The sequence below is a fragment of the Sphingobium sp. genome (genome assembly GCF_049304695.1).
In the GTDB taxonomy this organism is placed as follows: Bacteria; Pseudomonadota; Alphaproteobacteria; order Sphingomonadales; family Sphingomonadaceae; genus Sphingobium.
Genome location: NZ_JBAQOK010000078.1, coordinates 115,343 through 173,013 on the forward strand (window position 1 = coordinate 115,343; position 57,671 = coordinate 173,013).

General features: G+C 60.4%; 12 protein-coding genes (2 of these 12 running past the window's edge). 10 read left to right on the forward strand and 2 right to left on the reverse strand.

Features of this window, described 5'->3' with window-relative positions:
• Both WA070_RS13930 and WA070_RS13935 read right to left on the reverse strand, forming a co-directional pair.
• Positions 1-725, reverse strand: partial view of a hypothetical protein gene (locus WA070_RS13930; protein ID WP_422634526.1) — the 5' portion only. Its footprint begins 67 nt before the window's first position; only the first 725 of its 792 coding nucleotides appear in the window; its start codon is at positions 723-725; the stop codon falls past the left edge of the window.
• A 194-nt stretch (positions 726-919) separates the two neighbouring features.
• Positions 920-1,519 carry a toxin-activating lysine-acyltransferase gene (locus tag WA070_RS13935; protein WP_422634527.1) on the reverse strand — a complete coding sequence of 200 codons (600 nt, stop codon included), beginning with the start codon at positions 1,517-1,519 and terminating at the stop codon, positions 920-922.
• Between the two features lie 503 nt (positions 1,520-2,022).
• Between WA070_RS13935 and WA070_RS13940 the strand changes: the two genes are divergently transcribed.
• The 10 genes from WA070_RS13940 to WA070_RS13985 all read left to right on the forward strand — a co-directional run.
• Complete coding sequence (locus WA070_RS13940) at positions 2,023-2,763, forward strand: imm11 family protein (protein ID WP_422634550.1); 741 nt, start codon at positions 2,023-2,025, stop codon at positions 2,761-2,763.
• Between the two features lie 890 nt (positions 2,764-3,653).
• A complete protein-coding gene (locus WA070_RS13945) occupies positions 3,654-35,015 on the forward strand; it encodes a tandem-95 repeat protein (protein WP_422634528.1) in 31,362 nt (10,453 codons plus the stop codon).
• A 671-nt stretch (positions 35,016-35,686) separates the two neighbouring features.
• Positions 35,687-37,372, forward strand: a complete 1,686-nt coding sequence (locus WA070_RS13950; RefSeq protein ID WP_422634529.1) for a TolC family outer membrane protein — start codon at positions 35,687-35,689, stop codon at positions 37,370-37,372.
• Positions 37,369-39,558: a type I secretion system permease/ATPase gene (locus WA070_RS13955; RefSeq protein ID WP_422634530.1), complete on the forward strand. Its 2,190-nt coding sequence runs from the start codon at positions 37,369-37,371 to the stop codon at positions 39,556-39,558. The genes WA070_RS13950 and WA070_RS13955 overlap by 4 nt, the downstream gene beginning before the upstream one ends.
• Complete coding sequence (locus WA070_RS13960) at positions 39,555-40,949, forward strand: HlyD family type I secretion periplasmic adaptor subunit (protein WP_422634531.1); 1,395 nt, start codon at positions 39,555-39,557, stop codon at positions 40,947-40,949. The genes WA070_RS13955 and WA070_RS13960 overlap by 4 nt, the downstream gene beginning before the upstream one ends.
• A complete protein-coding gene (locus tag WA070_RS13965) occupies positions 40,946-42,019 on the forward strand; it encodes a hypothetical protein (RefSeq protein WP_422634532.1) in 1,074 nt (357 codons plus the stop codon). Before WA070_RS13960 ends, WA070_RS13965 begins: the two co-directional genes overlap by 4 nt.
• A gap of 144 nt (positions 42,020-42,163) precedes the next feature.
• Positions 42,164-42,673 carry a hypothetical protein gene (locus WA070_RS13970; RefSeq protein WP_422634533.1) on the forward strand — a complete coding sequence of 170 codons (510 nt, stop codon included), beginning with the start codon at positions 42,164-42,166 and terminating at the stop codon, positions 42,671-42,673.
• Positions 42,674-42,676: 3 nt separating this feature from the next.
• Entirely contained in the window at positions 42,677-56,476 is a 13,800-nt protein-coding gene (locus WA070_RS13975; RefSeq protein WP_422634534.1) for a cadherin domain-containing protein, read from the forward strand.
• A gap of 24 nt (positions 56,477-56,500) precedes the next feature.
• Entirely contained in the window at positions 56,501-57,010 is a 510-nt protein-coding gene (locus WA070_RS13980; protein WP_422634535.1) for a toxin-activating lysine-acyltransferase, read from the forward strand.
• 136 nt (positions 57,011-57,146) lie between these two features.
• On the forward strand, positions 57,147-57,671 hold the 5' portion of the coding sequence (locus WA070_RS13985) for a hypothetical protein (RefSeq protein ID WP_422634536.1). 183 nt of this gene lie beyond the right edge of the window; the window shows 525 of its 708 coding nt (coding positions 1-525); the start codon lies at positions 57,147-57,149; its stop codon lies beyond the right edge, outside the window.

The following is a 57,671-nucleotide window of genomic DNA, read 5'->3' on the forward strand; positions in this document are numbered from 1 at the left end:
CCGCCGCCATCCACGAGCTTCATCGACCTGTAGACGCCTTTGTCAAAGATCAACCGAACGGCCTGGAAGGCGAATACCAGCGGGATTTTGCCCTCGAATTTGACAGTGGTGCTGCCTGTGCCGGCCGAAGAGACTTTAAGATTGCCGCCGACCGCGTTAGAGAGCACGGGCACGTCGATGCCGACCGCGTTCTTCTTCTCGTCGGTCGCCGCAGCGCTGAGTGTCGTCGCTTTCAATGTGCTGGTGACGACATAGACCTGGTCGGCGTCGAGCATCTGCGCTGCCGCCTTCGCATAAGGGCTGACCTTTGCGCCGGCGAGGAACTGATCTATAAGCGCGAGCTCGGCTGCATTCTCTAGGGTGCCACCATATTCCATCTCGATCTTGGCAGCTTTCGCGTAAGAAAGGCTGAGCCCGAGCGTCGATCCGCCGAGAGCTGAAATCAGACCGCCCAGGATATTGAGCCCCACGCCGATGTCGAGCGATGCGGTCTTCGTTATTGCGATATTGGGCCCTGGCCGGTCGGCGCTGATCGGTGGGATCGCGGGGCCATCGCTTGCGGGCACGAACACTGAGGTCAGATCACCGAGGCGTTTCAACCGCTTGTTGCTAGAGACAAGAAGCTGGGTCGGATGCAAATCGACCCGCGGAAGCTGCACGACATTATAACCGATGGACTTGAGCGCGCTCAGCGCCGGGTCCTTGCAGTTAGGCAATATTCCCATAAATACCTCCCAAGTGGACATTCCGGCATGTGATACCGGCCATGTGCTGATGCGACCCGGGAGACCCTGTTCTTCTATCTTGTCATCAATTCGATCGTTCTAATACAGAATTCACCGTTTCGACTTGTATTTCCCATCCCAAGGTGTGAGCCGGACGGGCAGGCTTCCCACCCGCCCGGCTCTTGGGGAAACAATCAATTCACGGTCGCGTTTTCCGGAACCGACGGGGGTGTGGGATGCGCGATCTTCTCGGCGCCCATCCTTTGCAGCGTGTCGGCATCGACCAAGCGCGTGACGATGGGATGCAGACGCAGGCTTCCCTCCTTCACGAGCTGCTTGAAGTTCGCGATGACGTTTGCTGTGGTCCGCTGGTCGGGGGCGACAACGTCGAGCAGCCAGTTGATGTCGCCGGAGTTCCAGTCCTCGGCCTTGAGGCGCACCGGGAACGTCCCGGCCTGGATCTGTTCGCGAATGCGCGCGTCAGCCTCATCGTTCACGCTCGCCCAGATCGCAAGGCCAGCCATATCGGCGAGCGGGCCGGCCTTCTCCCCGCCGGGATAGGCGATCGCGACGCGGTCGCGCATCAGCGGCTCGAGCACGAGATGCTGGAGGTCGGCGAGCGTCTGGTTGCGGTAGCGTGGCAGCATCATGAGCGCCATCACGGCCTTACCGAAGCTTTCCCGGATATGGGTGCGGACGGCCGAGATCTTCGCTGCCATCTCCGGGTCGATCCCGGTCGATGGTGTCGACGCTTCAGTTGCATCAGGTTGAGATTCGTTCAACTTCTTCGCCACTATAATCCCTCCGTCGATACCTTCCCTGCCGTGCGGGCAATGTGCAAACATGGCAGGAACATGGATGCTACATAAGTAATCGTCAAAAATTTTGCATCAACGCCGATACAGTATTAGATCATACCGTGAATTTCTCAGATACATTCAATCTGAATGTAGTTTCGTCTAGACACCTTATTGTAACAATTCGCCATATGAAATTTTATTACATAAACACGCAGGTTGTACTTCACATTTCATTTTGCGAAATTGCTTTCAGCCGACCCACATTTCTATTGCATACTTACAGGCTTGTGGCATCTAGGCAAGAGCGAAGGGGGCCTTGGGGATGGCAAGCCATAATTTAGAAACGACAAGCGTCGCCGATGGGTTGCGCGTCAAAGCCCCCGTATCCCTTAATAATCCCATCCCGGAGAGCGGCGCATGATGCCCGAAGGCGGCTTTGTCAAACAGGCGGTGACTGGCAATTTTGATGACGCGCAGTTTGCGCGGGAGGTAGCGTGATGGTTTGGGGGATGAATCTGCCTCGGGCGTTTGGCGAATTCTGGCCGGACGGAGATTTTGAGGGCACAGACGCTTCTGGCGCTGACGGTTGGACCATGCGGCTAAAGGCATATTATCAGGATAATATGCCCACAGATCAAAAGGTGCTGTTTGACGATGGCCAAGGGAATGGGCCACTTAGATACCCATATTTTGTCTCCCAAAAATTCACGAACGAGCCGGGAGCCTTGACTGGCCGTGAGCCACGCCACCTTTCTCCAATCGAATCTCAAGAGCCGCCGCAATCTTTCGATATTGCTCGCGGCAGCAAGTCCCTTGGCTCGCTTATCAAGTTGAATAATCGTATATTGGCAGTGGACGAACCTCTTAGGACAATCATTGAGCGGCTGGATCCGCAAGTGCATCAATTTTTTCCTATCATGATCAAATTGCGTAAAGGAAATACTCCTCCATCAAAATATTATACACTGGTTATTGGTAAGTATATTGACAGCTTTTTGCCTGAAAATAGTACTTCCGATGCTTATAGGAGCAATGGAGAAAATCAGTTTATACATGAAGAAACCAAGAAAGCGATGTCCGGACTTGCTTTCTCCAAGGCACTGTTCGGTGGCGCGCATCTATGGAGGGAGCGGCGGTTAAGCGCTGAATGGCTGACGTGTTTCTCTGATGAGCTAGAGGCCGAGATCGCCAACGCGGGCTTGCGAATCCCCAAACACTTTCGGATGAAGGAGGTCTGACCATGGGAGTGATCCAGGGCCTAGACACGATTCCGAAGCAAATCCAACGGGATTTCCGTGCTCTTTTCACGAATCTTTTACCGGGTTGGTCAGGTGAGGGTGAATATAATTTCCGGCCCGGCGCTGCAACGCAGATGGCTTCGGCTCAGCTTGGGGTATTGATGCAGAACGGGTCTCACCCGTGGATCAACGACCGGATCGAGAGTCTGCTACGGAGCTCCGAGTTTAAGAATCAGCTGCTGCCAGGAAGCGCATCACTCGCGGATAGTCAAACAAAGCGCCTCGCCGCCCTTGTCAATTTCATGGGCGAAGCGAGCAGTCCAGAAGGCCTTGCGAATAACGGGGCAAAGACAGGTGGCTACATCGCCTTCTCAAGCCGAAGCGACCCGAACCTTATCGCCAAATTGAATTATCAGCCGAGCACCGCACAGATGGCGGTCATGGCGCAGACAGGTCTCTCTTGGGATAATATCTTGGGTTCGCAGGCGGGTCAGGAAGTATTGGCGCTGAACCCAAGAACTGTGAACGGAGTGCTGGAGTTTGGTGAAAGGCTTGAGGACGGTACATTTGTTGGAAAACTCAATAATGGCGGATTCTTTTCCAAGACTGCTGATGAAGTCGGCACTTGGAAGAAATATACGGGATCTATCGCCGCTTCGACCCAATTCTCTCGCGAATGGACCAGTCAGAAAAATATAACGGTGGTACGCAATGCCGTAGGCATCGCCGACGGTTCAATTTTGCAAAACGGCGTTGCTGTGCGACGTGCGGAGTCCACAGCGCTTCTAGCCACAAAAACGCTTACGTCCGGTGGCGCAGCAATTTCCAGTTTTGCTAAGCCTTCGCTCAAATTGCTTGGAAGAATTGCCAAGCCGCTTTCCTTCGCAACATTGGTTTTGCTCTCATCGACGGCAAATGCCGCACAGCTTGGAGAGAATTATACGCCCGTTCAGGCCAACGCTTCCAACAAGGCTTTCATCGAAGAGCTTTTCGGGATGGCAACCGGAGGGCTTGCGGGACTAGTCGCTGGTGGCCTCGCAGGCGCGGCGACATTCGGGCTTGCGGCAATACCCGTTGGGATTGCGGCCGGGGTGGCGGGCGACTTGGCGGGCCGCGCGCTTGGCGCCTTCTTCTACGACAATTTCACCGAAGCAGCGAATGAGATTGCCGAATGGATCGCGCCAATTCTCGCACCGGTCGGCGAGGGCCTAGTCGATATCGGTGAGGTCATCGAAGACGTTGCAGGCATGGTCTTTGGCGCTGTAACCGACGCTTTTGAGTTTATCAGCGATCAGGTGATCGGCAGCGATGGCCTGTTTGGCGTAAACGGCCCGCTGTTCGGCCCGGACGGACCATTGCATGCCGTCGTCGATTTGGCACAGGACAAGGGCTATCTGCTGCACGACGGACAATGGTCCTATGACGGCTTTGACACGATACTCTATGGCACCGACGGCGACGACATACTTGTCCTGGATGAGGGTACAGGCGGTGCCTTTGGAGGTAAGGGCGACGACGTGCTGGTCGGGGTGTCGCCAAGGTTTGTTCCGGCTGGCGGTCCGTTAATCGATGGGTCGTCGGCGCCCGTGGCAAATGCGGACACGTCGCTAGAACTCGACGGCGGCGCAGGCAATGACTGGGTAATTGCAGTTGGCGGCGACAAAGCCGTTACCATGGGTGGCCTCGGCCGAGACTGGATATTCAATACCAGCAAGAACGGTGAAATTTACGGCGACACCATAGATGGCCTTAATCCGGAAACAGGCCAAGCGGTCGAGGATTCAGCCGCTAACAGCGATAATATCTGGTTCTGGGCCGATACCACCTTGATGGATGCTCAGCATCATGACGTGCTGAAATATTTTGGGCTTCCCATGACCGGCGGCGACGCCAACGGCGGTCTCGCGGGCCTGGCGATCATGAACGGCTTGCTTGGCAGCGCAACCGGCATGGCCAACATCACGCGCTACATGACGGGGCAAGCGAGCGACTGGACCGGTGAGGTCTATGTCGATCACATTCAGCCGTGGATTCTCTACACATTCCAGCGTGACGAGGACGGCAACCTCGACATGTATGTGACGAATGCATTCGAGCAGATTTTCCGTGGCATGATGGCCGCCACGGGTAATGAGGCGGGCTCATCAGAAGGCATCCACAAGGGCTGGATGAAGATCGAGAACGTCGACGTTGTTGGATCGCGGCTTGGCGCATTGCAGGGCGAACTAGCCGGTCAGGGTGACCTCAACATGGTGTTCCGCGCGGTCAATCCGCTGCAGGCACTACTGCCCCTTCTCAATCTCGTTCCCGGCGCCATTGGCGCGGCACTTTATTATTCGGTATTTGCAGACTCGCTCCTATCGACCGTGGCGGCGACCCAGCGTTTCACCAAGGCGCTCAAATGGGCCGACGGAACGGACCCGCTCATTATCGACCTCGACGGCGATGGCATCGAGACGACCAGTCTCAGCGACAGCAAAGCCTATTTCGATGTCGATGGCGACCTGTTTGCCGAGCGTACCGGTTGGCTCAAGGGTGACGATGGTTTCCTTGTCCTCGATAGCAATGGTAACGCCCGTATCGACGGTATCGGCGAGATGTTCGGTAGCCGCGCAGGCGGTGGCTTTGCCGAACTGTCCCAATATGACAGCAATGGCGACGGCAAGATCACGGCTTCCGATCTGATCTGGTCGAGCCTCCAGGTCTGGCAGGACCGCAATCGCGACGGCGTAACCGATACGGGCGAGCTAAAGTCTCTTGATCAGCTCGGTATCGTTTCGATCAACCTCTCTTCGACCGCTCTTGGCGTAACGACGCCGCAAAACGCCCATCTGGTTTCCAGCAGTACAGTCACATTCAATAACGGCCGGACCAGCAACATCTTCGAAGCGCTCTTCACCGCCAACGAAGTCGACACCAAATTTGCCGGTGAAGCCGGTCTCGCCCCCTGGCAGTCCAGCTCCGAGCTTAATGCGAAGGGCTTCGGCTCGATCACCGATCTCGCCGTAGCGGCCGCAAATGACGTAGGCTTTGCTGAGCTGGCGCAGGATCGTGCCGCGGCGATGACCACGCCCAAGATGAAGGACCTTGTCGCCAAGGTCGGCGATGTCCTGGGCGAATGGGGCATGACGCTCGAAACCAGCCAGGAACTGGTGGCCGTCAAGCTTGGTAGCGATGGCGCCTTCGTCGACCGTGCAGTCTATGCCGAGGATGCGACCAGTGGCTATTGGACGCTCGAATCCGGGAATCCGATTCTCGACGGGCAAGGTGCGACGATCGCACGCCCGACGCTGGAACAAGTGCTCGCCCAAGGCTCCGGCTGGAGGCTCGAGCAAGCCTGGTCACCTTCATCGCGTGAGAGCGCCCTCGCCTTCCGCGACGAAGCACCATATCTCATGAGCCAAGTAAATGGCCGTGCGGTCATTCTCGACTATGGCATCAAGCAGACCGGCGGAAGCTGGGCGCTCGCATCCAATCCGTCTGTCTCCTACGCTTCCATCGACGCTATCTTCGCCCTCCCCCACGCGATCGGGACCGAATGGCGCCGAGAGGACATCCAGTTCAATCCGCTTGCAAACCTTCCTGTCGAGAAGATCGGCGTCAATTTCATCAACGGCGTCGCCGTCGACTATACGGTCCAGATCACCGACAATGACGGCAGTTTCTATGTCTGGGCGCGTAATCTCGATCGGGCGCTTCAGCTTCAAGCCAAGTCGGGCAACGCGTTCGAATTCAACCTGCGTAACTACCAGATCGATTTCGAGACCCTCGATGAAGTCGGGTCGACCGACGACAGCGTCTACCGCGTCGAGCTGCTGACACCCCAGCAGTTCCATTTCGCGACCAGCCTCGGCGGCGTCGATTTCCGCCCCGAAATGCTGTCCGCCACTTACAATAATGTGACCGGTCAACTCAGCTACAGCGTGAACGGCGTCGAAGGCGCGGGGCGTTACGTCAATCAGGTGGACGCCAACGGCAACCCCGTCCTGGTAACCTATTCCGATGGGACGACCGCACCGGCGACCAGCTATCAGAGCGATATCAAAACGATGATCGCCATGCTCCAGCCGGTGATGGAGCAATATGTCATCACGTCGCGTCGTCTGGCGGTTCGCCTCGCCCTGCAAGGGGGCCTCAAGCCCTTTGCCCAAGGTCTGTCCTATGATGCATCGCGCGATGTGTTCGTCACGACCACCGATCGCCAGATGGCGCCGATGTTCGAGGCCATCTTCGCGGCAGCACCAGCATCAAACGCAAATGACGCAGTTCTCGACTATCTGACCGACTGGAACGAGATCCTCTGGCAGATCTATCCGGACTTTGCGCCGGATGACACCGGCGGCGTCCTTGAGGCGAAGGTAGGCGTCGACCAAGCCTACATCATGCAAATGCTGATGCAGGCGTACGAGAATGTGGGCGTGGACCTTGATATCCGCGGCGTCGCCCATGCGCTCTCGGTCGATGAGACCCGCATCATCACCCACGCGAGCGGCGACACGCTCGTCGAAGGCACGAACGGCACCGACTATTTCTACATGACCACCGGCGACCAGACGCTGCGTGGCGGCATGAGCGCGGATTATTACTTCGTCGGCAAAAACAGCGGCAATGACGTCATCTTCGATCAGGATCTGGGCGGAAATGACGAACTGCGCTTCACCGATGTCGATTCCGGCGATGTGATCGCCGTTCGCGATGGCGAGGATCTTATCCTCCAAATCCGCGGGCAGACGAATTTCGTTCGGTTGACCGATCAGTTCCTAGGCGAACTCAATCCCTATCTGTCCAACGGCAAGCAGTTCCAGTCCGGCGTCGAGCAGATCGTCTTCTCCGACGGTGTCATCTGGGATCGCTTCCGGATGGCGGTGGAAGTAGCCGACCCGCGCGATACAGGCGACGTTTATGCGGGTTCCGGCTCGGGCGACGTGCTCTGGGGCGGCAAGGGTAATGATGTTCTCACCGGTGGCCTGGGCGGCGACATCTACATCTTCGCGCGCGGCGACGGCCAGGATGTCATCAGCGAACGCGGTGGTTTCTCGTTCGGCCCGATCAAGGCAGGCATCGACTTCCTCAAATTCACCGGCGATATCAGCGCCAGTGATCTGCGGCTGACGCGCAGCGGCACGGATACGATGCTGCATATCACTCTGCTCGACAAGCAGGGCAACCCGACCAGCGACAAGATCGAGATCGAGGATTATTTCGGTGGGTTGTCGCTTGGCCTCGGCCTGTTTTCCGAGGTGCTGGGCAGCAGCGACGGGCTCGACTATGTGTCACCCAACCAGGTCGAACGCTTCATTTTTGACGACGGCACGAGCCTTGAATTCACCCAGGTTGCCGAGCGGGTCCTCGCAAACGCGAAGACCGCAGGCGATGACGCGATCTACGGCTTCCTCAACGACAACACACTCGACGGCGGGGCTGGCGATGATTATCTCCAAGGCGGCCGCGGCGACGACACATATATTTTCGGCCGCCAATATGGTCATGACGTCATCGAGGATAACGGCCCTAAATATGGCCTGTTCGATCCGCCGTCGAAGGACGTCCTGAAGTTCGTCGACGACATTCGCTGGACCGACCTCGATTATCTGCGCACCGGTAAAAGCGACACGCTGACATTGCGCGTTTCCGGCACCGATGATCAGGTGACCATGGTCGATTTCCTCGAGGAAATCATCTTCCTCGGTTATGTGAATGCGCTCGAGACAATCGCGTTCGCGGACGGGACCGAGTGGAGCTACCTTCAACTCCTCCAGCATTTCGTGGACGTCGGCCAGACTGGCGGCAACGATATCATATACGGGTTCGAGGGCATTGCCGACATCTTCTACGTTGGCGCCGGCAACGATCGCCTGGAAGGCCTGTCGGGTAACGATATTTATTATTTCGCTCAAGGGAGCGGCAACGACACGATCTTCGATGAGGAAGGTGCGGACCGGCTCATCTTCGCAAACCTCAATTTCTCCGACGTCGCCATCACGCGTACGGCGCTCGATCTCATCTTCACGATTAAAGCGACCGGCGAGCGGCTCATCGTCGAAGGCCAGTATATCCGCGAGGGCGCTCAGCACGCAGCGGTCGAACTGTTCGTCTTTGGCGATCGCCTGGTTTCCTTCACCGATCTCAACCCCGAGGACATTGCGCTCGACCGCTTCACCGGCGGCGCGACAAGCGGCGCAGATACCCTCACTGGTTCGGACTTCGGCGAAATCATCGATGGTCGGGGCGGCGACGACGAACTGATCGGTGCCGACGGCGGCGACACATATATCTTCGATGTGGGCTACGGCAACGACGTCATCGTGGACCGCCGCACCCGCGCGCACTGGAGCGATCGCGACGGCATATCCGTTCCGGTCGACGATACCGTCGAGTTCGGCGCGGACATCCGTTATCAGACGGACCGGAACGTCGTCTTCACCAAGTCGGGCGATGATCTCCTTATCACCGTCACCGGGCGCCCTGATAGTTCCCTGCGCATCCGCAACCAGTTCCGCAGCATCGATGATGCCATTGAAATCTTCCGCTTCGACGACGGCACCGTACTCAGCGCGGGCGATATCGAGCAGGAACTGCAGATCGAGGGCGGCAATCGCGGAGACAATATCATCGAGGTCAGCGACCTCCTTATCGACGTTCCCAACACGCTCGACGGTCGCCAGGGCGACGATACGCTGAAAGGCGGCAACGCCGGCGACACCTACGCCTTCACCGCAGGCTATGATTTCGACACGATCGTCGAAAAGCAGGATCGGCCCGGCGCGATCGACCGTATCGTCTTTGGCGCCTCGGTACATCTGGAAGACCTGATCGTCACGCGCGCCGGCAGCGACATGATCATCGATCTGGGCAATGGCGCCGACGTCCTGCGGATCGTCGGTGGCCTGGGTACCACCAGCATCGAGGAATATCATTTCGCGGACGGCGCCGTACTGACCCGCGACGCCATCATCGAGCGCATGCTCACCGGCGGCGCAGGTGATGACAGCATCGTTGGCTTCGACGGTCGGGCCGACGTGATGTCCGGAGGCGCAGGCTCTGACCTGCTCGCCGGTGGCACCGGCAACGACATCTATAAGTTCGGCATCGGCGATGGATATGACGCCGTCACCGACACGGGCGGCATCGACCAGATCGTCTTTGGCCCCGGTGTGACCAGAAACGAAGTGACGTTCAGCAACGTCAATGGCGATCTGCTCATCTCGCTGGCAACCGGTACCGATCGTCTCGTGATCCTGGGCGGCTATAAGAACGCTCCCGTCGAATCGTTCGTCTTTGCCGACGGCGAGACGCTTACGCTCACGCAAGTGCGCAGCTTGATTTTGGCTGGCAGCGACACCAGCGGTCAGGATATTATCGACCTGCGCGAGCTCGATGTCACCGATGCCGTTGAACCCGGGCGCGGCAATGACCGCGTGCTGCTGGCAAATGGGGGCACAGTCACGATCAACGCTGGAGACGGCGTCGACCGGATAGAAATGCCTGCGGGCGTCAACACAGCCACCATCAACTTTGCCGATTATGGTGCGGCCGACGCACTTATCCGTCCGCTTGCACAAGGTAGCAACGACATTGCTATCCTGTTCTCCACCGGCGACCAGGTCATTCTCGTCGAGGGCATGGCGGGTGGCGCCCTGCCCTCGCTCCTCTTCGCAGACGGTCAGTTGCTCGACGGCGCCGCAATCGTGCAGCGCCTGGTCACCGATCAGGCGAGCAGCGGCGGCGACGTAATTCTTGGCTCGAACCGGGCCGAAACGCTCACTGGCGGCCATGGTGCCGACTATCTCGCCGGTGGCGGAGGGAACGACACCTATATCTTCGCGCGCGGCGACGGTGCCGACGTCATCGAGGACAGCAACGGCTCGGACGATGTTTTGCGGATCAAGGGCTATGCCGCCGCCGACATGCGGGTCACCTTCACGCCCGACTTCCGCGAGACCGAGATTTCGTTCGGTGACGGTACCGATCGCATTACCCTACGCCACGCGTCTTCGACCAACTATACGATCGACCGCATCATCTTCGACGACGGGGCGAGCTTTACACTGGCCCAACTCGAAGCTCTCTGGCGCGGCCAGGGCACCAACAATGATGATAATCTGGTCGGTACCAACCTGAGCGCTGGCGAAGTCTTTACGGGCGGCAAGGGCAACGACATCATCGCAGGCAACGGCGGCGCTGACATCATCCGCTTCAGCCGCGGCGACGGCCAGGACCGCATCCAGAGCACTACAGGTTGGGATGGCCTCGCGGTCATCGAGTTCGGCTCGGGCATTACTCTTGGCGACATCACCGCGCGCCGCGACGCTTCCGGCAACATCATATTGCTGATCGCTGGCAGCGACGATCGCCTCACTTTAGTCGATCCAATCGGACGCGTTGACGGGATCATCGCGTCGATCAAATTCGCCGACGGGACGAGCGTAAAGCTTTCGACGCTTGCAGCGTCCATCCCGGGCACCGATGGCGACGACCATATCATCGTCCCGGCCGATGCTGCCAATAACGGCTCGGACATCTATGGCGGTGACGGCAACGACTATATCGAAACCGGCAACGGCAACGACATCCTGACCGGCGGCAGAGGCGATGACCGTCTCGAGGGCAACCGCGGCAGCGACACCTATTATTTCGGGCGCGGGGACGGGCAGGATCGCATTCTCGATGCGAACGTCGACAATGATGGCGGTATCGACACGCTGCGCTTTGGCCCCGGCATCACCCCCGACGACATCATTTTCCTGGGCGTCGAGAACGGCGCGGTCCGTCTCACCATCGCTGGATCGTCCGATCGCCTTACCATCGAGGGGATGGGCAACAATGAGAACAACTATATCGATCGCGTCGACAACGCGATCGAGCAGTTTGTTTTCGCGGATGGCACGATCTGGGATGCGGCCGAGATTTTCGCGCGTGCAACGCAGGGCACTGGCGGCAATGATCGCATTGAATTCGGTGTCTGGTTCGAACGCACGCTGACCATCAGCGGCGGCAAGGGCGACGATATGTTGATCACCGGCAATGGTGATGCAACCTTCGTCTTCGATCGGGGCGATGGCCGCGACACCATCGACGTCCCCAACCCGTGGAACTCAGTCGATACTCTGCGGTTCGGTGCCGGCATCACTGCCGCCGACGTCGCCCTCACCGTAAAGGGCGATGATCTCGTCATCCGCCTGCGCGGAAGCGAGGATGATCGTATCACGATCAAGGGCGGCGGCAGCATCTACGGCGAAGATATCGATCAGATCCAATTCGCCGACGGAACGCTCTGGGATTATACAACCCTTCGCAGTCATATCGTTTCCGAGGACGGTGCGCAGGCGATCCTTTTTCCCGAGCGCGACACGAGCCCCTTCGGTTCGGTCATCTTCGACGGCGGCACCGAGGAACCCGGCGGCGGCGGCGGCGGAGAGCCCGGTGGCGAGGAACCGGGTGGAGAGGAACCCGGCGGGACGCCGGGTGACACGATCATCGGAACAGATGGCAGCGACAATCTGACAGGCACGGCCGGAGACGACGAAATCCTCGGCAAAGCCGGGGCTGACTCTCTATCGGGTGGCGATGGCGACGACCATCTGGTCGGCGATGCGCCCGCTGATCTGGGTGCAAGCGGCTGGATCGCCGTCCAGGCCGAGCTGCAAAGCTATTTCGGCGTTCAGACTAACGCGCTGCTCAATGGCCTGGGTGGAACCGCGGGATTTGGCGAGGAGGCTCTGGCGGCCGGGAATGATGATGAACTTGTCATCGATCTACCTGCCGCGCTCCTCGACGCGCTCGGCGGCGAACTCATCATCAACGGCGAAAGCGTCACCAGCATAACCGTCGGTATCAACGGCTACGCCGCGCTCGGGTCCAACTGGTTCGACGTCCTGCCCTGGGACGTGGACAATGGCGGCGGCGCCCTCACGCCGAGCACGGGTGGCACATCGCAAGGCACAAACCGGGTCTGGTACGACTTTGACGCGGCAAGCCAGACCATCACCATTACATGGGATGATGTAGGCGCCTCTCCATCGGGAACGGTGCCCAATGCCTTCCAGCTCCAGATCAAGCTGCTCGGAGACGGCTCACTCGACGTCACCTATCGCTACGAATCCATCGACTGGGCCCAGGACTATGTGCCTGGCCTCGGCACCAGCGACCGTTACCTCGACATCCTCGCCCTTTCCGGGGCTAATCTGGCCCTCGACACAACCGCCGGCAACCTGGGCGATGATGGCGTCTGGTCGTTCCAGATCAGGGGCACCGAGATCATCGGTCTTCCCCCGAGCCAGGACGACAGCCTCTCTGGCGGTGATGGCAATGACATCCTCGAGGGCGGCGCGGGTGACGACTATCTGTCAGGCGACGGCGGCGATGATATCCTGATCGGTGGCGACGGGAACGATAGTTTCTGGGACCTTCAGGGCACCAACACGATGTCCGGCGGCGCCGGCGACGATGTTTTCTACGTCAGCCGCTCCTGGGATACTCGCAACACCATCGAAGGGGGCAGCGGCCGCGACACCTTCATCATCTTCCTGCCCTCCGAGAACGAGACCTTGTTCACCGGCGAAGCGTCCATCATCACCGACTTCACGCCGGGCGAAGGCGGCGATTTGCTCGGGTTCGGCGCCGGTGCAGTAGAGGGCGGCGACGCCCTCTACCCATGGGAGCGCGTACTCCTCGTACAGGACGGCGACGATGTCCTTGTCCTTTTCAAGCCGGACCGCGCCGATGCTCCAGCCATTCTTGAGCTGGCCAGGCTCGAGGGTGTCGATGGCACGCTCCTTACTCGCGACAATTTCCAGCAATTCGACGACCGCGCGGAGATTCTGTTCACCGGCGACATCCTCAACGGAACCGGCGAAGCCGACCTTCTAACCGGCGGCGCCACGGACGATATCCTCGACGGTGGCTACGGCAACGATACCCTCGTTGGCGGCGACGGGAACGACACCTTCCTCGATGCGGAAGGTCAGAATATTCTCGACGGCGGCGCCGGAGACGACATCTTCGATCTGTCACTGCCCGATGCCGTAGCAGTCGCCATAGGTGGCAGTGGCAGCGACACCTATCTCGTTCGGGTTCCTGCGCTCGATGGTCCCGTCCAGGGGAGCGCTGGCACCTCGACAATTACCGACTTCACCGCCGGCGCGGGCGGCGACGTCATCACCTTCCGCCCGAGCCGCAACTGGTCGGGCTATTTCGAGGTGATCGATTTCCAACGCATCCTCTTCGCCCAGCAGGGCGCCGATGTGGTCATTTTCTTCCGGACCGAAAGTTCGGCCCTCGTTGAGCTCCTGCGTCTCGCCGATGTCGATGGCAGCCTCCTGACGCTCGACAATTTTACCGAGCTCGATAATCGGCCCACGATCCTCGCCCAGCCCCTCGACCTGACGGGCACCGAAGGCGACGACGAACTCGTGGGCGGCGTCCTCAACGACACCATCCAAGGCCTCGGTGGCGGCGATATCCTCTCGGGTGGACCGGGCGGTCATGACGTGGTCGACGGCGGCGAGGGCGACGACACATTCCTGGATGTCGGCACCGGTACCGGAAGCGACACGCTGACTGGCGGTCAGGGCCGCGACTATTACGAGATTCTCGCCTCGCTGGCGCCGGGAGCCACCGGCGTCGATGTCATCACCGACTTCACGGTCGGCGACGAGGGCGACATCCTCGGCATTCTCATGGACTTCGACCTCCCCGGCAACGGTTCGATCATCGTCACCCAGGACGGCGACGATGCGGTCGTGTCACTTGCCGTCTCGGACGACGGCGCGGTCCGCTACACCCGGGCGCTGGTCCGCCTCCAGGGTATCGAAGCCGCTGATCTCACGCTCGCGAACTTCGACGGCAATGACTTCGAACTGGTCGAGAACCAGGTTATCGTCGGCGACGAGAGCGACAATCTCCTCGAAGGCGGCCTCGGCAACGACCATATCTCCGGGCTCGACGGTAACGACGAAATCTACGGCGGCGGCGGCAACGATATTCTCCTGGGCGGGGATGGCGACGACCGGTTCGAGGACAGCGTCGGTGCCAACGAGATGGATGGTGGCGCCGGCGACGACATCTTCTGGAATCTCTCCTACGGCACCCAGTCCAACCGGATCACCGGTGGCGCTGGCCGCGACCGTTTCGTCATCGGCTATGGCGGCGTCGGCTCCGGCGGCGGCGGCGAAGTTGGCTTGAGTGCCTTCGACATCGGCGCTGCGGCAGGCGCCGGCGAGGGCGACATCATCACGGACTTCATGGTCGGCGCGCAGGGCGACGTCATTGAGCTGGATTATGCGTCCGCCTTTAACGTCTCCTACAACATATATGGGGCACTTGTTCGACAGGACGGCGCCAACACGATCGTCACGGCCGAACGCTATGACGAATTTAGCGGCACCTACATCAGCACCACCATTCTGACCCTCGAGAACGTCAACGCGAATGATCTGGTCGCCGCGAATTTCAACGGCGCTCTTATCTATCGCACCGATGATGTTACGCTAACGGGAAGCTCGGTCGGCGACCGCCTTAACGGCGGGCGGGGGAACGATCTCATTGATGGCGGCTATGGGCCGGATACAATCTACGGCTACGACGGCGATGACCATCTGATCGGCGATTCCGGGCTCCCGCAGACCGACCTGCCTGATCTTGGCAGCTATTTCGGGACACTCTCCAGCGCGCTCATCAACACGCTCGGCGGCCCGCTGGGCTTTGGCGAACAGGCCATGGCGCGCGCGGATTATAATTATTCCTATATCGCTATCCCTGAAGACTTCAACGACGGCTCGATCTCCATCGGCGGGTCGGCGATTGGCGAAATCGCGCTAGCGACCGACGGTTACATCTCCCTGGGCGACTTCTCCTTCGAGATCTGGCCACAATATGACATCGATACCCGCGCCGGCGCGGTGTCCCCGAGCGCCGGAGGCACTTCACAAGGCAGCAACCAGGTCTGGTGGGATTTTGACGCGGCAACCAACACCATCACCGTCACCTGGGATGATGTCGGCCGCTATTATTATGGCACCACGCCAAACGCCTTCCAGGTCCAGATAAAAATTCTTGGCGACGATCAGTTTGACATCATCTACCGCTATGAGAACCTGAACTGGACAGGCTCCGGGGCGCCGAATATTCGGACACCGTCGGGGGAAATCTTCTACCTCCCACTGCCGGCTGAAGGAGCCGCCGGCCTCGACACCGCGCTCGGCAATACCGGTGAGCCCGGGGTATGGGCAGTACAAATCCGTGGCACCCAGCTCATCACCGGCATCGCACGAGATGCTGATGATCTTTACGGCGGCAACGGAAACGACACCCTCGAAGGGGGCCTGGGTGAAGATCGTCTGGATGGCGGCGCCGGGTCGGATGTGCTGACCGGCGGTGCGGGCCGCGACACATTCGTCCTCTCTGAAAGCAGCGCAACAATCGCCGGCGCTGACATCGTGACCGATTTCGAGGCTGGCGCGAACGGCGACTTCGTCGAAGTTCCCTACTGGGCCGCCATCGGCGGGCTGGAGCAGGAATCCGTTCTTCTCAAACAGGAAGGGTCCGACGTTCTCGTTCAGAGCATTCTGTCTACGAATAGCGACGGTAGCTATGTCTTCGGTACCGCGCTGGTGCTCCAAAACGTCAATATGGGTGACCTCACGACCGCCAACTTCGGCGGCATGACGTTCGCCTCCTCCGAGGATCGGACGCTCACCGGCACAGACGGCAACGACGTGCTGACAGGCAGCCTTGGTAATGACCTGATTGACGGCGGCTTTGGTGCCGATTTCCTGACCGGCGGTGGCGGCAACGACCACATCATCGGTGACAACGGTGGAAGCGATCCCTTTATCGCACAGGGCCTCGCAGCCTTCGGACCAGCCTCTAACGCCCTCGTCAATACGCTGGGAGGCCTGCGTGGCTTTGGCGAAACGGTGCTCGCGCGCAGCGACGACGGATCCGAGACGATCGGCATACCAGTGGGCTTCAATGGAGGCACGGTCAGCGTCGAGGGCACCGCGGTCTCCGCGATCCAGATCTCGACGAATGGCACGCTCACGATCGGCTCGATGAGCATTCTGGTCTGGCCGCAGGACGCCGACACGCGCGCAGGCGAGCTCGCCCCCAGCGAAGGAGGCAATTCGACCGGCAGCAACCAGGTTTGGGTCGACTTTGACGCCGCCAGCGGCACGATTACGGTCACTTGGGATGATGTCGGCGCCTATGGCAACAGCACCACGCCCAACGCCTTCCAGGCCCAGATCAAGGTCCTGGGCAACGGTGATTTCGATGTCGCCTATCGCTACGAGCAACTCACCTGGGGTGGCAGCAGCTATCCTGGTCTCTACACATCGCAGCAAACGCGCACCCTGCCCATGCCCGCAGGCGGCCTGGTTACACTCGACACAACAGATGGCAACCTCGGTGCTCCTGGCGTCTGGTACCTGCAGGTTCGCGGGTCACATATCTCGACCTTCATCCGCAATGACGACACCCTGCGCGGGGGTGACGGCAACGACATTCTCGAAGGTGGCCTCGGCTCGGATTCGCTCGAAGGCGGCCAGGGCGCCGACACGCTCATCGGCGGGGATGGCGCGGACTTCTTCGAGGATGTCTCGTCGGACGATGCCATCGATGTCATGACGGGCGGCAGCGGCCGCGACACCTATCGCTACATCAACCGCTACGGCATGGGTTCAGGCGAAGACGTCATCACCGACTTCGAGGGCGGTCCGACGGGCGACGTCATCAAATTCCTCAACTACTATTCGGGTAACCCCTTCCAGCTCGGTCTCCTTGTTGTGAAGCAGGATGGCGCCGACACAATCATTCAAACCACTGAGAGCGGCTCCACGCCGCGCTCGATCCTGCGCCTGCAGGGTGTCAGCGCGGGCAGCCTGACGCTCGAAAATTTCGACGGCTATGCCTTCCCGCTCGATGGCGCCGTCGACCTCGACGACACCGACGATGGCCATGTCCTTGCCGGCAGCCCATCTGACGATCGCATCTACGGCTTTGGCGGCGATGACACGATCTACGGCTACGACGGCAACGACAAGCTCGCCGGGGGCACGGGCAACGACATCGTCGATGCGGGCAATGGCGATGACTGGGTTTCCGGTCAGGACGGCAACGATCGTCTGGCAGGCGGCGCGGGAAGCGATGTCGTTGCTGGCGGCACCGGCGACGATGTGATCTTCGGCGGCACGGAAACCCTGTCCCTCTCCGATGACGACGTCTTCGAAGGCGGTCGGGGCGACGACACTCTCACCGGCGGCAGTGGCAACGACCTCTATCGTTTCACCCGCGGCGATGGCCGCGATACCATAAGCGATGCCGGCGGCAACGACCGGATCGAGTTTGTCGACGGTATCGATCCCGCAGATGTCAGTGTCGTGCAGATCGGGACCAATCTCGAATTGCGCGTCAGCGACGGCGGCGGCCGGATCAAGCTTAACCAGGCGCTGGGTTCAGGCAACGCCGGCAAAATCGAGCAGATCGCTTTTGCTGATGGAACGACGTGGAACTGGAGCGATGTCCTTGCCCGGTCGGTGGTCACGACCGCAGGTGACGATAGTGTCACCCTTGTCGGCGGCATCACGACGATCGATGGTCAGGGTGGCAACGACACCCTTACCGGCACGAGCGGCAACGACACGCTGGCGGGCGGCCGCGGGGACGACGTCCTCAACGGTGGTCTTGGTGACGACGTCTACCTTTTCAATCGCGGCGATGGGCAGGATCGCATCTCCGATAGCGGCGGCGTCAACCGTCTCCTGTTCGGGGCCGACATCGCGCCGGAGGATGTCCAGTTGGTTCGCGGGGCCTCCACGGTCATGCTGGCCATCGCCGGCACCGGCGACCGGATCAACCTCGGTCAAGCAGCATCGCTCGCCATGGCAATCCAGTCGGTCGAGTTTGCCAACGGTACCGTCTGGACAGCCTCCACGCTGCTGGCGATGGCGACCGATCCCACGGCTGGCGACGATATCCTCTATGGATCGGACTATGCCGACGATCTTGCAGGCGGGCTCGGCAATGACGAGATCTACGCGGGCGCAGGGAGTGATACACTGCGCGGCGGCGCAGGCGCCGACAGGCTCGTCGGTGGTCTGGGCGACGACATCTATCGCTTCGGACGCGGCGATGGGCAGGATCTCATCATGGAATCCGGCGGCATGGACACGATCCAGTTCGACGCCGGCATTGCACCAATCGATATCATTGTCGAGCAAAGCGCCGACGGCGCGAACCTGATCCTCAAGATCCGCGAAACCAACGATCGCATCACGATCCAGGGCGCAATGACCAACAAGGTCGAAGCCATTCGCTTCGCTGACGGCACGGTCTGGAGTGACCAGACTCTCCTCGAAATGGCTACAACCGCCAGCACGACCATCAAGACCGGCGACGCCGATGCGAACATCCTCGTCAGCGGTCCGGGCAACAACCTGCTGATCGGCAATGGCGGTGACGATACATACCGTTATGCGCGCGGCGACGGTCGCGACACAATCCTCGATGCGGCCGAAACCGTCTATGATGTACTCGAAATCTCGGGCTATGATTTCGGCGACCTCAGCTTCGCGCGCCTCTCCCCGCAAAGCGACGACATCGTCGTCCGCCTGCCACAGGCGGGCGATGAGATCGTCATCCGTGGCGGCCTCGCTGGCTTCCAGGGCATTGAGCGGGTATTGCTCACCGACAGCAACGTCGTCATCGATCTGAATGCCATTCGCGCCGCGGCTCTCGCCTCGCAACAGAGCGATGGCGATGACGTCATCGCTGGTACATCGGGCAACGATACTCTGGCCGGCGGCCGTGGTAACGACATCATTAGTGGTGGCAGCGGTGCTGACACCTTCGTCTATCGCTCGGGCGACGGGGTAGACCGGATCGAAGGATTCAGCTTTGATACCGACGTCCTGCGTCTCGAGGACCTCACCCCCGCCGATATCGCGAATACTGCGCGCGGCGGTCCCGACAATCTCGACCTCGTCATCAATTTCGTTGGCGGGAAGGACCAGATCGTCCTGACAGGGGCGCTCGCTTCGTTCAACCTCTTCACCATCCGTTTCGCCAATGGCACGGTCTGGAACCTCGACACCATGCGCGCCCGCGCGCTGTCCGACATCGACGGGGCCGGTAACGACAAGGTTTACGGGTTCGACAGCACCGATAATTTCGCCGCCCGTGGCGGTGACGATCAGCTGTTCGGCGCGGAAGGATCGGACAGTTATGCGTTCGCTCGCGGCAGCGGCAATGACACCATCCAGGACAAGCAGACGCAGACAGGGCCGGTGGATGCAGTTTTTATCGCCGATTTCGCGTCTACCGAAGCGTCGGTATCGCGTCTCTTCCGCGGCAGCGAGTCGGTCATCATCCGCTTCACTTCATCGACGGACGACAGTCTGACGATCATCGATGCGCTGGCCGCCGACGGCAAGGGCGTCGAGATCATCCGCTTCGCCGATGGCATCGAATGGACCAAGGCGGCGATGCGGGATCTCGTCGACAACCGCGCGCCCGCAGCGCTCGACGACGGCTATTATACCCTGGTCGCCGGCCAGACGATCACCATCCTTGCGAGCGAATTGCTGCAGAACGACCTCGATGCCGATGGGGACCCCATTCACATTGTCTCGGTCGATGGCGGCGCTAACGGTACCGCATCGCTTGATGCGAACGGCAATGTGATCTTCACAGCCAGCAGCAGCTACTACGGTCCGACCACGCTGACCTACACGCTCACGGACGGACGCAACGCTTTCGATACGGCGCAAGTCGATATCCGCATTCGTCCTGTCGCAACGGCAATCGAGGATCGCGGCTTTACCGTCGCGGAAGATGGCACGCTCAATATTCGCGTAGAGCGCTTGCTCTCCAACGATCTCGACGGTGACCGGATGATCGTCGGACAGGTCAATGGTGCAGTTGGCGGCACCGTCTCGCTCTCCAGCGACGGCAACATCGCTTTTGATCCCACCGACAATTTCAACGGCACCGCCGAATTCACCTATGTCGCGAACACGCCGGAAGGCGGCTCCGCGAGCGCCAAGGTCTATATCACCGTTACGCCCGTCAACGACGCGCCAGTCGCTCAGAATGACGGTACGATAGAGGGTGTAGAAGGCGAATCCCTCACCATCGATCCGCTTGCTCTGCTGGCGAACGACAGCGATGCCGATGGCGACATCCTTACCCTTCAGTCCGTTCTCTCCAATGCTGACGTCACAGTCAGCATCGATGCGGACGGATTGATCCAGGTCATCCCGCGCGATCATTTCTGGGGGAATGCTCACTTCGATTACATCGTGAGGGACCCGTCGGGCGCGACCTCGACCGGACGCGTCAATTTGAGCTTCGCATCGGTCAATGATGCGCCGGTTGCCAATAGCGATCTTATCGTGACGACCCAGAGCGGAGATCCGATCCTCGAAGATAATCCGATTATTCTCAACGCTCTTGCCCAGGAGGTGAACGGTGCCATCGTGCCCGGGCTGCTGTCGAACGATACGGACCCGGACAATGACCCGCTCGTCATCGATGCCATCGGTACAAGCCATGGCGGCACCGCTCAGCTTCTCGCCAACCAGACAATCCTTTTCACGCCGTCCGCCAACTTCAACGGCGATGCCTGGTTCGACTATCGCGTGAATGATAGCCAGGGCGGCACGTCCTGGGCCCGCGCGACCATCGCCTATCAACCGGTCAACGATCGCCCCGTGGCCGGCAACGACGGCTACACCGGGCCGGGCCTCCAGTTCCTGCGCGGACCGGAAGACGTGGCGATCGAGATCCCGATATTGGAGTTGCTCAAGAACGATTTCGATCCCGAAGGTTTCACCCTCACCTTCGCAACCGATCAGAGCAGCGTTCCGACCGCGGTCAACGGCGACATCACATTTACCGACCATGGAACGATTATCTTCACGCCCGACGAAAATTTCTGGGGCGAAGCAAGCTTCTACTATCTTGTCACCGATCTCGAAGGGGCGGTTGATGACGGCAAGGTCACGCTCTGGTTCGACAATGTGAGCGATGGCCCTCCGGTGGCCCGGAACGATTTTGTCGACGTCCTTGAAGACGTGCCGGTAACCATTCCGATCTCGGTGCTGCTCGCCAACGACAGCGACATGGACCGGGATCCGCTCCGGTTCCTGGGCTTCCGGCCCGACCATGATCTCAACGGCACGCTCGAATTCGACGCGGATGGCAATATCCTCTTCACGCCCAATCCGAATGCTACCCAATCGTCCGGTTTCTTCTACCAGATCACCGACGACACCGTCGAAGGCGGCATCGCCGAGGGCTATGTCGATCTCACGATCATCGCCCAGCCCGACGACCCGACCGTCGTCGACGATTATGACTTCGCCACGCCTCTCGATGTTCCGCTGGTCCTCCGCGTCTCCGATCTCATGGCCAATGACTATGACGTAGATGGCGGGCCCCTGCCCCATTTCGTGGGCATCGACGAAGTGCTCGACCCCGTTGCGCTGGCGCTGGGCAACCATGTCAGCATCGGCACGGCCGAGGTGGTCACTTTCTCTGGCGAGCAGTTTGTCGTCATACGCTTTAACCCCGGCTATTCGGGCGAAGCGACGATCCAGTATCGCATCGCCGACCCGACCGGCCTTGAGGATATCGGCTTCGTCCACGCCACGGTTGAGGCGGCGTATGACAGAACGCTGCGCGGCAGCCGCTATGTCGACTATATCGTCGGTAATGCGCAGGACGAACTGATCCAGGGCCTCGACAGCAACGACTTCATTCTCGCGCTCGGCGGCAACGACCGGATCGAGACCGGCGATGGTGACGATGTGATCGATGCGGGCGACGGCGACGACATCATCGACGCCGGCTTCGGCGCCGACCACATCACCGGCGGCGCGGGCTTCGACACCGTGTTCTTCGCCGGCTCCAACGTCGGTGTACGCGCCGATCTTGAATCGCGGGTCGGCCAGGGCGGTACAGCCGCAGGCGACACCTATGTCGGCATCGAAGCCCTTGTCGGCACCGACTATAACGACCAGCTCGGAGGCGACGCCGGCGACAACCGCCTGGAAGGCGGGGTCGGGAACGACAGTCTCGAAGGTCGTGCCGGCAACGACATGCTGATCGGCGGCCTTGGCAATGATACGCTCGACGGCGGCGTCGGCGCGGATATCCTGGATGGCGGCGCAGGCATCGACACGGCCAGCTATTTCGACGCCACCGATAGTTCGCCTTCGACGCAAGGCGTCACCATCTCGCTGGCGAACGGCACGGCCTCGGGCGGCGACGCGACCGGTGATACGCTGACCAGCATCGAGAACGTCATCGGCACCGATTATGCCGACACCATCGAGGGCGATGTCGGCAACAACCGGCTCGAAGGCGGCCGCGGCGACGACATTCTCTCAGGGGGCGCGGGTAACGACGTCCTCATCGGTGGACGCGGCGCCGATACGCTGATCGGCGGCGAAGGCGAGGACATTGCCGACTATTCGCTGTCGGCGGAAGGGATCACGATCGATCTTGCAGATAGCATGGCGGGCGGCGGCGATGCGCTCGGGGACACGCTCTCCGGGATCGAAATCGTCCAGGGCTCCTACCACGACGACATCATGCGTGGCGACGCGTCCGACAACCGTCTGCGCGGCGGACTCGGCGCCGACCTGATCGACGGGCGCGGTGGCTTCGACACCGCCGACTATAGCGCGGCCGACGAGGCGGTGACCGTTGACCTGTCTCTGGGCCAGGGCCTGACCGGCGAAGCCGAAGGCGACACACTCGTCAGTATCGAGATGCTGCTGGGGTCAGTGTTTGCGGACAGCTTCATCGGGTCCACCGGCAATGACATGTTCGATGGTGGCTACGGTGAGGATTTGCTCAAGGGCGGCTTTGGCTCCGATACTTATCTGCTCGGCTTCGACAGCGACAATGACCAGGTCATCGAACAGGGCGCTGCGAGCGATATCGATCGCGTGGCGATCAAGGAGGGCGCGCTGCCCAGGGATGTCTCGCTGGTCCGCCAGGGTGCCGATCTCCTGATCGAGCTTGAGAATGTCGCCGGCGTGCTCACCTTCGATACGATGCTGATCAAGGATCACTTCCTCGGCAATGAGACTGGCATCGAGGAGATCGCCTTCGCCAATGGTACGGTCTGGGATCGCGCGAAGATCGAGGATCTGGCACGCATCGGCCGCTTCAACGCGGAGGATGACGTCTATCTCTTCGGCGTCGAGGACGAGGTAGCCGTCATTGATCGAGCTACGCTGCTCGCCAACGACGCCGAAGAAGGCGTCGATCAACTGGTGCTCAAATCAGTCAACGGAACCGGCGGGGCCAATGCCTGGATTCGCGAAGACGGCATGATCGCCTTCCAGGCTCCGGCGAACGTCAATGGCCAGGCCTATTTCGAATATACCGTCGCCGATCCCTATGGTCGCGAATCCACGGCCCGCGTGCGGGTCAATGTCGCAGCCGTCAACGACGCACCGGTCGCGGTCTCCGACACCAACGCCGCGCTCCACGGCGTCGAGGACGAAATCCTGCGCATTCGCATCGACACCGTCCTCAAGGACAACGACTATGATATCGACGACGATTGGGAAGATTTGCGCGTCGTCGGCATTACGCCGCTTGTCGACGCGGACGGAAACCCGATCGATCCGTTCGATTATGACGGCAATGGCAGCGAATGGACGGCCGGAACCAATTTGTCGGCGCGCGTAGCCGGCGACTATCTCGAAATCATCTCACGCACCGACTTTTACGGCTTCGCCGGGTTTAATTACATCCTCGAAGACCCGTCGGGTGCACGCTCGGTGGCGCCGATTGAACTCTATTTCGACGCGGTCAACGATGCCCCGCGCGGCTCCGGGGAGTCTGAGCAAAATGTCCGCTTCGGGCGGACCACTAGCATTGCCGTCGCCGACCTCATGGCCACCGCCTACGACATCGAAGGCGATGCCATCACCTTCGTCGGCCTCCATGCAGCCGCCGATGGCGACGCCGCCTTCAATGGCACCGCGGTCCTCGACGGCGCGACAATCGCATTTACGCCCGACGGTGAAGGCACGGCGGCCATCTCGTTCGATGTGATCGACGAGCGCGGGGCCAGCGCTACGCTCACCTATTTCATTGATGTTCTTCCGGCGAATTATGCCCCGCAGGCGATCGGCGACCGGTTCACGATTCTAGAAGACCAGACGATCATCATTGATCCCGCGACACTGCTCGCAAACGACCGCGACGCCGACGGCGACAGCCTGACTTTCGTCGGCGTCGAGCGTTTTGCCGATAACGGAAAGGTCAGCGTTAACGAGCTGGGCCAGATTGTCTTCAAGGCGAGGCCCGACTTCAATGGCAATGCGGGCTTTGAATATACGATCAGCGACGGCCGCGGCGGCACCGCAACTGGTTATGTCGCGATCGGCATCCTCCCGCAGAACGACGGCGCGACCCTGCGCGATGACCTCGTGACCGGCCTGGAAGACCAGCCGCTGTTCGTCATCCCGGCCGAAGCCTTCGGCAACGATGTCGAACCCGAAGGCGATGTGCTGTTCTTCCGCAGCGCCGGCGTGCTGGGCGTGCTCGATACCCGCTATCTCTCGGCGGACTACACGGTCATCGCACGCCAAGCCAACGGCGAAGATCTGCCCAGCTGGCTGAGCTTCGACGCCGCCACCATGACCTTCACCGGCGAGGCGCCTGCAGGTTCGACAGCGACCATCAGCGTGATCCTCAAGGATCCGGCCGCAGGCAGCTACGTGCAGCGCTTCACGTTCAACAGCGGCAACAACCAGAGCCTCGCTAACGGCCTGTCCGTGCAGGACACGGTCCTATCAGGCTTCACGGTCCGCCAGGCGCATCACAGCGAGATCGCCTTCGGCGCCGACAATCTCCCCTCGGGCGCAACCGTCACGGCAACACTGTCCAATGGCGATGCCCTGCCGTCCTGGCTGATCTTCGATCCCGCCACTCTGCGCTTCACCGGCACACCGGACGCCGGCGTCACTATGCCGTTCGATGTCGTGCTCCACTTCACCAAGCCCGGGGCGCAAGCAGGGGACCCGGCCAGCGTCTTCACCGACACGCTGGCGATCGACCCGGCCTCGCTGGGAACGGGCATTGCCTATGAAAGCGATTTGGCCCTCTTCGACGTGAGCCATGGCAGCTTCTCCGTAAGCCTGGAAGGCGGCCGACCGCTGCCTGAATGGCTGGAGTTCGACGTCGACACGATGACCCTGGCGCTGACGGGTGAAACGCCCGACGCCAATGCGCAGCCGGTTCGCCTCCAGCTGAGCTTCACGCCCGACGCCCCTGTCGTGCCGGAAGGCAGCTATTCAGCCGCGAAGCGCGGGTTCACCCTCGAATTCGTCATCGACCCCGCCGCGCCGCTCGATCCTGCGATCAACGCGCTCCTCCAGCAGAGCGACTTCTTCAAGTCCCAGGGCCTCTTCGCGATCGACCTTGGCTCTGCTGCGGACATCGTCGCGAAACGGGAAAGCGAAGCGCCGCTGCCTGACTGGCTTGCCTTCAACGAGGGAACGCTTGCGTTCGACGGCACCCCGCCCCCGGCCTATGTCGGTGCATTGGGCGTACGCCTCGAGGTCGCCGGCAATAATGGCAGCCTACCAAGCTTCTCGATCCTCACCGATGTGGTTGTCGATAGCGGCTTCACGCTGGCGGATGGCGGGACCAATGGTATCGGCATCCGCACGTCGAGCGAGCAGATCGACCTCTCCGCACCGGAGGACTTCAACGGGTCGATCGCGATCAGCTACACGACGATCGACGAAAAGGGCGGCATCTCGCACAATAGCGGGACCATCATCTTCAACGTGCTTCCAACCGCTGAGAGGCCCGATGCGGTTGCCGATACGCTGGCGACCATCGAGAACCAGCCTCTGACATTCGCGCTGATGGACCTCATCGCCAATGATCGCGAGGACGACGGCGACTATCTACGCATCAAGTCGGTCTCCGCGGCCGGCCATGGTACGCTCGTCATCCAGGACGGCATCGTCACCTATGGCCCGCCCGCCGCGCTCTTAGCGCCCGGGGCGACCTGGACGGCAAAGCTGGCGGACGGATCCGACCTGCCCGTATGGATGAACGTCGACAGCGCCACCGGCCTTGTCACCGCCACGGTTCCCTTCGATCTGCGCCGAAGCTTCGACATCGTCTGGACCGCAACTACCGGCGGGGAAAGCCACAGCGCATCGGTAACGCATTTGTTCGACGGCAAGCTCGTGGCGAGCGTCACCTATACGCCCGATGCGGGATGGTCAGGCGAGGACAGCTTCACCTACGTCATCACCGACGACAGCCAAGGCGACGGCAGCGCGACCGTGCGCATCGCGGTCGAAGGGCGTCACGAAGCGCCCTATGCCGGCCCCGACAGCTTCTCGACGCTCGAGGAAACCCCGATCGTCATAACGCCGGCGCAGCTCCTGGCGAACGACCATGACGTCGATGGCGATCCTATCCGCCTCGTCGGAGTCCTCAATGCCGCTCACGGCACGCTGAACTTCGATGGCACGACGATCGTCTTCACGCCCGACGCCGACTTCAGCGGGCAGGCCGGGTTCGACTATATCATCACCGACGATGTCGATGGCGCCCGGACCGGCACCGTCACCATCAACGTGCAATCGACCAACCATGCACCAACCGCAGTGGCCGACCTGTTCAGCACGGACGAGGATACGCCGTTCGAATTCACAGCCGCCGACCTGATCGGCAACGACAGCGACCTTGACGGCGACACGGTCAGCCTCGTCTCGCTTGAGACAAGCGGCGACCTGGGCCGCATTCAGCGCCTGCCAGGTGGACGCTACAGCTTCGTGCCCAAGGAAAATGCCAGCGGGACCGCGACCTTCCGCTACACGATCACGGACGGCCGTCTGACAAGCACCGGGACCTTCTCGTTCGAGATCGCACCGGTCAACGATGCCCCCTACGCCAATTCCGATGGCGTGGGCACCGGCAACAATCCGCAAGGCGTGTTCGTCGGCGACCAGGACACGGCTCTCATCATCGACCTGGCCACGCTTCTTGCCAACGATCGTGACATCGAGGGCGACAGCTTCGCAATCGTCGAACTGCTCGATGGCGACAATGGCACCATTGCCATGGTCGGCAACACCGCCGTCTTCACGCCCCGCGAGGGCTATTTCGGCAACGCCGCCTTCTCCTATCGGGTAACCGACGCGCATGGCGCAGATCGCATCGGCCGAGTGTCGCTCACCATCCTGCCGGAGTTCAACATTCCGATCGCAGTGTCCGACCATGGGTTCGGCACGCTCGAAGACACCTATATCGATATCGATCCGGCCCAGCTTCTTGCGAATGACTACGATCCTGAAGGCGAGACGATCACCTTCCTCGGCTTCATCGGCGCACCGGCCGATGCTTCGATCGCGACACTCGAGAATGGGCAGTATCGGATCACGCCCGCGGCAAACTTCCATGGCACGCTGCTGCTCAGCTATGCGATCACGAACGCCTCCGGATTCCCGGTCACGGCCACTGTCGAGATTGAGGTCCTGCCGGTCAACGACGCGCCGATCGCGGGCGACGACACCTTGTCGCTCAGCGAAGATCAGCCGCCGCTGACGCTGTTTATCTCCCAACTGCTCGAGAACGACATCGAGCCCGACAACCAGGCCCTTGTCTTCAGCCGCATCGTCGACACGCACGGCCTGACCGTTACTCCCAATGGCATCGGCCAGCTCATCATCACGCCCGATGCCGATTTCAACGGCAATGCCTGGTTCGACTATGAAGTCACCGATTCCGCCGGCGTCACCGACATCGCCCGGGTCGCGGTCACGATCGCCGCGGTGAACGATGCGCCGGTGATCAGCGCGATCCCTGTCCTGCGTGGGACCGAGGACCAGCCGTTCACGGCGACCTTGCCTGTCAACCTTGTTTCAGATGCCGATGGCGACACGGTTCTTGTCGAAGTCCGCGGTGTCGGCGGCGCGGCTCTACCATCCTGGCTTGCCTATGATCGCCAGACCAGGACGTTCACCGGCACGCCGCCAGCCAATTTCAATGGTACAGTAACCCTGGAAATCCTGGCGGCGGACCAGACGGCTACGGTCATCCGTCAGTTTGCGATCGTCATCGATGCGGTCAACGATGCTCCGGTCCTGACGCAGGCGCTGGTCGACCTGTCGGGAACCGAAGACCAGCCTTTCAGCTTCGCCCTTCAGACCGGTGCGTTCACGGACAATGATGGCGATGCATTGACTTTCTCGGTCACTCTCGCCGACGGCAGCCCGCTGCCCGCCTGGCTTAGCGTCGCAAATGGCGTGCTCTCAGGACAGCCGCCGGCAAACTTCAATGGCATTCTGGGCCTGCGCATCACCGCTAGTGACGGCCAGGCCAGCGTCAGCGACGCGTTCGATCTGGTGATTGCAGGCACCAACGATGCGCCCATGGTGGCGCAACCGATCGCAGACATGGCCTCGAGCGAGGACAGCCCGGTCGACTTGCTGCTCCCGACCGGAATCTTTACGGATATCGATGGGGACGTGATCACGCTCGTGGCCCATCTGGGTGACGGTTCACCACTTCCGGCATGGCTATCATTAGATGGTGCCCGGTTTACCGGCACCCCACCTGCCAACTATCACGGGACCATCGAAATCGAGGTCCGGGCGAGTGATGGCAACGCAAGTGCCGCCGACACCTTCGCGCTCACAATCACGCCGCTCAACGATGCCCCGGTCGCGGCTCTTGCCCTGGTCGATCGACAGAACCTCGAAGACCAGGCCATCGACTTCACCATTCCATCAGGCGCCTTCAGCGACGTCGATGGCGATACATTGACCTTGTCCGCCACCCTTGCCTCGGGTGATCCGCTGCCGTCCTGGCTGCAGTTCGATGCCGGCCGCTTCACCGGTCAGCCGCCTGCCAACTTCAACGGCCTCCTTAATATCGTCGTCGCCGCATCGGACGGGGTACTCTCGGCGAGCGCCACGTTCCGCCTGATCATCGATCCCGTCAACGATGCGCCTGTTGTGGTACAGACGCTGGCAGATGTGGCTGTCGCGGAAGACATGGCGATCGACATCGCCGTCCCGGCCAGCAGCTTCAGCGATATGGATGGTGATGTGCTCACTCTGAGCGCACGGCTTGGCGACGGCGCGCCGCTGCCATCATGGCTGGTCTTCGCAGGCGGACGTATGACCGGAACGCCGCCTGCCAACTATCATGGGTCCATCGAGATCACGGTAGAGGCAAGCGATGGCAGTGCGAGCGTCACCGACAGCTTCCTTCTCACCGTCACGCCCGTCAACGATGCGCCCGTGGTGCTGACGCGTATCGCCGATCATGAGTACGCAGAGGACCAGGCCATCGACCTGGTCCTGCCTACCGGTAGCTTCGCCGATGTAGACGGCGATGCGCTCGCTCTCTCCGCCACGCTGGCCAGCGGCGACGCCCTGCCCTCCTGGCTCGCCTTCGATGCGGCAACCCGCCGCTTCACCGGCCAGCCTCCGGCTAATTTCCATGGCACGCTGGAGATCCGCGTTACCGCAAGCGATGGCACAATGAGCGTTGCAGACAACTTCATGCTCGCGATCAGTCCGGTCAACGATGCTCCGGTCCTGATCGCTGCGCTGCCCGATGTGAGCCTCTCAGGCGCCAATGCGATCGATGTGGCCCTGCCCCTTGGCAGCTTCACCGATGTCGATGGCGATGCGCTGTCTCTCACCGCGCGGCTCGCTGGCGGAAATCCCCTGCCCTCCTGGCTCGCCTTCGACGGCGCGCGCTTCACCGGTACGCCGCCTGCAGGCTACACCGCGATCGACATCGAGGTCATCGCAAGTGACGGCAGCTTGTCCGTCTCTGATATCTTCCGCCTGACGCTCGATGCCTCCAGCGGGGAAAATGACGCCCCGGTGCTGCTGCAGCCACTTGGGGATGTCGCCACCGTCCGCGGCGCGACGCTCGATGTGACGATACCTGCGGGCGCCTTCAGCGATCCCGATGGCGATGCGCTTACCTATACGGCAAGCATGGCCGATGGCTCGACCCTGCCTTCCTGGCTGAGCTTTACAGATGGCCATCTGACCGGGACCGTGGGTGCGGGTGCGCTTGGCGACTACAGCATCCGCATCACCGCCAGCGACGGAAGTCTTTCGGCAAGCGACACGATCACACTGGTCGTCGGCATGCTGCCGACCGGTCCCGAGTACACGCCCTCGCAATGGAGCCAGTTTACCGAGGGCAACGACCGCATTGTCGGTCGCGGCGCGCAGAATGCTGGCATATGGGCGCTGGGCGGCGACGACTATATGACTGCCGACGCCTGGGCCGTTTCGCTGCACGGCGAAGACGGGAACGATATCCTTGAGTTCATGTACTATAGTGGCTCTGGCGACGGCGGCGCAGGGGCCGATACCTTCATCTTCGACGGCTTCTCGCTCCTCGCCGGCGGTGAAGCGGAGACCTGGGCGGCCATCGCCGACTTCACCGATGGTGTCGATCGCATAGGCATCGTCAATGGCACCGGAGGCATCGAGGGTTTCGCTGAGCTCGCGCCGCACATGATCCAGAACGGCGCGAACGTCGACATCGTCCTCGCGGGCCTGCCCGCGATCGTCATTGAGAACATCACGCTTGCCGACCTTGATGCCTCGGACTTCATGTTCGGTAGCTGGGCAACATCGGGCGGCTTCGGACCGGCTCCGACAGCAGGGGCGGTTCCCTGGCCCACGACGACGGCCACGCGCATGCTGAGCGATTGGCAGAATATCGGCAACACGAGCGAACGGATCCTTGGCAACGGTGCGAGCGGCGCCTCTGTCGATGCCCTGGACGGCGACGACTATGTCACGGCCGACAGCTGGTCAGTCAGCGTCTATGGCGGACGCGGCAACGATGTTATCGAGTTGTTTGGTACCCAGAACTACGCCATGGGCGGCGCGGGCTACGACTATTTCGTGTTCGACTCGGCGATGTTGGAGGCAGAGGCCTGGGAGGAGCTCTGGGCGACGATCGGCGACTTCCACGATGGCGCCGACAAGATCGTTTTCCTCAACGGCTCCGACGGTCTCACCAGCTTCGCGGACCTCGCACCGTTCCTTTCGCAGGACGGGGACGACGTGAAAATCGCAATCAATGGCCGTCCGGCGATCCTCGTCGAGGATGTCGCACTCTCGAACTTTGGTGCTGACGACTTCCTGTTCGTCAATCAGCCCTCCGCGCTGAACGCAGGCCTCAATGGCCAAGCGCTCCGGATCGGCACGACGGTCGGACTTCAGACGATTTCGGCAAACGGCTATTCGAACGTGACCGTCACGGGGACCAACCGTGCCAACACGCTCGATTTCACCAATGTCACGCTGACTGGGATCGTCGCGATAAACGGCCTTGACGGCGACGATGTCGTCATGGGCTCCACTGCCGCGGATACGATCCAGGGCGGCGCGGGCAATGACACGCTGAACGGTGGCTCCGGCAACGACACGCTGGTGGGCGGTATCGGGGACGATGCGCTCAGCGGCGGGCTCGGCGACGACCTGTTCAAGGCAACAGGGACCGGTGACGGGTATGACGGCGTGGACGGCGGCACTGGCAATGACACGATCGCTGCGCAGGCCAACAACACCGCCATCGGCCTTACGTCCCTGTCCGGCGTCGAAACAATCACCGCCGGCAGCTACACCGGCGTCTATATCCGCGGTTCGGCAAATAACGATCTCCTCGACTTTGGCGCGTCCACGCTCGTCAATATCACGCGGATCGATGGCGGAACGGGCGATGACACCATCTTTGGTTCTGCCGGAAACGACACCATCCTGGGGTCTGCCGGAAACGACAACTTGTCGGGCGGTATCGGAAACGACGTGTTCCAATTCACTGGAACAGCTGCCGGAAACGACACTATCGACGGCGGCGCAGGCACGGACAGCATCGTGGCTCTCGCCAACAATGCAATCATCCGTCTCGCCGCCTTTTCGAACATCGAGACGATCTCGGGTGGAACCTATAGCGGCGTCACGATTGCCGGCAGCGACAATGCCGACAGCTTCGATTTTACGAGCGTGACGTTGAGCGCCATCACGAAGATCTCCGGTAACGCGGGTGACGATCTGATCGTCGGCAATAGCGCGGCGAACGTCATCTCCGGCGGAGACGGTCAGGACACGCTCTATGGCGGAGACGGCAACGATACCATCACGGGCGACGCTGGCGACGATGTCCTGGTCGGGGGCGCCGGTAATGACAGCCTTAATGGCGGCGCGGGCATCGATTGGGTCGATTATTCGGCCTACACCACCAACCTCAGCATCAGCCTGGCGGTCACGACCGCGCAGGGCGTCGCAAGCGGCGAGACTGACACTATCACGAATGTCGAAAATGTGCGCGGCGGCGCGGGCAACGACACGCTGACCGGCTCGAGCGCAGCCAATATACTGGAAGGCGGGGCAGGAACCGACACACTGAACGGCGGCAGTGGAAACGATACCCTGCTGGGCGGCTCCGGGAATGACGGCCTCAATGGCGGTGACGGCACCGATATGCTCGATGGAGGAGATGGCGATGATATCCTCAACGGGGATGCCGGGAACGACACGATCCTTGGCGGGGCGGGCAACGACCAGCTCAATGGCGGCACCGGCGCGGACAATCTGAACGGAGGCGAAGGAGACGATACGCTCACCGGCGGTGATGCTAACGATGTCCTGGCTGGCGGTTCTGGAACCGATCAGCTCTATGGCGGGATCGGCGACGACATCATCGATGGCGGCGATGGCAACGATACCATCACCGGTGACGCAGGCGCCGATCAGATTGCCGGCGGCGCGGGCAATGACAGCATCTACGGCGGCGATGGCAATGACGTGATCTATGGCGATGGCGGCAACGACACCGTCACCGGCGACGCCGGCGACGATTTCATTGCCCCGGGAACCGGCAATGACATGGTCTATGCCGGAGGCGGGACAGACACCCTGTCCTATGCCACCGCAACTGCGGCTTGGGTCGTCAACCTTGGCGCCAATTCCGCGACTTCGGGCGCGGAGACCGATGGCGTATATGATTTCGAGAATGTGGAGACGGGGTCAGGTAATGACGTCATCATCGGCAGTGCGGCGGCCAATGCGATGAATGGCGGCGGCGGCAACGACCGGCTGACGGGCGGCGCAGGCAACGATGTGATCAACGGTGGCGCCGGATCGGACATTGCCGTGTTCGCCGGGATATCTACAACCTATTCGATCTCAACTGTGGGCGGCAACATACAGATCGTCGACAACGCCGCCTCCCAGGACGGCAATGACGGCACCGACAGCTTGACCGGCGTCGAGATCGCCGAATTCAAGAACGGCGTGCAGATCGGCCTGGCTGCTCCCATCCTCCTCGATCTCGATGGTGGCGGGGTGACGACCGTATCCGCGTTGGCTAGCAGTGCTGCCTATGACATGGATGGCGACGGGATTGTCGATGACACCAGCTGGATGGGCGCCGGCGAGGGCATGTTGTTCCTCGACCGCGACGGCGACGGTACGCTCAGCAATGCCGGCGAGTTCAGCTTCGTGAACGACCTGCCCGGTGCAGCCACCGACCTTGCAGGATTGCGCGCCTTTGACAGCAACGCCGATGGGATTCTGTCGGCCGGCGATGCCCGATACGCACAGTTCCATATCTGGCAGGACCGGAACGGCGACGGGACGGTCGATGGCGGCGAGATCACGACGCTCGGCGGATCGAGCGTTCAGTCGATCAATCTCACCGGCACCGCCGTTGAGGGCAAATTCGACCTCGGCGAGACCGTGATCGTCAATAAGGGCAGCTATACCCGGGCCGATGGTTCGGCGGCCGAGTTCGTCGATGCCGCCCTCACCTATTTCTCCAGCACCTCTCCTGCCGTGGCGAACGAATTGCCAGACAGTGGCATACCGAACAAAGCCGATGCGGGGATTATCGACCCGTTTGTGGCGGCCGACCAACTCGCGACAGCCCTTGAAGATGGCCTTAGCAATTTTGCCGATCTCGCAACCAGCTCCGCAGGCCGCGACCGTCTGATCCGGATATCCGAGTCACCCCCTGCCATCGTGAAGCTCTTCGCTAGCGAGGGAAGCGAGACTCTCGACAAAGTGGCGGATCAACAGCCCTTTGCGCCTTCAGACCCGACCCGGATCAACCAGACCGTTGCTTCCATGATCCAGAGCATGGTGACATTCGGAGCCCAACCGGCAGGCGAAGGTCTTACGGGCTGGAAGCAGGAGGCGACAAGACCTGTCGACTTCTTCGCTTAATGGGCGTGGAAACGCACGGACCGCAGCATATGGGAGCCGAAGTCCGAGAGGAGTTCGGCTCCTGTCGCGGATGCGGAAAATGCAAATCTCAGGCGCTTGATCAACGTTGAGAATATCAACGGTGGGGCAACGAGAACGAGCGCAGAAGATGGCCGAGCAGACCGCGCCGCTTGTCCATGTTGCGATCGAGACGATGGCCTGACGGAACAGGCCGGCTGATTGAGGAAAATCTACTGACAGTATGAGCCGCCGACTACGTCGTCCGTGCCTAATTGCGTGACGCTTTATAACGCAATAAATGTTGAGTAGTGCATTTGCAGTGCTCATTAAAGAAGCGCGATCAATGATATTCTGTCATACTGAACAGAAAGATACTTTCATCGCCAAATGATGAGATCAAACTTCAACGCGCCAAAACTTACATTCAAATTGATTGTTTTTTACTCGTCACAGAAGCGATTGACTTGGCCCCTTGACGGGATAATAGGTGATCCGGGGAATGAGGCGCAGCGTTTTTCCGCGCCGTTCGGGGGCTGGCAATTTCGATGTACAAGACTCTTGCTGTTGGCGTTATCGGCCGTCGGTCCGCGATCGCGACCTGCACGCAAAATTGTGCGGCTATGCCCCATCTTTTCGCTTTTGACCGCGTTTGATCCGATCGGGATCGAGCCATGGCGCGTTTTTGCTACCGGTATATCGGCGGCCTTGCCGTGACGGCGTCAGCCTTGTTGCTGACAGGCAACGCCGCTGCCCAAGGTCCTTCGCAACGCCTGAACAAAGCGCATGATGCCTATCCAACCCCGCGCATTGCCTTTGACGAAGAGCCAGTGCCGCCGCCTGCCGACGATAGTCTCTCGGCCGCTATAGCGGACAGCTTTACATCCAATCCAGGGCTAGGCGCGCGCCGTTATGATTTGCGGGCAACCGACGACGAGGTCGGCATAGCGATGTCCCAGACGCGTCCGTCGGCACAGGTGCAACTGTCAGGTGGCTATGAACTGACATTGCCCGGTGCAATCACTCAGGCAAACCGCCCCCTCTCGGACCGCCTCAACGACCCGAATATCGAGCGCAACGATCTCGCATCCCAATTTGTCATAGACCAGCCGATTTACACGGGAGGCCGTGCATCAAGTGCCTTGCGTGCGGCCCTTGCCGGCAGCGCAGCTGGAAGGGAAACCTTGCGCGGAGCCGAGGGTGATTTGCTCGTCGATCTGATCGCAGCCTATACCGATGTGCGCCGCGACGGCCGTTCGCTTGCAATCCGGCAGCGCAATCTACGAACTTTGGAAGCTACCCTCGACGAAATCGTCGCGCGGCGCGATGCTGGTGAACTCACCAGAACCGACATTGCGCAGGCTGAGACGCAAGTACAGGCGGCACGTGTGCAGCTCAATGCCGCCGAAACCCAGCTGGAATCCAGTCGCGCGGCGTTCACGGCCATCGTCGGCCGCGAGCCGGGCAATCTCGCGCAAGAGCCGGGGCTACCGGATTTGCCTCGCACGGCCGACGAAGCCTTCGCGATGGCCGAAGCGAGTAACCCGGATCTTGCCGCCGCCATTGCAACCGCCCATGCATCTCAGGAGCGGATCGCTGCGGCGCAAGCGGAAGGCCGTCCCGAACTATCGATCAGAGGCACGGCCGGCACGACCGGCCCGGCCGCGCATTTCGACCGCGCAGACCAGGACGTCACATTCACCGGGCGCGCCACCCTGACGATCCCTCTGTTCGCGGGTGGTCGTATCCGCTCGGCCGTTGCCCAGGCTCGCAATCGCCAGACTGCCGACACGCTCCGCATCGAAGCAACCCGGCGGCAACTGGTCCAGGCGATCGTCAATGCCTGGAACCAGTGGGTGACGGCTGATCGAAATGCATTGGCGCAGGATTTGCAGGTGCAGGCCGCCCGCATTTATTATGAGGGCACGCTCGAGGAGTATCGCGAAGGGCTGCGGTCCACTTTCGACGTACTCTACGCGCAGAATTCGCTCAATGAGACGCAGATCGCCCTGCTAGGCAGCAAGCGCGACCGCTATGTCGCGCAAGCCATCCTCTTGCGCCATCTGGGCCAACTTGAGACGAAGCGGCTGCTTGCCAACCCGCCCGTTTATGCCCCGGACGATTATCTCGAAAAAGTCGAGCGGCGCAGCGCCGTCCCCTGGGGCGGCGTCATTCGCACGATTGACAGGCTCGGCGCTCCGAGCGGCAGGCCTCGCGCCCCTGAGATGCCCGAACCGCAGGCAAGCGCCCTTCCTGCGGCAGCTTCGCCCGCCCAGGCACCCCTGGACCTCATGCGCGGCGGACCGACTGCCTCAGAAACCCGCTCTCCTTCAACCGCCACCCCGAGAACCAAGCCATGATCCCCGACCAGGCAACTGAACCTTCAGCCGAGACGGCGGGGCAAGACGACTCGGGCCTCATTGCCTATGCGACGCTCCTTGCGCTTCACCGCATCGCGGTGGACCCGGCACAGCTGCGTCATAGCCTTGGCCATGACCGCGGCGTAGACGCCGACGATCTCAAGCGCATTGCCAAGCGCCAGGACGACGTTCGGGCTAAATCCGTTCGCTCTTCCTACGACAAGCTGCGGCAAACACCCCTTCCCGCACTCGCCAACGGCCCGTCAGGATGGTTCATCATTGCCCGGATCAGCGACGATGAAGCCCTGATCCAGCCGCCATGCCACAGCTCGGAAGGCGTCCAGCCCCAGATCATGAAGGTCGACAGGGCGGCGCTCGAGGCCATGTGGTCGGGCGAACTTTTGCTGGTAACAACCCGTGAAGGCATTGGCGGCGTCACGCGCGCGTTCGACGTTTCCTGGTTCATCCCCCAGATCGTCAAATATCGCCGCCTGATCGGTGAGGTGCTGCTGGTGACGCTCGGCATCAATCTTCTGGGCCTTGCTTCACCGCTGTTCTTCCAAAATGTCATCGACAAGGTGCTGGTCCACAATACGCTCGACACGCTCACGATCCTGGTAATCGGCTTTGGCGTCGTCTCGGTGTGGGAAACTCTTTTCGGGTGGCTGCGCACCCGGCTCTATTCGGAAACCAGCCAGAAAATCGACGTCGAGCTGGGCGCCAAGCTCTTCCGTCACTTGCTTGGCCTTAACCTGGCGTATTTTGAAGCACGCCGGGTCGGTGACATCGCCATGCGGGTACGCCAGCTCGAAACCATCCGCGAGTTCCTTACAAACTCGTCGCTGACCGTGCTGATCGATCCCCTCTTCACGATCGTCTTCCTTGTGGTGATGTGGTTCTATTCCACCCAGCTCTTCCTGATCTCGATCCTGGCAATCCCGGCCTATGTCGCGGTCGCTGTTTTCGTCACGGGTCCCCTGCGCGCGCGCATCGAGGAAAAGTTCGAGCGCGCGGCAGCCAACAACGCGCTCCTGATCGAGAGCATCGGCGGCATCCAGACGGTCAAGGCCGGCGCTGTCGAACCGCAATGGCAGGATCGCTGGGAACGGCAGCTCGCCGGCTACAGCTTCGCCAGTCAGAAGGTCATCAACCTTGGCAATACCGGCAGCCAGCTGATCCAGCTCATCTCCAAGATCAATATGGTTCTGATCCTTTATTTTGGCGCCAGGGCGGTGATCGATAAGGACCTGACCGTAGGCGGCCTCGTCGCGTTCAACATGTTTGCGCAGCGCGTATCGGGCCCGGTGATCCGCATGGCGCAGCTGTGGCAGGATTTCCAACAGGTGCGGATCGCGATCGAGCGCCTGGGCGACGTGCTCAACCAGCCGGTGGAACCCGGTACCGGTAGCCGCGTCGCCCTCCCCTCGCTCAAGGGCGAGGTGAAGTTCGAAGGCGTCAAGTTCCGCTATGGCCTCGATGGCCCCTGGACGCTCGAAGACATCGATCTCACGGTCGCGGCGGGTACCTCGCTAGGCATCGTCGGCTCCTCCGGCTCGGGCAAGTCGACGTTGACCAAGCTGCTTCAGCGCATGTACGTGCCCGCTGCCGGGCGCGTGCTGATCGACGGTGTCGACATCGCCCAGATCGACCCGGCATGGCTGCGGCGGCAGATCGGCGTCGTTCTTCAGGAAAACCTTCTGTTCAACCGTTCGATCCGCGAGAATATCGCGCTCGCGAACCCAGCCCTGCCGCTCGAAAAGGTGATGGCGGCGGCCGAACTGGCTGGCGCCCACGAGTTCATCGTGCGGCTGCCGCAAGGCTACGATACGCCGGTCGAAGAGCGTGGCACCAACCTGTCCGGCGGCCAACGTCAGCGCCTGGCCATTGCCCGCGCGCTGGTGACGGGGCCGCGCATTCTCATTCTGGACGAGGCGACCAGCGCGCTCGATGCCGAAAGCGAGGAGATCATCCAGAAAAACCTCAAGGCGATCTCCGCCGGCCGTACGGTTATCATCATCGCGCACCGCCTCTCTGCCGTACGGCAATGCGATAATCTTATCTCACTGGAAGCTGGCCATATCGTGGAACGCGGCAATCACGAAGAACTGTTGCGGAATAACGGGCGCTATGCGGATCTGCATCGCCGCCAGAGCGGTGCCGGTTTCGCACGAGGTCCCGAGGCATGAGCGCGTGGCGTCATCATTGGGATGTGCTCAAGGAAGCCCTTCGGGCGGATCGGGAGTGGCGCCGAACCTTTGTCCCCTCGCGTGAGGCCGATTTTCTTCCTGCCGCGCTCGAGGTTGCCGAACGTCCTGTGTCTCCCACGGCGCGGATGGCCGCCTGGATTCTGACGATCGGTCTGCTTCTTACGATCCTGTGGACCGTGTTCGGGAGGATCGACGTCGTCGCTTCTGCGCCGGGCAGCGTGATTCCGACCGGCAACATCAAATTGGTCCAGTCACCTGGAGCAGGCGTTGTTCGGGCGATCTATGTACGCAACGGCGATTTTGTGCGACGGGGCCAGGCCTTGCTTGATCTTGATCCAACGCTTGCCGGTGCCGACCTCGCCTCCGCGCAGAAGGCGCTGGCGAGCACCGAACTCGACATCGCCCGCAACCGGGCAATTGCCGACGCTCTATCTGGCAAGGGTTTGCATTTCACGGCTCCCAACGGCACGCGGCCTGAAATCGCGGAGACCCAACGCCGCCTGATCGCCGCGCAACTTGCCCAGATCGAGGCAAGCGCTGCTGGCCTGGCGGACGGGCGTTCCTCTGCCCTTGCTGACGTGACTGCGGCACGAGCATCCGCAGCCCGCCTTGCCGACACGGTGCCAATACTCGATCGCCAGATCGCCCGCATGAACCGGTTGGACGCGAGAGGGTATGCACCTGGACAGCGCTTGCTGGAACTGGAACGCCAACGGCGATCTGAAGCGGGCGATCGTGAAATCGCTCTGGCCCAGGTCGATCGAGGCCTGGCCGAGGCGCGCAAGCTCGACCAGCAGCGGCGCGAAGCCCGTGAGCAAGCCCGGCATACGGCGCTCACTGACCTTGCAAAAGCAGAGGCCGACGCAATCCTGCGTCGTGAAGAAGTAACCAAGGCGACCCAGATGAACCGTTTCCAGCGGCTCGTTTCATCAGTCGATGGAACGGTACAAAGCCTCGAGGTCCATACCGTGGGAGGCGTTGTGGAAGCCGCAAAGCCATTGATGACGGTAGTGCCCGCCAGCGGTGGGCTGGAAGTCGAAGTCCGCATCCTCAACAAGGATGTCGGCTTCGTTCGGGTCGGACAGGAGGCTGCGGTGAAGCTCGAGGCGTTTCCGTTCACGCGCTATGGCACGATTCCTGGTCGTGTTCGCTCGATCAGCCGCGATGCTGTGCAGGATAAGGACCTCGGCCTGGTCTATATTTCCACCATCGCGTTGGCGCGGAGCTACATAGACACGGATGGTCGGCGGACCAGCCTCGCCCCCGGTCTTGCCGCAACCGTGGATGTGAAAACGGGAACGCGGCGTATCATCAGCTATCTGCTTAGCCCTTTGCAGACGAGCATCGCGCAGGCCGGGCACGAGAAATGAAAAAATATCGTGGCGAGATCCGCACCAAAGTTATCATGGGGAATAAAGCTGTGTTTTGGAGCATAAAGTGGGGTTCCAATCATTTTGACGGCCGCATGCCCCGGCGCGGTCGAATAACTGCCGCCGCAATTCTCATGAGCAGCTGCGCGGTCTCAGCATGCACTCCAGCAACCTCTTATGTAGGCATTCCCTTACGGGGCAACATTGAGCCACAACTACAAGTGCTGGCATCAAAGGCTAGCAGCGGTGATAAAGCGGCCAAGCTAACCCTCGGAACCAAGTTTGAAACGGGCGACGGGGTAGAACAAAATCTGCGATTGGCCCGCCATTTATATCTCGAAGCTGCGACGGATTCGGGCGGAACACGAATAGTGTACGTGCCGGCAGCAGGTCGCCATAGCCGCAGCATGAGCGTACCATTCGATACCGGCAAGAGAAATCCAGGGTTGATTGAAGCAAGGATTCGCTTTGAATCGATTGACCAAGAAATTCGAAAGCGCGAACGCCAAGATCGAAACGCTAGGACGCGCTCCGATCGATTTTCTAACGATTTTCCGGTCAGCGAGAGTGAACCTTCGATCTTGCTCGGCGCCGGCGACAGGACGGTACCTTACACCAGGCAAATTCAGCCTTCACTTAGAGTGGGCTCCCGACGGACTGTAAGGGGCCTACTGAACGTTGTCGATATGCATGGCAATGACTCCCGGATTTGTAGGGCGCTCGCACCCGCGTTTAAGTTAGAATACCAAGCCAAAACAGTCGAATGCACCGCTGCGGTTTATAGCCTAAGACGGGACGATGGCCCGCCACGCACTGTGTATGGTCTTCAAATCACGTTTGACCCTGAGCGATCCCAGCAGCTGCTAGACGACCTAGATATCGTTTATCCGGACGGGACGACGGTTCTCCAGCCCTCACCAGAAGATAGTAGGGATGAGGGAAAAGACATGTGCGGTTCTTTTGTCATCGCCGAGGTAGGATCAGGGACAGACAATTTCGATGTTGTTATTGCACCAAAACAAAAGCGTAAAGTTGATGGTAATTTCGATCGAAGTTGCCCTAATGATTAACGCAGTTAACGCTGTCGTATATACTAAAGAAAGGGTATCCGATTAATGATACGCCGGCCCAGTGATATCGCATACGCTATCGCTATAACGATAGGCCTTAGTAGCTGCGGCCCAGTTGCGCAAAAGTCGGAAGGCACCATACTCATGACCTCACCTGAGACAGATCTCGCTATCGCGTTCGCGAAGCGCAAGCTCGTTACTGGGGAAAGTGGTGTATGGGTACGAGAAAGTGGGGAAGCGCGCCGCGCTTTGTTCCGGAGAAATCTGCAGATAACGGGAGAGGCTGGCCAAGAGTCAGTCACGCTTCGCGGCGAGGTTATCGCCGGGAACGGCCAAGCCCAACGCAACAGATACGAAGAACTCATGACGGCGGTCGACAAGGGCCGATTGAAATCCATGCAAAAGATCACAGAACTTGACCTTATCCCGCTTGACCAAGGCGGCAATGTCGCAAGCGTTCGATTTCTGGGATCGAAAGATCAGGCTATGGAATGCGAAATTATAGGCTTCCACATGCCCACATATCTTGCTCGGTGCAATTGGGCCGAAGGAGATGGATCATTCAGCATAGAGGGTGACCATCGAGTCTTGGCATTTATCGTTCAGCACAAGAATGATTTGTCTAAAACTTGGAATGCGTTGGAGGGGGAATAAAGCATGTCAAACAGTAATGGTGACACCAGTGTTATCCGCGCGACCATAACGCTCAATTCCGCCCAAATATCAATTATCGCGAATCTACGTCAGCAAGGAAAATACGCCGACGCATATAGCTATATTTACCAGACGATCAACGCACGTCCTGGGGTCGACTCGGCAACTCTCTTTTGGTTTTCGCAAGCGTCGCGAATTAACGAAGGATCTGGAGCAGTTTCCAGCTTCATAAGGAATTTTACTGCCAACGGACTGAGCATCGCTCGAAAAAATGCAAATAATCTACAGAATATTTCAGATAGCATCGCGCAAAGGGTCCTGCAAGATATTGAAATTGCAGGCGGCATTCCTGCTCTTCCGGTAATTCTCGCGCGTGATATCACGGCGGTAACAAGCCGATATGGAGTGAGCGTTAATGGCAATCTCTCTGGGTGGGGCGGCAGCTTTTATTACTGGGACATGCCACTTTATGACGTTGCTACAGGAACTTACAATTCGAAGACAGTAAATGGCAAAATCGATTACCTTACCATCGGTGATGTGATCGATAACGACCCAACTCAACGCGCGAGGTTTGCGCTGGCACTCGGCAGAACTTTGGGCCAAATGACCACCGGCTCAAACGCATTCGACGCGATAATGCACCCTCTAGCGTTCCTAGATGCGCTTAGGGCTATCTCACGGCTGCCCAAGGATTTGCAAAATAGGGCGGTCGCTGAGGCGAAGAAGCACGATGGTTTCCTTGGTGTTTGGATGGCCCTCACCGGAACAAACTCAGTGGGCCAGCCGGTTCTTATGGGAATCGCGTACAATCCCGATGGCTCTTCCGTTTCTGATGCGACAGCCGAGATTGAAGCCGCTATCGCTCAACTAGAAAAGTTTGCTAACTCACCTCTCCCGCCTAGATCAGCGTTGGCTGAAGCCGTGGATGCTGGGTTGACCGCTATGCAATTCCTCGACGGTGGGCAGCTTGGCCTTGCCCTGGGATCAGTTCTTGGAAATCGCGTCACTTCCGACCCATTTGGCCAAATTATCGCCTCGGGAACACTGAGCACCGTTCTAGGGGCTGTTGGCGAATTCATAGATACGGAGATACTGGGCAGTACCTCCAGTACAACTAATTTGGTCAATAGTGGAGTGGACGCATTCGGCAGTTCATTACTGGCAAACATAAAAGGCGAGGGGGTGGGCGCTCTATCATCATATCTTACTGCGGAATTGGTGAAGAGCGTCGGAGTTGGTGGCGTACCGGGTGAAGTGGCCAATAGTGTCGGCGGCGTCGTAATCACAAAAATCCTGACAAACATTTCAACCCCCTCAACGGCATCTACCCCGTTCGCTGGGGTCAATCCAGCGCTGCTTGCTAGCGCTATCGGGTCATATATCGGAAGCAAATTATCATCGGAAATAAAGACCTTTAACAGCGTCGGCGGCCAAATCGGCTCTGCCGTTGGCGCCGCATACGGCGCGTTCAGTGCCGCTCCGCTTTTTGAAGCTGCGGTTGTTACGGGAAATCCCTACCTTTTCGCCGCAGCAGTTGTTGTCGTCGTCTTAGATACCTTGCTCGGCGGACTGATTGGCTCGATTTTTGGAGGCACCCCGCGGGCGGGAGCAGATGCTCAATGGGATTCAACTAAGAGCGAATTCGTTGTTGCAAATATCTATTCAAAAAAGGGCGGCTCTAAGGATGCCGCGCGAGCGCTGGCTGGCAGTGTTGCAGATAACTTCAATGCAATCCTTGATGCCTCGGGATCCTCACTCATCAATCCAGACGCGGTTCAATCCGGCAATTATGGTATGCGTAGCAAAGATTTTGTATACCGCCCTACGTCGACTAAAGACAAAGACGCCATCACGGCCCGGTTCGACGGAAAGGATGCCGGGCAAAAGCTCGTAACGCTTGGTACTTACCTTGGTCTTTCAAGCATGCTTCCTCAAATGGCTGGCGGCGATGTCTATATAAAGCGGGCTTTGGCTGGATCGCTGAAAAATTCAGGTGGCTCCGCAGGGGCTGGGCGAGAAGTGACGTCGGGTATCTTTGACATGACGACACTTCTTGGGGATGTGTCAGTGGCAGGGGACTATCGAGATTACCTTTCAAATTCCGTGGCGGTTGATTCGCTTATTGCGTCAAATCCCCAATCATCTTTTTCGGTCGCTTGGTTGACTACTCTCGCCCGGGCTCTTGAACTCGGTTTAAACCGGCGCGCAGAGACTGATTGGACCGGCGGTTTTGAAGTCTTTTTCGATACAGTTCCCGACGGCCTTGTGGGCGGAAATACCCTGTCCGCGCCACTCATTTCAGCGGCAATCGATCCAATCACGGGACTTCGCTATTGGCTAGTATCTGACCAAGACGGTATTCCAATCGGTTCTGTCGAGGACACTATCGAAGCAGGTACTCAAACCGTAGTTGTCGGTACTTCTGGCGCGGACATCATTAAACTTACCGGCAGCGAACTTGCGGCATCCGCCGGGGGCATTAACATTGGTCTCAGCGTTGATGAAGCGGCTTGGAACGGGGAGTCAAAGCAAATCGACGTCGCAGCGATGGTCGATGCGGGCGACGGTAATGACAGGGTCGACGCATCCGACCGCGGCGACAACATCCTAGGCGGCGCGGGAAATGACACGCTCTATGGCGGCCGTTTGGACGATTGGCTCTTCGGTGGCGACGGCAATGACATTCTCAACGCGGGGGCGGCTGATCTGACCAAACTCGGCGGCAACGGCAACTATCTGGATGGCGGCGCAGGCGATGACATTTTGGTTGGGCGAGAAGGTTCCGACTGGCTCGAAGGCGGCGACGGTCAAGACACAATCACCGGCGGTGCCGGCGATGACATCCTCGCAGGAGGCGCGGGCGCTGCAGACGATCTGAAAGGCGGTACCGGAAACGATCAGTATCTGATCCGCCGCGGAGACGGTGCGGATATTGCCGAGGAAGATCCGACCGGAGCGCCGGTATCCACGGGCGCGGGTGACGCGATCAGCCAACGCATGGCTGCGATCGAGGCGTGGAAGCTCAATCCGATTACTGCGGGCGCTTTGCGTCCCGACTGGGTTGGAACATCTGCGGGCGTGACAACTGGCTCGGTCGCCGGCGGTGACGATGCCCTGGTCTTCGGCCAAGGCATCGAGATCGGCGACATCCGTCTCCAACGCTCGGGTACGACAGCGGCCCCGGGCAATGATCTCATCGTCGTCGTAACCCAGATCGTGAACGGCGTCGAAAGCGACAGCGGCACCCGGCTGACCGTGAAGGACTGGTTCACCAATCCCTTCAAACGTATCGAGTGGCTGAAGTTCGTCGACGGCACTGAAATCCGGATCGGTGACATCACCAGCTTCGTAATCGGTGGCGCAGGCAATGACGTCCTGATCGGAACCTCCGGCAATGATTTCGTCTATGGCGGTGCGGGCAATGACCGGCTGTTCCTGATGGCCGGCGACGACATCGGCAATGGCGGAACAGGCGACGATCTGGTCGCCGGCGATGCTGGCCGCGATCTGATCGTGGGCGGCCTCGGCAATGACGAACTGATGGGCGGCGCGGGCGCCGACGCACTGACCGGCGATGCTGGCGCGGACGACCTATTCGGCGGCGCTGACGCCGACATTCTGTCGGGCGGCCGGGGCGATGGCGATCAACTGGTTGGCGGTGCAGGCGACGATCGCTTCAAATATGCGCGCGGCGACGGCCGCGACATGATCTTCGATGATTTCGTCGCGAGCGGGTGGAGCGCGATCTGGGCCAACGGTGCCTGGGCGACGGGCTACACCTACAACAGCACGACGGGCGAGGTCACGGATCCTGATGGTCAGCTTGTGCGCAAGAATATGGGCACGGCGGAGGCGCCAGACCTGCAGTGGATTGGCCGCTTCGACTACGACGCGGCGACCAGTACGCTCAAGCGCTACGCCGCGCCAGCAAGCGGATCGATGGTGGCGAACAACGGCACGGATACGCTGGAATTTGCTCCAGGCATCAACATCCAGGACGTTATCCTGCGTCGCGTAGGCAATGATCTTGTTCTCGCGATATCCGACGAGGATGCCGATGTCTTGGATGCCTCCAAGGTCGCGGACAGCATCACGATCAAGGATTGGTATGTCACCGGACTAACCGGTCAGATCGAGAAGTTCGCCTTCTATCAGACCGGTATCCTTGACACGGCTTCGGGCAAGACGAACCTGATCGCCGGGACCGATGCCAACAACGGTACAGGGACCGCACCCTTGGCGGGCACAGCGATTGCCGACTGGATTACCGGCGCCGCAGGCGACGATGTGATCGCTGGCGGCAGCGGCAACGACATTATCGCTGGCAACGCCGGATCGGATACGTTGCGGGGGCAAGTCGGTGATGACGTGCTCTATGGGGGCACCGGTAACGATATCCTCGACGGTGGAGCGGGCAAGGACGTCCTGATCGGGGGCGCAGGCCTTGACGTGGCCTCCTATGCTTCGGTCACGGGAGCGGTTCGCGCGCACCTGTCGGCAAGCGGAGCCAATTCCGGAGACGCGATCGGCGATGAGTATCAGGCGATTGAAGGCCTTACAGGTGGATCGGGCGCAGACGTGCTGGGCGGCGATGCCGGTCAGAACGAACTGAGTGGCGGCCTTGGCAATGATATGCTGTACGGCGGGGCTGACGACGACACCTATGTCTGGAATGCAGGCGACGGCGCCGATACGATCCGCGACGGCGCTTTCACGGTCGACGAAGCTGTCACTACCGGCGGCACGCTTGCTAGCGGCTACAGCGTCGCTTCGTGGGCATCGACGGGCGTTGCCGCAACCGGCGGCACCTACTGGCGGCTCCAGATCAAAAACGCCGCGAACGAAATCGTCTATGATTTCGACAAGTTCGTGAAGACGGGTACGGCACCAGCCGCGCCCCTTCCTTCCGAATATGATCTTACCGGATGGAAGGGTGGCTTTGCACGTACCAATGGACAGCAGGTCACGGGCGAGCGGTTCGATACCGTCACGGACGGCGGCGTCGATGTGCTGGAATTGGGGGTCGGTCTCAGCCTGTCGAATCTGAGGTTCGAATGGTCCGGCAACGATCTCATCATCCTGAATGGGTCGAACGCGCAACAAATCCGGATCGTTGGGCAGAAAGCCGCCGCCAGTCAGGTGGAATTGCTACAGTTGGCAGATGGACAGTCGATCTCTCTGAGCAGCGTTCGCATTTCGGCCACCAGCGCACAGTTCTCTGGGACCACCGGGGATGACCTGCTTCTGGGTCAGGCTGGGGATCTGGCCGATATTCTCGCTGCGGGCTCTGGCAATGACGCGCTCGTTGGATATGGCGGCGATGACCAGCTATCCGCCAGTGCCGGCGATGACATACTCGAGGGCGGTGCCGGGGCCGATCGGCTCGACGGCGGTTCGAACAGCGTCATTGGCAGCGTCCCAGACGCTGGCGATACAGCGCGCTATGTGAGTTCGGCGGAAGCTGTCACGATCGATATGGCAAGCACGGGCGCTCAGGTCGGTGGCGATGCCGCAGGCGATATCCTGATCGGCATCGAAAACATCATCGGGTCGGCCTTTGGCGACACGATAACGGGCAATGCCACAGGCAACCGGCTCGCAGGCCTCGATGGTGCCGACACGCTACGCGGGGCGGCCGGCGATGACGTACTGCTTGGCGATCTGGGCAACGATAATCTCTACGGGGATGCAGGCGCCGATGCGCTGGCGGGCAGCGATGGCGATGACCATCTCTGGGGCGGTAGCGAGGACGATCGCCTTGATGGCGGTGATGGTGTCGACGAGCTTTATGGCGAAGACGGCGCGGATACACTCACGGCGGGTGCCGGCAACGACATTCTCGACGGCGGCGTCGGTAATGATACGCTCGTGGGCGACGCCGGAAACGATACGCTGACCGGTGGTGATGGCAATGACACCCTGGCCGGCGGTGACGGCAATGACGCGCTCAATGGCGGCGCGGGCGATGACAGTTTCCTGTTCAGCGCGACGTCGGGGACCGATACAGTGGTCGATGCCGGCGGCATCAACACCATCAACTTCGATGGTACGGTGGCGTTCGATCAGCTGTGGATGACGCGCAGCGGCAATAACCTGCGGATCGGCGTGATCGGTGGCGCGGCCACGATCACAGTCACCAATTTCTATGCGACCACCGGCAAGACCCTGCTGCGGTCGATCCAGACGACCACGCACGCCTACTATCTCGACAACAGTGCCTCGCTGGCGCTGGTTACCGCGATGACGAGTGCAGGCGTCTCTACCCCTGCTTCGATGCCTGCTGCCATTGTCGATCAGCTTGGCACCTATTGGCATCCGGGAGGCAAGGCTGCGCCGACGGCTTCGACGACGCCGCGCGCGATCGCGACCAATGAGGATGTGGCCATCGCCGTCAGCGGTGCCTGGGGCGTCATCGACCATGACGGCGGCCCCCTCACCTATTCCATCAAGCAGGATGCCCTGCCTTCGATGGGTGTCATATCCAACCTGAACGCCGCGACAGGGACCTTTACCTACGCTCCCAATGCGAACGTCAATGGGGCCGACACGTTCAGCCTTCTTGCTACCGATGCGGACGGGCAGTCGGTCGAACTCAAGGTGGCGGTCGCGATCGCCCCGGTCAACGATGCGCCGGGAGCGATGTCGGTCGCGGGCGGCGCGCTGTCTGTTGCCGAAAGCGGCACCGGCAGCCTGACCACGACCGGTACGGCGGTGGCGCAACTGGGCTCCACCGACGTGGACGGTGATGTCGTCACCTTCTCGCTCGTCGACGACGCGGGCGGCCGCTTCCAGATCACTGCCGCTGGTGCGATCTCGGTCAAGGCCCCGACCCTCCTCAATTATGAGACCGGACAGTCGCATAGCATCCGGGTCAAGGCGATCGATGGCAAGGGCGGTGAGCGCCAGCAGGACTTCGCGATCAGCGTCGGCAACGTCAACGAGCGTGCCACCATTCCCGCAACATACGGTATGTCCGTCGCGGAGAATGTGGCTGTCGGCACTGTCGTGGGCACTGTGGCCGCGACAGACCCGGACAGCAGCGCGATCGCGTTCGGCCAGCAGCGCTATTATTTCCTGAACGGCGCCACCGCCAGTGCGACTTCCAGCGATGGACGCTACATCATCGATGCGGCGACCGGCGTCATCAAGACAGCGGCAGCGCTTAATTTCGAGGCGGGTACGCCAAGCGTGCCTTACCAGGTCATCGCCCGCGATAACGCCGGTGCGCCCGGCTATAATCAGGTGGCAAGCACCGTCACGATCGGCATCGCCGATGTCAATGAAGCGCCCACGGCGATGGCCTGGACGCCAACCGCGATCTCGGTTCAGGAGCGCGATCGGGTCGCGGCGGGCACGGTGCTCGACGCGCTCACGCTTGCGACCTTCAGCGTGACCGACCCGGATACCGCAGGGTTGCCATTCGATACCTACACCTATGCGGTGTCGGATAGCCGTTTCGAGTTCATCGACAACAGCCTGCGGCTCAAGCAAGGCGCCGCCCTCGACTATGAGGCGGGCGCGACCCTGAACATCACGGTCACCGCGACCGACACGTCGGCCAGCCCGTTGACGATCCAGCGGACCGTCGCGATCACTGTCACCAACCGGGATGACGTGCTCGAAGGCGATGCTAACGCCAACGCTCTCACCGGCCAGCAGAACCGCGATCTCATCTATGGCTATGGCGGTAACGATACGCTCAATGGCGGCGCGGGTGACGACATGCTCGACGGCGGCGCAGGCGTGGATCGACTTATCGGTGGCACGGGCAATAACACCCTCTATGGCCGTGACGACAACGACGTCCTCGTCGGCAACACCGGGGTCGACACACTTTATGGCGGCACGAACGTCGCCGGCACGGTCGACCGCCTCTACGGCGATGCCGGTGACGATCTGCTATATGGTGAAGATGGCGACGATTACCTCTCCGGCGGCGTGGGCGCCGATCGATTGGACGGTGGCGCTGGCAGCGATTGGGCTGACTACAGCGTCCTGACCGAGGGCGTTGCGGCTACCGCCGGCGTGAATGCCGATCTCGCAGGCACCGTCGCAAACACTGGTACGGCGCTGGGCGATGTCTATGTCAACGTCGAGAATCTGCTCGGCACCGGCTATGACGATGCGTTGCGGGGGGACACCAATGCCAACATTCTGCGCGGCGGTGGCGGGGCCGATATCCTCCAGGGCCGGGCCGGCAATGATGACCTGGCAGGAGGAATTGGCAATGACACCCTGTATGGCGACGATGGCGCAGATATCCTCAGCGGCGAGGATGGCGACGACATCCTCTATGGCGGTGCCGGTGACGACAAGCTGATTGGCGGAGTCGGCAACGACCAGCTCTTCGCCGAAGCGGGCGACGACATGCTGGACGGAGGCGCTGGCAACGACGTCTTGAATGGCGGCATCGACAACGACACCTACATCATTACCCGCACCTCAGGCGCCGACACGATCATCAATTACGATCCTTCAGGCGCGGATGTCGATGTTCTGGGCCTTCAGGACATCGATGATATCATCGATGACCAGGATATCTGGTTCGAGCAGTCGGGTAACGATCTGCTGGTGACCATAATCGGCACCACGTCGAGTGCGCGGATCAAGGACTGGTACGTCACCCCGGGCGTCGATGGCAGCAACTACAAGATCGATTTCATCGTTGCGAACAACCGGTACAGCAGGACGATCGACGTTCAGGGCCTTGTGACCCTAATGGCAACCAAGACCAAGCCGACGACAATTGCGGCGCGCGATGCGTTGATGACCGATCTTACCTACAAGGCACAGTGGGCAACCAGGTGGAAAACGAATGCCGCTCCGGTTCTGGCCGCCATCGCTGCGCAGACACTGAACGAAGACACGCCGCTTTCGGTGACGGTCACCGCGACCGATGACATCACGCCGGCCAACGGCATAGATGTCACCGCCCAGATCCTTTCCGGCGGAACGGTGATCCCGCTGAGCGGACTGGTCTTCGGCGCACCCAATGCATCGGGAGCGCGCACGCTAACGATCACGCCGGCCGCCAATGTCAGTGGCACCGCCACGGTCCGCATCCGCGCCACCGACGCAGGTGGTGTGACCTCGTTCCGCGATGTTGCGATCACGGTCAATCCGGTCGCAGACAAGCCCACGATCGCGAGCTTCGTTGGCGGATCCGGTTCTTCGGGACAGGCGGGTGGCGTAGCCCTTACCGCCAATGTGACCTTCCCGGACGCCGATGGCTCGGAACTGCGGGAACTGTGGATCACCGGTGTTCCGTCCGGCGTGACGCTCAGTGCCGGTACGTACGACAGCGCCACGGCGACCTGGAAGCTGACCCACGCCCAAGCAACCGGATTGAAGGTCAATGCGCCCACTGGATGGGCTCAGGACCTCAATCTTACCCTGACCGCACGAGCGACCGAAGGCGGCCAGACGCAAACCGCGGTCGCAACCACGACGGTGGTGCTTAATGCGGCGCCCACAGCACTTGCTCTCACCGGATCGATCGCGGAAAATGCCGCCAACGGATCTGCGGTGGGAACCGTGTCCGGGACCGATCCCGATGGCGACACGCTGGCCTACGCCTTGCTGGATAATGCCGGCGGCAGATTTGCCCTCACGACGACAGGCGCTCTCACCGTAGCGAACGGCGCGCTCCTCAACTATGAGGCGGCACGATCGCACAACATCACGGTCCGGGCCACGGACCGCTTTGGCCTGGTGCGCGATCAGGTACTCGCTGTAGGTGTCACCAACGTCAACGAAGCGCCTGCCGCGCCGAGCGGCGGCGGCTGGCAGTTCTTCGACGAGACCGGGCTTGGCGGGAACCCCGCCAATGCGGGCACGGTGGTCGCGGCCTTCGGTATGGCCGATCCGGATGGAAACACTCCGGCGCTCGAATTGACGGTCAATCCCGGCAACTGGTTCACGGTCGTTGGCAACACCGTGCAGTTCAACCCCGGCCTCAATTTCGACTATGAATGGTTCCGCAACAATGGCGGCTATGGAATCTACGACTGGAACGGCGATGGCCGCCTCGAAGCGCATATTGCGGATGTGAAGGTCAGGGCCAATGACGGTAGCCTGGCGTCTCCTGAAACGCTGATCCAGGTATTCATCACCGACGTGAATGAACGGCCCAACGCGCTCGTCATGGAGGCGAATAACGTCTTCTCGGAGACGACGAGCGGCGAAAGCCACAGCCTGCGACTGCAGACCCGTTTCGGCCTTAGTGATCCGGACGGTCCAGTCCCCTCGCTCGTGATCCTGGGTGGTAACGACAACGGCTGGTTCGTGGTCAATGGCAACCACATCCAGGTCAACAACGGCGTCAACTGGACCGCCGACTGGATACGCGGGAATAAGGGACAAGCGGGCACCGACGCCGATTTCTACTATGATACGGACGGCGATGGATTGAAGGAAATCCGCGTCGCGACGTTGACCGTCGCTGCACGCGACGCCAGCGGAGCCCAATCTGATCCTTACGCCTACAATATCCTCATCGAGGACAAGAATGAGGCGCCAGCTTTCTCGGCGCAGCCGTTCCGCTTCTACCCTGGCGAGAATGCCGGATGGTATCAGCATCTCGGAACACTGACCGGCAGCGACATCGACGGGCCGACGTCCGAGCTGCGTTACGTCTTCGCCAACTGGGATCGCTACTATGACGGCAATCTCGGCCGGAACGTCTCGCGCACGCCCGACGGGCGCTTCGTCATGGATGACAACGGGAACGTGTACGTCAACGGCTCACAGGACCTCAATTTCGAATCCGGCGCTCGCGACTTCAGCTATAGCACGCTGATTTACGACAAGGGCTTTGGTGCGAACAACACCAACAGCGCCGGAACGCTCGAGATCCACCTTCAGGATGTCGACGAACAGCACGGCATGTCCAACCTTACGTTGAACGTAAATGAAAGCCACACGGCCCTTGGTCCCTGGATCCCCGTCGGCTATTTCAATTCGATGCTGGTTGATGCCGAGGGAGGGCGCAATATCAGCTACCGATTCAGTAATGGATCGTCTCAGATGAATGGTTGGCAGATCGACTCAGCCAGCGGTCAGGTCTGGATGATCAGTCCGATGGATTATGAAGCTCTGACCGAGATATACGAATGGCAGTCGGTCTATGTAGGCAGTGATCCATGGGATCAAACGCCGATGTACGAAGATCAGTTGGTCTATGTCGGAAAAGACCCCAACCGAGCGACGTTCAACCTGGGCCTGCAGGCTATCAATTCGGCAACGGGCGCCTCTACCCAAGGTACGCTCACGATCAAGGTTCAGGACGTCAACGAACCGCTCAATTTCGGATCCTATGTGGCGGGAAGTGGCAAGGGACAAATCATTCAGAAATCGGCCCTGAATTATTGGGTGACGGCCAACACGGCGGGAACGGCCTGGGGTGTGCAATTCTATGGTTCCGACCCGGAACGTATCGCGGGTGCAACCTACTCGATCGGACCGGTGACCTGGAGCGAACGAAATGCCGTTTCATCGGGAAGCGATGAAATCAACGCGCTCTCCAATCCGACGATCACCATGTCGCAGTCGGGTCGGCTGTCCTTCTTCACGCCCGATCAGCGCAGCGACGGCGAATGGGAAGGCGGTATGAAGAACGGCTACCGCCGCGCAGTCACTCTTGATGCGAGCTTCAATGTCACGATCACCGACGCTACGGGCGTATCCCGGACGGAAAGCTTCCTTTGGACCTTCCTGCGCCGCGGATCGTCGGTACCTCCGCTTGTGCTTGATCTGGACGGCGACGGGCTGGAGCTTACGCCCTATGACGGCTCGACGGTGACGTTCGACATGGATGGAGATGGTATCCGCGACAGCACGGGCTGGGTCGGCGTCGATGACGGCCTGCTGGCGCTGGATCGCAACGACAACGGGACCATCGATGACATTGGGGAAATTTCCTTCCTCAATGACTCGCCGGGCGCCCTCTCCGACCTCGAGGGCTTGCGCGCCTATGACAGTGACGGGGACAATTTCCTCGATGCTGATGATGCGCGATTTGGCGAGTTCAGGGTGTGGCAGGACGCCAATCATGACGGCATCAGTCAGGTCGAGGAATTGAAATCGTTGTTCGAGGCGGGGATAACCCATATCGGCCTTACGCTCACCCGCAATCCCGATGACAGCGAGAGCGACGACAACCGGATTTACGGAACGTCCGCCTTTACCCGTGCAGATGGGAGCCAAAGTGTGATCGGTGACGTTATCTTCGGATATTCGCCTTCGAATTTCGACGAAGAGCCAGCCCCGGAGAACAGCGCTCCGCCGGCCCAGCCGGCCGAGACGGTTTCTGATGGTAGCCCGGAGGCGGCTGCAGGGGACCAGGGCGACAATGCTTCGGCGAGCGGCGACAGCGGTCAGCCTGACGATGAGACCATCCCGGACGCAGCAGAGGAAAACCCGGCGGCGGTGAATACCAGCATCGCTGCGCCGATCGTCTTCGACTTCGACAAGGACGGGAACTCCCTCATTTCGCTGGCCGACAGCACCACCCGTTTCGACATGAACGGCGACGGCGTTGCGGACAAGACGGGCTGGATCGAGGCCGATGACGCTTTCCTCGCGCTCGAGCGCAACGGGAACGGGATTGTCGACGACATCAAGGAGATATCCTTCATCCAGGACAAACAGGGCGCGAAGACCGATCTGGAGGGACTTGCAGCCTTCGACACCAATGCCAATGGTCTGCTTGACGGTGGCGATGCCCGCTTTGTCGAATTCAAGCTCTGGTTTGACCGTAACAGTAATGGCGCGACGGACGCTGGGGAACTGCTAAGCTTGGCCGAGGCCGGAATTGCCTCGATCACGCTGCAGGGCACGGCCACCGGCGAGGCGGTCACCGCGGGTCAGAACATCACCTATAATCGTTCTGCCTACGCGCTCAATAATGGTGGCTCGGGCACGCTGCTGGATGTCGGACTGGCGTTCAAAGCGCTCTCAGCACTGGTCGATCCGACATTCCAGACCAGCACCTGGTCGGGGAAAGCCAAGCGCTTCCGCGCGTCGGGCGCTTCGGATGGCGTCCATATCGTCCCACGCGATGCGGAAGGCGTCATTGCGACGTCCGCAGGGCTGATCGGCCCTGCGTCCATCATCGAACTGAATAATGCGAACGTGGGCATGCTTTCCACGATCCTGATCGATCTCGATAGTGACGGTCTCGAAGCCCGCAGGCGCAACAAGACCGATGCTCGCTTCGACATGGATGGCGATGGAACCCTAGACGATACCGGATGGGCCGCCGACGGTGATGGCATGCTCGTCCTCGATCGCAATGGCGACGGTGTGATCACCCATGCGTCCGAAATCTCGTTCCTTGCCGAGAAGGAGAACGCCAAGAGTGCCTGGGATGGGCTGGGTGTGCTCGATGCCAACAAGGACGGAAAGATCAACGCGACGGATGCCCGGTTCGGCGATCTCAAAGTCTGGCAGGACGCAAATCATAACGGCGTCTCTGACCAAGGCGAACTTCATAGCCTTGGTGATCTCGGCATCAAGGAGATATCGCTGGCGAGCACGAGCGTCGGTGAGACCGCGAAAATCGGTCGCAACCTTCCGCTCACGACCGCGATCTATACGAAGGACAATGGCGTCACTGCGACGATCGGCAACGTGGCCCTCGCGTTCGATCCCTCCTCGACGCACACCGAAGCGACACAGGCAGCGGCCCGACTTGCCCAGGCGATGAGCACCTTCGGCGCCAATCAAGGCGATGGTGCATTGACCGGGAAGCTCGTCGATCAATTCCACAGCTATGACATGCTCACGGCTTCGGCTGCCTGAGGCCGAACGAGAACTGGACCTAAGATGAATACGAAACAGGATAACAACACTGCCGCGCCACTGACCGTCAGTCATTTCCTCGGCGAAATGACCTGGCTCCTCACGCAGTCTCCCCTGCACCGGAGTTTCAGTATTGCCGACATCGAGTGGCTGCTCATGCCGGCACTCCTGCACGAGCAGTTCTACATGTTCCGGGACGGCCAGCAGCCGGTGGGGCTTGCGTTGTGGGCGAAATGTTCGCCCACAGCGGCGGCCAAGCTCGATAAAGGCATGGTCGAGCCGGAGAACCGGCTGAGCCTCGATGAATGGAAAGGCGGCGATCAGATATGGCTCGTTGACCTGATTGCGCCCTTCGCAAACACCGAGAACAAGCAGCGGGAAATCATGATTGCCGATCTGATCACCGGACCGCTCAAGGGCCAGGAATTCCGCTTCCATCAGACCGATCCAGCCACCGGCAAACGGACGGTTCAGGTCGTGTCTGCGGACGCCGGGGACCGTTTGCGCCAGGCTGTCGAAGAGGCTGCGCGGTAGTCGGCAGGGTAAGCACTCGACCTTCGGAGAGTGCTTGCCCTGTTTAACTCATATCTCCGGTCGCGACCAGAGCGCCATCATTGAATGGATGGCCTCAGAGGTGGGCGGAGCAAATTTTTTTATTGGGGGGTAGATCGTGAAGAAGTCTCTGCTCGCGGCGGCACTTGCCGTTGCTGTCGTCATGCCCGCGTCGTTTGATCCAGCCGTTGCAAGGCAGCGCACCGTTATCGAGCAATTACCGCTCGAGATCGTCGACAAGAACTATGTCGATCAGGTCGAAGTTATCCTCGCCGACACTGCCACCGCCAAAATGGCGGAACTGGACGCGAAGGCTGGCGAAAAGCGGAGCGAGGCAGGCCTTGCCGCCTATGATCCTTCGGGCACGGCGCCTGTCCAGGACCAGTATGCAACCGTGCCCTTCTCGTCGATGATGCCCTTTATCATGCGTGATGTTACCCGGAAATGGGGGCTCACGCAGGAGCGTGGTGGCAAGGCGGTCAACCTGCGTATCACGATCGAGAACATCAAGACCGCCAATGCGGGCATGGCCCTGCTGCTTGGGAGCAGCGACGAGCTTTCCGGAGAAGTCGTGGTGCTCGATCCCGTCACGCAGCAACAGATCGGCAACTTCTACGTCCAGGTCGTCAATGCCCATGGGGGC

Bases quoted from the DNA above. Each gene is read 5' to 3' on its own strand.
- WA070_RS13950 (WP_422634529.1), top strand. From the start codon at position 35,687: ATGGCGCGTTTTTGCTACCGGTATATCGGCGGCCTTGCCGTGACGGCG.
- WA070_RS13940 (WP_422634550.1), top strand. From the start codon at position 2,023: ATGGTTTGGGGGATGAATCTGCCTCGGGCGTTTGGCGAATTCTGGCCG.
- WA070_RS13960 (WP_422634531.1), top strand. From the start codon at position 39,555: ATGAGCGCGTGGCGTCATCATTGGGATGTGCTCAAGGAAGCCCTTCGG.
- WA070_RS13970 (WP_422634533.1), top strand. From the start codon at position 42,164: ATGACCTCACCTGAGACAGATCTCGCTATCGCGTTCGCGAAGCGCAAG.
- WA070_RS13965 (WP_422634532.1), top strand. From the start codon at position 40,946: ATGAAAAAATATCGTGGCGAGATCCGCACCAAAGTTATCATGGGGAAT.
- WA070_RS13980 (WP_422634535.1), top strand. From the start codon at position 56,501: ATGAATACGAAACAGGATAACAACACTGCCGCGCCACTGACCGTCAGT.
- WA070_RS13975 (WP_422634534.1), top strand. From the start codon at position 42,677: ATGTCAAACAGTAATGGTGACACCAGTGTTATCCGCGCGACCATAACG.
- WA070_RS13955 (WP_422634530.1), top strand. From the start codon at position 37,369: ATGATCCCCGACCAGGCAACTGAACCTTCAGCCGAGACGGCGGGGCAA.